The following is a 57,671-nucleotide window of genomic DNA, read 5'->3' as shown; positions in this document are numbered from 1 at the left end:
GCAGTCTACGTTGATTTGAAGAAATTTCGTTGACGAAGCGAGGCGATTACGGTTTAATGCGCCTCGTTGCCCGGATAGCTCAGTCGGTAGAGCAGGGGATTGAAAATCCCCGTGTCCTTGGTTCGATTCCGAGTCCGGGCACCACCTTTCCTTTTTTATGCTTCCTTATGAATTCCTCGATGTCTTCAAGTCAATAAGTTTGAACATAGACTCTTTCCAGAAATTATTGCCATATGATCTCCATTAGACCAATATAAACGGATGCGTGATCATAATAAAGGCAGCAATAGTAAGTTTTAACATTAAACATACTGCGAAATTTCAATTAAGTTTCCATCAGGGTCCCTGATGTAGATAGACATTATCTCGCCTGTAGCTCCAGTTCTCTCAACCGGGCCTTCAACAATGGGAATGCCTGCCTGTAAGATCTCAGACACAACATCATTTATCGGTGTCGATGTAATAAAACATAAATCGGCAGATCCCGGCGTTGGTCTACTCGCTTTTGGTTCGAACTCCATTTCTTGCTGATGGAGGTTAATTTTTTGCGCTCCAAATATTAACGCTTTTCTGTTTTGTTTAAATGTTACCGCAGAAAAACCAAGTACCTCTTCGTAGAATCTTATTGTGGTTGATATATCAGATACCGTTAATACAAGGTGATCAATTCTGTCAATTATCATTTGAATAGACTCATGATGTTTATATTTTGGGGATGCTACATTAAAAATAGCATTAACCTACTTTTAAATCAGATGCATTTTTTTTGCATCTACTCTAAGTTGCTGCCGAAAATTGGGATGCGCCAATTCAATGATCCTGAGCGCACGCTCGGTTGAAGAGAGCCCCTTCAGGTTTACGGAGCCAAATTCAGTGACTATCCAGTGCGTATCCGTTCGTGGGGTTGTTACAGGCCCCTCAAGGCGGGGAACAATACGAGAAATCGTATCATTCGCGGCCGTTGAGCGGGTCGTAATAATGGAACGACCTCCTTTAGATGCATATGCGCCTCTGACAAAATCCAATTGCCCTCCTGAAGCACTGTACTGGTGTCCAAGCAAATATTCAGAGTTACAGGCACCAGTGAGATCGATTTGTAAGGTAGCGTTAATGGAGACAACATTCTCATTTTGCGCAATGATCCCCGGATCGTTAACATAATCGACAGGCCGACTAAAAAAAGAGGGGTTGTCGTTGAGATAGTCATACATATCCTTTTGTCCCATAGCAAAAGTAAATACAGACATTCCCCGGTCGATATTTTTACGCTGGTTGGTAACGACGCCTTGTTGAATCAAACTTACCAACCCCGGATTCAGCGCCTCTGTATGGACCCCCAGATCATTATGTTCCTTGAGCGCATTACAGATGAGCTCCGGTAATGCGCCGACCCCCATCTGGAGACAAGCGCCATCTGGCACAAGAGAGGCGATAATCTGACTGATAGCAATATCTTCGGCTACGGCAGTACGTATTGGTAGTTCAATTAAAGGGACATGGTTTTCAACAATGGCGTCAATTTCTGAAATATGGATTGCAGCACCTTCTCCATGAACGCGCGGCATATATTTGTTAACTTCGACAATAAGCTTTTTAGCTGTCCTCGCAATCCGGGTGGAATAATCGTTTCCAGTTCCAAAATTAAAATAGCCATACTTATCCATAGGGGACACGGTGTGAATAAAGGTATCAATACCAATATCATCAGCCAGTAATCGCGTCGCCTGATGAAAATTTGAAGGTACATAGTTAACTATTTTTCGCCCGGAACTCTCAATCCCCTGACGTATTAAAGCCCGTTCAATACCGGTAATAAACATACTGTAGAGATGAATATAGTCACTTAGCTCATAACGGAAAATAGTGTTCCCGGCAATGCTGGCTGTTTCATAACAGTAAACCCGCAGATCGTTGATTTCTCCCCTTTTCGCTCGCTTTGCCAGCGCATTCAGCAAAGCTGGAGGCTCTGCTGCAAACATTCCCATAGAGAGGTGACTGCCGGAGGTAATTAAAGTAACCGCCTCGTCAGGCGTCACGCATTTTTCGGCATACGCTGCATTAACATTCATCATGACTCTAAACCTCAGGGCGATTTCTCAATAAGCGGCGTCTTCTTCAGGCGAACATCCACAGCAATAAACTAACATTGTTCGTTCGAAGCGCATGACCTCTACACCATTCTGGTTAATACCACATGTCCGAACGGTAACGATGCCTTGTCCCGGGCGACTATTTGACAGGCGTTTGCTGAGTACAGTGCTTTCAGCATAAAGTGTATCCCCTGCGAAAACCGGATGGACGGCTTGTACCTTATCCCAGCCAAGATTGGCCACGACCCTGGCGCTGACAGTACGCACGCTCATACCGGTTAAAAGCGCCAGAGTGAACGTTGAATCAACCAGTAACTTTTTCCATTCCGTTTTGCTGGCGTAAGCCGAATCGAAATGGACCGGCTGCACATTGAGAGTGAGCAGGGTAAACCACACATTATCGGCGTCCAGAACCGTCCGGCCGGGACGATGTTCAAAAACATCACCGGGATAAAAATCCTCCCAGTAAAGACCCGAAATTTCTCGGTAGCGCCCCTCGCTAATGGTTTTATAAGCGGGTAATAACGTGTTCATAATCAATTCCTCTGTTAATAAAATCAGGAAAAGATCCCTGCCCGGGCGAGTAATCTCCGGGCCTGACGGGCAACGGCTGCATCTATCATCATGCCGCTAACGATCCCGACGCCTTTGGCATTCTCTGTCAGTACTGCACGAGCATGATTAATTTCTGCCGTTGTAGGAGTAAATGCGGTGTTGATTACACTAATCTGAGCGGGGTGAATAGCCGATTTTGCAGAAAAACCAAAACTGAGCGCCTGCAGCGTTTCCTCTTTCAGACCTGAAAAATCGCCTATATCAAAGAAGGGAGCATCTATTGCAAGAAGCCCTTTCATAGCGCAGGCAGCCACTATTCTGGCCCGCGCCAGCGCAAGAGGCTCCCAGGCGGGTGTGGCGCCAATGTCAGCCGCCATATCTGCGGCGCCAAACATCAACCCGCAGAGTCTGGGGGTGGCGTCCGCAATAGACTCAACGGCATTAAGCCCGACAACTGACTCAATAATGCCAATAAGGCGAGTATCAGAACCAGCCATCATGATAAGACTATCCACGATTTGCAGGTGCGCGGCTGACTCTGTTTTTGGAAGAATAATGTAATCAGGAAAAAAACGGCATTCCAGTAACATATGCAGGTCTTCAATGCCAGCATGAGTATTCATTCCATTAATTCTTAATGCTATTTTCAGCGATGAGTTTGGTCGGGATGAAAGGAACTGCATCGCAATTTTCCGGGCCTGCGCCTTGTCATTCGGGGTGACGGAATCTTCAAGATCGATAATAGAAATGTCCGCCGCACTTTCAACTGCTTTTATGAAACGTTCTGGTCGAATTGCTGGGGTAAAAAGCCAGCTACGTGTCGGTGTATGAGAAATATCGGGCATATTGCACCTCCTGTTAACCTCACTATGCGCTCGCTGGTTTCATTCTTCCAATATATGATGGTGCCATTCTTAATTGCTTTTGGAGATGAGGATGGAACTGCGCCATATTCGCTATTTTCTCGCCGTCGCTGAAGAGCGGCATTTCACGCGGGCTGCGACAAAAGTAGGCATAGGTCAGCCGCCGCTAAGCCAACAGATTAAGGATCTGGAAAGAGAGCTGGGAGCGCAGCTATTCCGGAGAGTGCCTCATGGCGCGGAATTAACCGAGGCTGGAAAAGCATTTTATGATGTTGTTAAAGGGATGCCTGCTACCGCGACAAGAGCCGCGCTGGCGGCGCAGCGTGTTGCCAGGGGGGAGTCGGGCGTGTTAAGGGTAGGTTTTACTGCCTCTGCGGCATTTAACAGTGTGGTGCCCGGCGCAATCCGTACTTTCAAGCGGGCTTATCCTGACGTTCGTTTGCAGCTTGAGGAAGGAAATACAACCCAACTGGCTGATGAATTGAATGAAGGATCGCTGGATGTTGCCTTTCTGAGACCCGGTTTTACAGGCAATGAACGGTTCCAGCTCAGGTTACTGTCTGAAGAGCCGATGGTTATTGTGCTGGCAGAAACGCATCCTGCTGCGGCGTGTAAACAGATTGCACTCTCGATTCTCAAAGATGAGTTTTTTTTACTCTTCCCACGTGAAATCGGCCTGTCGCTTTATGACGCAGTGATCGAGGCCTGCGGTAAAGCGGGCTTTGAACCGAAAATTGGTCAACTCGTGCCGCAAATTTCGTCAGTCATTAACCTTGTGTCGGCAGAGATGGGTGTGTCGATGGTTCCAGATTCAATGAGACAGGTTAATGTCAAGGGAGTAGTATACCGCCCCGTTGCAGACCAGATGCCCGTCGCAAAGCTGGCTCTGGCATACCGGCGCGGCGATACATCGCCAACGCTGAGAAACTTCATCCTGAAAGTCACTGGCTGAATGCGGTTATGTGAGCGTTGAATAATCATTTGAAACGTAACCAATAATTATTGGTCCGATTTTGTGTCTAAAGGAATCGCTAACGGAGCAGGAACTGGCTGCAATGTCTGTGGATCGACAGCCAGATAACGCCCGGTTTTACTGTCGATACCCACATAATCGATAAGCTTGCCTTTGGCATAAAGCACCATTGTCTGTTTTGCAAATGCCTCATATGCACTGCTCAGTATTTTCACTTTATCCACATAATCTGCTGCGAGATTATGCGTTTCCAGGGGGTCACGTTGCAGGTTGAATAATTCCCATGGCGCATTACCCGCCTGTGGGAATACTGTGACAAGACGACGCAATTTCCATTCCCCATCTATCCAGGCCGCCTGATTATGGAGTTCAACACCATATTGTGTGCGAGGCGCGTGCAGACTTTCACCGGTCAGATAGCGTTTAAAACTCACGCCGATCATTGGCAGTGTCGGTCTTTCAGATAATGATTTACTGACATCAATACCTGCAAATTCATAGAGCGTGGGCGCGACATCATACGCCGCCATTGTGGCGTTATCTATGGCGCCATTATGGATGATACCAGGACCGGAAATCATAAAACTGGTATTAATTCCCCCCTGACCGCTGGTCGTTTTGTGATAGCGACCATAAGGCGCATTGCTGACATCAGCCCAGTGGGGACCATAAGAGATAAATGAATTTTTACGACCAATATTTTCGTAACGATTATCGAATTGCTTCCAAAAATCCGGTTCAGATTCATAGTGAAAGCCCTCCGCCGGATTCACCCCATTATCACTTAAGAAGACCAGAATCGTGTTTTTATCGCGCCCGGTCTTTTTTAACGTCTCAATAACGGTACCAATCTGTGCATCCATATTGGCGATCATAGCAGCGTAAACCTGCATCACCTTCGCCGTATATTTCTGCTGTTCCGGGGTCATCGCCTGCCATTCTTTATCAAGTTCCAGTCCTGGCAGAGGTATGTCATCACGCAGGAAACCCAGTTTCTTCAAACGAGCAATACGCTGACGATAGACGTCTGCATAGCCCTGTTCATACTGACTTTTAAAACGACTAATCCATTCATCCGGTGCCTGCAGAGGATCATGTGGCGCAGTAAAGGCCAACCACGCGAAGATAGGTTGTTCCCGTGGCGTCTCGCTGATCCAGCGATTAATCTGGCTGGCATAGGCTTCGCTGGAGTAAAAACTGGAGGGCAGTGAAATGCGCTGATTGTCACGGGTATAATAGGTATGAAATATCTCCACGGTTCCCAGCGGCACGGCATCATCAAAGTGACTGGCGCCTCCCCCCATCAAGGCGAAAGAATGACGAAAGCCCCGATCTTTTGGCGTCGAGCCTGGCGTAAAACCAAGATGCCATTTACCCGCCATCAGCGTATTGTAACCAGCATCTTTAAAGCGTTCAGCCATGGTCGTCACCCGATCAGTCAGGCGCAATTCATAGCCTTCCTTACCTATGGTATTTTCATACCACCACATACCGCCTATACCCGCTTGCTGACTGGTGTTCCCGGTTAATAGCATCGCACGGGCGGGAGCAGACATGGGAGACGTGTAATATTGACTCATCCGCACGCCGTTCTCAGCCATCGCCTGCAAATTAGGCGTTGGGATTTCCCCACCGAAGGGAGTGATATCAGAATATCCCATATCATCAGCGATAATCACGATAATATCAGGACGTTCGTTTTGCGTACTGTGCGCCGTACCGGAGAAGATAATGCTGAGTGTGGCAAGTGTTACTTGTTTTTTCACGGCTTATTCTCCATTTCAGACTACGGATGTTGTACAAGAGCGGCGGGCAAATGCGGCAAGATGGACCATCAGCCCGAAAATCTGCCCATAACGTCAGCACGCCAGGCTTTCAGTCCATTCAGATTCCGGGGCCAGGCGCGTAGCGGAGCCAGAATCTCAGTGAAAAAAGAGTAATAGCCGCTACAAAGTCGGTTGTAGCCGGCACTGTTGATATGTGCGGGGCAGCCTCCCTGGCAGACTATTTTCACAGAACACCGTTGACACTCCCGGCGCTGGCTTTTCTTAATACCAAAGGGAAGCCGGGTTGCGGTATCTACGGCTGGCGCTAACATATTATTAGAAAGCTGTCCCAGGTAATGCTGGCTATTAATCAGATGATCGCAGGCATAGAGTTTGCCGTCCGGCTCCATGACCAGATTCGTGCCGCAGCGGGCGGAATGGACACAGGTGGCGCTGATATGCGTAAAATATTGTGCCCATGCCTGTTCAATGTTGATCACAAAGACCCGCCCCATATCGCCGCGTTTGCGCCATTGACGCCAGATATCAATCATGAAACGTCCCCAGTTATCCGCACTCAATTGGTAACGTTGCTGTAGGGCGTTGCCTTCGTTCATCAGTGGCTGAAATTGCAGATAACGAGCGCCAAGGCTAACAACATGATCGTAGATGGCTGCCGCATGGCGAGCCATGTCATCATGCACGACAATCAGTACGTTAAAATCGACTCGATAGTGTTGTAACAATGTGATTCCCCGCAACACCGCCGGATAACTGGACTCGCCGCGTTTGCCCGGACGATGGTAATTTTGCAAGTCTTCACTGCCCTCAAGACTGATGCCAATAGTAAAATTATTGTCGCGAAACAGACGACACCAGGCATCGTTTAACAACGTCGCATTCGTTTGCAGACTATTACTGATCGTCACGCCGTCAGGCGCATATCGTTGTTGAAGCGCTATTACCTTTTTATAAAAACCGATTCCGGCTAAAAGCGGTTCACCGCCTTGCCAGACAAAATTAATTTCACGCGCACTGGCAGGTTGCGCCGCAATATAGCGACAAATAAAAACCTCCAGCGTTGATTCATTCATTTTTTCTACGGGCGTTTCGCCCTGTGGGTAATAACAATAGCGGCAGGCCAGATTACACGCAGGGCCTATGGGTTTTGCCAGAATATGAAAGGGTATCTGCGCGCGATATTCAGTCATTACGGGGATTTGTTGTTGCCGTAATGTGTTGAGATTCAACATTATTCTGTCCTGTAATTATCATTTCTGATGCGGAGACATGACTCACATTTCGCAATAGCGTCCGTCTGGTGCTGCGGGCAGAATGCCGAAAGCGGGCTGTATCTATTGATACACCGGTTTTCTGCATAGCGCATGACGCTATTGAAACGTTATTTAGCAAATCCTGTCTGAACCAGAAATTAAGTCTCTGTTAACCTGCGCTATTACAGAAAATCATAGAACAGGCATCTCAAAAGAATATCGTCCTGAAGGACGAGAACCCACGGCATTTTCAGGAGATGAGTCAACCGCGACAGAAAAAAATTATATTAATAATTTTTAATTATTTTTTAGAAAACCAAACAGGATTTAAATTAAAACTGTTTTATTTCAAATAGTTATAAAAAATACCGTAACACGCGTCACATTATTAACATGTGAATGATTGTGTTAACCGAATGTAAATTGTATGTTTCAACATACCACTATTTTACTGCGCCCCGGCACGCTCATCCGGATGGAAGGAGATAACATGTCAGCCTTATCAACTACTGGCCATAATGACGGGATCACTCTCCATTGCTTACAGAGCATTGCGCAACTCATTCCTCTGTCGTCGGCGGTTTTTTATCGTGTTAATGCTTATTTAAAGCCAGAGGCCTATGTTTTACATAACATTTCTAATAGCACACACCAACAATATCTGGAGCATTTTCAACCATTAGACCCGCTATCGCCTTCCCGGTTCGGCCAACAGGTTGTTACCGTAGCGACGATGACGCCCGGTATCTGTGCCCGTCATCGCCATTATTATCATGAATTTATGCTACCTAATCATGTGTGCGACATGATTGAGATCTTTATTCGTCGGGGCCATCGTATTATCGCGGGCATTTCATTAATGCGCGATATACCTTTTTCCAGCGAAGAGCGTTTGCGAGCCCAGGCAGTACAACCATTACTGGGACTGGCAATTCATGATTCTCTTCAGGAAGACAACAATCTGGCGTCAATATTGACCGCAAAAGAGCGTGAAATTGTGGGAATGGTCTGCGAAGGGGCCAGTAACAAATTGATTGCCCGTCAGTTGAATATATCTCTCTCAACAGTGAAAACGCATTTACGCAATATTTTTGCTAAAACAGAAGTGATAAATCGCACGGAACTGGTTTCCCGAACCAGAATGTCCTCGGTACAACATTCACTGAATATGTGAAAGCGTTCTTTTTACCCCGCGTCAAGTGCGGGTCTTTTCCCCATGTGTCATATATGCCTGAATTAATACCATTCTCTGAGCTGATGCCTCAATAAAATGTCATATTATCTGGCGTCGGTATCCTGTTGCAGCCATTGATTCATGGCCTGATTGATCATATTTATCACACTAAGCAGAAGAACACGCTGGTGCCGCTCAAGCCGCAGATAACGGCGCAGCGGCGGCATTTTACAAACCACTTCGCTAGCAGCCCATAGCTCAATGCTGCAATACCATTCCTTATGATGTAAAACCAGCGTAAACCGACGATAATCCAGTTCACTCAGTGCCTGTTGTAAATTGGGGAAACGATTAAGATAGTTAATCAGCCCGGCGGTACTTTTGCTGCCAGTAAAAATGACGGGATAACGTTTCAGCCATCCGGGCTGATGAACGCGAATTTTGCCCTGCAAAGGATAATTGATTGTGCCTTTCACCCTGAATTCACAACTGTGAATACTGGCCATGAATAATCGTTTTTGCTGAACATGGCAGATAACCTGGGTAAATGCATTCAGATGCAGCACGGCGCTATGTTCGGTCAATTTTTCACAACGCCAGCCGCTCAAATCACGTAACACCATGTTCATTAATGTGCTCTTAAACCAGGGGACGGAGGACATCTGGCGTCATCTCTTCATTGTTTCGCTTTTCATAATTGCCCATCGCCCGTTCCACGACCTCTTCTACCGGAAGCGGGAGGAAAGGATTAACCCGTTGCACACATAATGTCCAGAATAAGGCATAGGCGGCAGTCAATCCAAGCATAATACCGAATGGTATAAGTACATCCCGACTGTTCATTCCTGGAGGTGCGATATTAATAATGGCGATAATAATACCCACGCTCGAAATAATCTGAGGTAAGGGGAACCAGGGGGCCCGGTAAGCGCGTGGCAAATCGGGGCGCCGAATACGTAAGATAACGACCGATAACGTTACCAGCAGATAAGCTACCCCCCAGGCGCAGACCGCAGCGAGGATCAGCGGAACAATGTGGTCGATATCACCGTTCAGATACCAGGCATGTAAACAGGGAATCGCAACACCGAATGCGATGGCGATGACCGGTGTTTTAAAGCGGGGGTGCAACCAGGTTAGAAACCGCGGCAAAGCGCCGTCCAGCGCCATGCCGTATATAATACGCGGTACTGCCGCCATCAGCGTATTAATTGTCGCACATCCCGCTAACAACAACCCCACGCCCAGCCAGTATTGCCCGACATGTCCCATGACACGATTGGCAAAGGCGGGAATAGCCATCGGCGTATCCAGTAAAAAGATATGGTTTGCCGCATCGACAACCACATTATTTACCTGCCGGTTAATCGCAGCGCCATAGAGGAACATACAACCTGCCACCGCTAAAAGGCCAAGCGCCATCGCTCTGGGAATCGTACGATGCGCTTTTTTAATTTCCGGCGCCATTGGCGTTACCAGTTCACAACCGACGAACATAAACATCGCCATGCCAATATAACCAAACAGACCAGAAAGATTACTGACATCAAGCGGTGCGCCAAACCACCCAGAATGATGAGTGACCGGGGATAACAGGATCCCGCATAAACCGAAGATGGTCAGGGTAGTCCACATACCGAAAGTAAGAAATACTTCCACCTTGCCAAATACTTCAACACCAATGGCATTCAGTAACCCGAAAACCACTACCATGCCGACGCCAACCATCCAGGTATTGTGCTGCATGGCCACGTGTTCGCTAACAGACTCAAAGTTCACCAGCGCCATGACGCCAGCGAGAATCGTTTCTGCCGTGCCGGCAAAAATGTGTACGATCAGGTAAGCGCAAAGCGCACCGGTGATAGCGAAAAAACGCCCCATTCCGCAGGAAATATAGTCGTAGACGGAGCCAGTTGTGGGAATAAGCGTTGCCGCTTCGGCAAAGGTGGTAATCTGCGCTTGCATCATAATAAATGCCAGTAATACCGCAAGGGCAAAGGTATCTCCCCCTGAGCCAAAACCACTGGTCACGGTCAGGATCACCGGGCTTGCCATAATCAGCCCGACGGAGCTGGCAAGCGTCGTGGGGAAACCAATAACGCCACGTTCAAGATGGCTGGCAAGTCTGTTTTTAAACATGGTCAACCTCTTCACTATTATTACAACAATAAATTACCGCTCCGGAATAACGCTTATTTATGGCAGGCAGCGCATCTAACAGGTATCGTCCTGAAGAGGGATAACGGTAAATAACGTTGTGACGCCGTCCCCGCATGCGCTAATAGCAAGTGGGGAGCGCGTTATTCTCCCCAGTGATACCAACGCTACTGACGAACAATTAAAGGATTCAATCCTGTTTATGGCTTTCAACGTTTGCCAGATAATGTTTTACAAAACGGGGCGTTAAAACTTTCCATGCCACTTCGGTTCCCTGTTCAACAAACCAACTATCGCCCGGTGAAAAACGTATCGGTTCCTGACCAGCGACAGTGAGTTCCACTTCCCCTTCCAGCACGGTTGCGTGCTCGGTAAAGGGATAAATCATCGTGAAACCGCCGCGGGTCGATGAAAACAGTCCACAGGTAAATACATCCTCAGGTTTACCGTAAATCATCGCAACGGCGACCTGGGGATCGCCTTCTGTTGGCAACGCCCCTAACAGGCTGACACTCCCGACTGGCTGTAATTCAGGAACAGGTTGATTGAGTTTAAAAGCGTGCATTAATGTTCTCCTGGTTAATTCCGGCCTTTCCAGAAACCGGCTGTTTGATGTATCAGTTTTCCCGCACTGACCAGCAATAGACGTAAACTGTCGCGACCATAAATTGTCGCGTGGGGAATGCTACTCATCAGACGATACCGCTCGGAACCGCCATTTATTCCTTCGGCCAGGATTTTGCATACAATATGGGAAGGCGTGACGCCAAATCCGGAATAACCCTGAACATAAAAAACATTATTGTGTTCACGAAGCGTGCCAATCTGCGGAAACAGATTCGCGCTACAGGCCATCGGTCCGCCCCAGGCAAAATCGATTTTAACGTCTTTCAAATAAGGGAAGACCTCCGTCAACAGAGTGCGGTTCCAGGCAGCAAAATCGTGCGGGGTATATTCAAGAAACCTTGTGGCGCTGCCAAACAGCAGACGGTTTTCTTTTGTGAGACGGTAGTAATTTATCACCGGGCGGATATCGCTAAAAGCCCCGCGCAAGGGACTGATCCGCTCAACAAGCTCGCTGGAGAGAGGTTCTGTAGAGACCTGATAAGAATAAGTAACCAGCGTTTTCTTATAAATTTCTGGTTCCAGATTATTGAGAAAACTATCACAGGCCCACAGCAATTTGGCTGCTTTTACGCTGCCCATCGCAGTACGTACCCGCACAGTTTTACCGTAACTGACCTCAACCACAGGTGAATATTCGAATATCTTCACCCCCAGCGAATTCGCAGCCTGAGCGGAGCCCAGCAATAAATTCAGCGAGTGGACATGCCCTCCCCCCATATGCTTGAGAACACCGCAGTAGACGTCGGAACCGATAACCTGCTGCACGTCTTTACCGGTATAGAGTTCAATATCGTCTTCCGGCGTAGCGGCTTTGAATTCTTTTTCCCATTGTTGCAGCGTTTTTAACTGCCGCTGGTTGTAGGCCAGATAACCATATCCGGGGACAAAATCAGCATCAATATGGTATTTACGAATTCGCTCCCGAATAATACCCGCGCCGAGGTTCGAGATTTTAAACAGCGTCTCCATTCCCGCTGCGCCTACATATTTTTTAACGGCTTCGATGTCGTGACCTATACCGGCCATTACCTGACCGCCGTTTCGTCCGGTGCCGCCATACCCAAGATGACGGGCTTCCAGAACGACAACATTAGTGATCCCCTGCTCCGCCAGTTCCAGCGCGGTATTGATGCCTGAAAAGCCACCGCCAATGATCACCACATCGGCATCAATATCCTCTTGCAAAGCAGGAAAATGCAACGGGTATTTTTTCGTCGCGCCGTAGTAATTCAACGCATCGATTTTTGTATTCATCGCGTTACCTTGTCATCACGCTTGACTAAGAGCGCTATCACAGCACGGTAACGTTTTACAAAATATCGTCCGGAAGAATGACGTTCTTTGGAACGATATTCAGCTCCGAAAAAGTATGTTGGGATGGAAAAACGTACATTCCTGACCTACAGGCACTTCTGATGAGCGATGTGACATTACTTGCCGAAGTAACGACTTTTTTACGCCAACGACACGGACAATTTATTGCAGGTGAACGTCAGGCCGGAAACGGCACGAACTTTTCGGTCACTAACCCAGCCACCGGCAAAATCATCGCCGACGTTGTGTCGGCAACCCCTGCGCAGGCAGAAGAGGCCATGCAGAGCGCCAGACGGGCGTTTGATGTCTGGCGTAAAATGCCAACGTTACAACGCGGCGCATTACTGCTGAAACTGGCTGATACTCTTGCCGCTCATCGTGAAGAGTTAGCTCAACTGGAAAGCGTCTGTTCAGGTAAAACGATTCTGCTGTCGCGCGGTCTTGAACTCGATCAGTCAGTGGCCTTCCTGCGTTACTTTGCCGGTTGGGCAGGAAAAATAACCGGTGAAACGCTGAATGTCTCCCTGCCATCAATGGGAGAAGAGAGATACACAGCGTTTACCCAACGCCAACCCATTGGCGTGGTCGTCGGTATTGTGCCGTGGAATTTCTCAATTATGATTGCTATCTGGAAGCTGGCCGCAGCGCTGGTATGTGGCTGCACCATCGTCATTAAACCAAGTGAATATACCCCGCTGACACTGCTGCGAGTCGCTGAACTGGCTAAAGAGGCAGGTTTCCCTGATGGCGTAATTAACGTGGTAAACGGTGCTGGCGGTGAGATAGCGCAACAGCTGATAGCGCATCCAGATTGCGCCAAAGTGAGTTTCACCGGGTCAGTCGCGACAGGTGAGAAAGTCCGGCGTTCGGCAACATCGTCAGGAAAACGCGTTACCCTCGAACTGGGAGGGAAAAATGCGGCGCTGTTTCTCAATGATCTCTCGGCACAAGCCATGGTCAACGGTATTCTTGAAGCCGGTTATCTGAATCAAGGACAGATTTGTGCTGCCGCAGAGCGTTTTTATCTGCCCCAGGAAAAACTGGATACAGTCATGACGCTCCTCAGGCAACGGTTATCGGAGATCGTGCCCGGGTCGCCTTTAGATGAAAAAACGGTGATGGGCCCGCTGGCGAATCAGGTTCAGCTTGAAAAAGTGCTGCGTCTGATTCAAATCGCACGGGAAGAAGGGGATACCATTGTTTACGGCGGTGAAACTTTACCCGGCGAAGGGTACTTTTTACAGCCGACGGCGGTAAAAGTGCGTAGTAAAAACAGTACGCTGATGCACGAGGAGACCTTTGGCCCTGTCTGTAGCTTTATCGGTTATCAGAATGAAAAAGAGGCGCTTTCGCATATCAACGCTTCGCCATTTGGCCTTGCAGCAAGTGTGTGGTCGGAAAATATGTCTAAGGCATTACGCTACGCTGAAGATATTGATGCTGGCATGGTGTGGGTCAATATGCATACCTTCCTCGATCCTGCGGTACCCTTTGGAGGGATGAAAGGATCGGGCATTGGTCGTGAATTTGGTAGCGCGTTTATTGATGACTATACCGAACTTAAATCTGTCATGGTCCGTTATTAACCATCCTGAAAATGATGCAGGCAGATCAACCATACCGAAAGGTGGACTGCCTGCCTGATTATCAGGTTCGCTCGCTGCGTTTTATTGCTTTTGGGGTAATGTAAAACGCCCGGCCCGGCGTTCTTTTCTGCATTACTAGCGCCATCTACCGTTAGAGTAGGCTATCTCCAGTCTTAACGGTTCAGACTCATCCTGTAACATCGCTTCCAAAGACAACGCCAGCGTCTGATGATGGGCATCTTTTACACTGACTTTCAGCATGTTGATGCTCGGTTCATAACGTAAAATAGCAGCGCGAAGCTCACGGCAAAACCAGTTGAGAACCCGTTTGTCACCCACATTCACCTCGTGCCATTCCGGCATACCCCGAGTGAGCAGCGGCGGTAATGTCTCGCCACCTGCCACAGCGCAAGAGTTGAATAAACACATTAACTTGCGGCGTACCAATTCATGTGGGCTTATCCCCTCAACCAAGAGCCTGTCGAATAGCGCGACCGGAATGGTTGGCGTCATCATCATTTCCCTATCTGGTCCATCGCCAGATCCCATACTGACGTTCTGGACTCCTGTTGAGCGCCGTCTGATTTCTCGGCAGTGATTTGCCATTCGATTTTCGTGAAGTTCAGCGACATCGTTTCCACCGGCTTACCGCCGGCGCCGCCGCTAACACTGAGTTGTGATATCAGCACGTTTGTCAGGGTATAAACGATAAGCGACCGCATTTTGCCGTCGTCATTGCGGCACAACGTCAGCACCGCGGTTCTAATTAGCCTCCCGCTACAGCAGTACTCATTGAGCACAGGCGTGGCGAGGTCGACAAATTTGGTGAGCGACATTTCACCAACATGCGCACGCCCGGAAGTCCGCTCAGTGAGGCTAACATCGTTATTTACCTGCATTGCCACATTGTGGCTATAAGACATGATCTCTATCTGATCTTCAAAGCCTTCAACCTGGCTTTCGCCTTTGATATTGTCGAGCTTTAAAAAAATCGCATCCATGATTTATCTCCTTGTTGATCAGGTGGCAGTTCAGCAGCCAGACGAATACCAGCAGCCAACGCTTGTGACTCTTATTAAAAGCGCAACTACCAAAAAACACAGCGTGAAAAGCGCCAGGTTTGCAGGGATTTTACCAACGTTTACCCACGTCTGATAAACGTTATTCCGCTGGTTGCAATGCAATAGAGGGTTTTGGCCCGCTGTGGCCAAATACAATTGAGGTTATACTGAACGCTCTCTGCCATATTCAATCCCTTTTATCGCAAAGTATCCCTGGTGCCGGTATCACAGCGTCATTATTCAAAAATTGACATTTCAGAATAATAATCAGCTATATATAAAAAACACATCAAAAAGCAAATATCAACTTAATTTTTACTTATTTAATAAAAAACCCCAAATTGATTTACATCAATTAACACATACAAAAACACTAAAAATCAAAGCGTTAAATAAAAATTAATCACTATGGAAATTTTATTTTTCTTAATACTCACATTATAAATGTTATTTGCTTATTTTCCTGTGAACACTAAAAAATGATTTAAATCAAAAAACAAACTATTCTCGTTGATTAACGTTTTGACCGAAATAAAAAAGATTTTATACGTCCCGGGATAGTCTCCCTTTCTGATGGACAATATGCATTAACGAGCGGGCAAACAGGTAACTTCTGCCCGGGTAATCCGTTACCCGACTGATATTAACATTGTCATGAGGTGATATCATTTGCCTGGCCAGCCATAATCATCCGGAACCGGCGCTACGCCACGAACATCAGGACGGAGCATTTTTTGTCGATCCTCTTCGTCATCCACCCAGACACTGGCTATCTCTTCACAGGTTGCAAACCATACGCCATCATGCCCTTTAATATGTTCAATCAAGCGTGACAACATCATCATATGATGCCCATGACCGATTATCTGCGGATGAAGGGCCATCGCATATAAACCGTTTTCCTGATGGTTATAAGCATAGGTAAAAATATCCTTCCAGCGTCGCAGAACACCGTCAGTATCGCTCATCCCCTCCTGGTTGCCGGTATACGCCAGTGCGGGAAAATCATCCAGATACCAGCTAACAGGAATTTCCAGAATCGCGCTGGCCGGGCCTGCGATATTTCCCGTCTCCCAATTCACCTGCCAACGTTGAGGATGGTAAGGCACAAGATCTCTCGCCATCAGGCTACTGTCATAGAGAAAACCGGCTTCCTCCAGAAGATCCAGCGTATTCTCGCTATAATCCCAATAGGGAGAACGGTATCCCACAGGACGTATGCCGAAATGTCTTTTATAACAGGCGAACGCCAGATCCATAAGTCGGCGCTCTGTATCACGATTCACCAGCGTCGGATTTTCATGATAGTAGCCATGGTGAGCGATTTCATGCCCGGCATCAAAAATCGCTTTACTGATTTCCGGGAAGGTGTCTACAGTGTGTCCGGGAATAAAAAAGGTGGTTTTGATATTATTTTCTTTGAACAATTTCAGAAGCCTTGGTACGCCAACTTGTGCACCAAACTCTCCTCGTGACATAAAGGATGGCGACGGTCGATTAAATCCGCCCAGCCATAAAGACTGAGCATCTACATCGACACCAAGATTGACCGCAATCCTTTTACCCTCAGGTAATTTTAAATATCCCATAACGACCTCCAGCTAATACATAGAAGGGACACATTCTGTTATTTAATGTGTGATGGCCAGATATTATATATGCCTGCTTTTCTGCGTCTGTCCTTGAACGTTGTTGCTGCCCCCCCAAGTCTATTTTCATATAGAACATCGAGGTTAATTTCTCCTGAAATGACATCCTCTTGATTGACGTGCGCCTCTGCGATAATACCTTGTGGATTTTTCCACACGACATCACAGGGGCTTAAAATTGAACTTCGGGCCCAGCAGCCTGGCAGTGGTCCACCCGGGTTTCCGCCCAGGCAACAGTGAACAAGATAAATTTGATTTTCAATACAACGTGCGTGGCAACAATGCCTGACTCGCCAAAATCCCTGTTCAGTAAACGTAGCGGAAGGCGTTAAAATTAACTCCACACCCTGTTCCACCAGCGTCGCGGCACACTCCGGTATTTCTGCTTCATAACAAATATTAAAACCCACCTTTGCAAATGGCAGTTGAAAAACAGCCATTTTATCGCCTTCCTGAGTATACCAACCCCGTTCAGCCGGAAAGATATGCGTCTTACTGTGAGCATAATGTTCGCCATCGGGTCCCCATATATGCGCAACATTCTCATAGCGATCTGCTCCGGTCTGCTCCAGATGAGAGCCAGCAATAATGAACTGTCCTCTTTCTTTCGCTTCCTGTTGAAAAAGCTGCTTATAGGCATCCGTGAACTGATCAATTAAAGTAAGGTGTGAAATGGGTCTTTCTTGCCATTTTTTCAATAGTGTAAATAGCTCAATGGTAAATAGCTCCGGGAAGATAACGACATCAGCTCCCTGACTTTTATTAAGAAGTATCCTTACCTTTGTTATGAAATCTTCAAAAGTGTTTATTTCAGTAACAATATACTGACAGGCTGAAACAGTAAAATTACGTGACATCGTGATATCCCCGGCATGAAATTTAAACTTAAATTAACGTATAGCGCATGGAGAATATTAGGGAGTGGGCATTACGACATCAGGTTATTTTTTGTGAAGCTACGCAAAATATATGGAGAAAAGAGTAGAAGCATTGAAGCTTTATTTACATAAAGGGGACTTTATCGATGATCGCAGCGAGACAGAGAGTCGATAAAAATCCAGGCGAAAAACAATAACCCTTACCACAATATTATTTTCATCATCTAAAAATAATCAGGCAAACTAAATGATAACGCGCTCGTATAAAACGAACGCGTATTTTTACCGACACTAGCTTGCAGAGTTGCATTTTAGTAGCCCGGTTAACATAGTTCTTAACGTCGTCGCAAAACTGACGTGCCGGGCATTCTCAGCAGAGCTGCTATCCGATAAAACACCATACGTGGTAGCTAATAATAGCCTTGCCGCCATTTCTTTATCCACATCGGCGCCAATTTCCCCCTTCGCCTGCGCATCGTTAAAACGTGCAACCAGCGAGGCGATAATAGTGTGGTATTTATTGGTTAGCATTTCCGCGACCTGAGGATTACGCATCCCTTCAGCCATAATCTCTACGACCAACGCCCGCTGCGCGCAGTCTTCACGCGTGACGGCAATAGTTGACTCCACCAGATAATCCACCAGCCCAACGCCCTCCAGCGGCTCACGAAAATGGGTTAGTGCTCTTTCCTGATCTTCTAAAATAATGGCTTCAATCAGGGCCTCTTTAGAGGGGAAGTGATGATAGAGTGTGCCGGGGCTCATGTCGCTGGCCTTACAGATCGTTTTCATTGATGTACTGTGAAAACCGTTTTCAGCAAAACACTGCCTGGCGGCGCGTAAAATTCGCATCCGCGTCGGTAGTGATTCGGTAAGTTTATTCTCCATTACGTTGACCCATTTTTCACTCTGCGTGGTGGCAGTGTACCCGGGCGCACTTCAGGCGCCTACTCTTCATCCTATTTTCTTTGATCCTCATGATATCCCTCCCGCCCCCTCCCCCTCACTTCCTGTATAAAAAACAGTAGAACGAACGTTCGATTGAACATTTTTTGCCATATGTCAACGGATGAAAATGGTTTTATGTGACAAAAGAAACAAAAATCAGGTTGCAATCCTGTTTTTTTTGATCCGCCTTAAGATCCTTCCTTTCTGCATTTTCCCTCTCGATCGCTGCGTGATAACTATTGCCTCAGACAACTGGTTAACTTGTTTTATTGCTGGTTGACCAATGAAAATTCATCAGGATTAAGGAGTGAACAATGTTACGTCCCGTAGAAACCCAGAGCCGCGAAATCAAAAAACTTGATGGACTGTGGTCGTTTTGCACGGATGCAGACGATTGCGGTATCGCGCAACAATGGTGGCGACAACCGCTCCCCCAAAGCCGCGCTATCGCCGTACCGGGTAGTTATAACGATCAGTTTGCCGATGCAGAGATCCGCAACTATGTCGGCAATGTCTGGTATCAGCTCAACGTCCGCATCCCCAAAGGCTGGGAGCATCAACGCATCGTTCTACGTTTTGATGCCGTCACGCATTATGGAAAGGTATGGGTAAATGACCACGCCGTGATGGAACACCAGGGAGGCTATACACCTTTCGAAGCGGATATCAGCCACCTGGCGGCAGCCGGAGAGAGCATACGTATCACAGTATGCGTCAATAACGAGCTGAGCTGGCAGACTATCCCTCCGGGGGTGGTGACCCGTGATGAAACGGGGAAAAGGCAGCAATCATACTTCCATGATTTCTTTAATTACGCCGGTATCCACCGTAGCGTCATGCTCTACACCACACCAAAAACGTTTGTTCAGGATATTACGGTGACGACGGAGGTCGCGAACGATCTCTCCCGGGCCACACTGAGCTGGCGGGTGGAGGCCAACGGTGAAGTACGCGTAGAACTGCGGGATGCCGGGCAGCATATTGTCGCCTACGGCGAAGGGGCAAAGGGCGAATTACAGATAGCAGCGCCACGATTATGGCAACCGGGCGAAGGATATCTGTACGAGCTGCGGGTTATCGCACAGCATCAGGACGAACGTGATGACTATCCGCTTCGGGTAGGAATCCGTAGCGTAGCGGTAAAAGGCGAACAGTTTCTGATAAATCATAAACCTTTTTATTTTACCGGCTTCGGTCGCCATGAAGATGCCGATCTACGAGGGAAAGGATTTGATAACGTGCTGATGGTACACGATCACGCGCTAATGTCGTGGATTGGCGCCAACTCTTATCGCACGTCGCACTATCCTTACGCCGAAGAGATGCTCGACTGGGCGGACGAGCATGGCATTGTCGTCATTGATGAAACAGCAGCTGTTGGTTTCAATCTCTCTTTAGGTATCGGCTTTGATTCCTGCGAAAAACCGAAGGCGCTATACAGCGAGGAAGGCGTCAATGATGAAACACAGCGGGCGCATCTCAAGGCTATTCAGGAATTGATCGCCCGCGATAAAAACCATCCCAGCGTGGTGATGTGGAGTATCGCGAATGAGCCGGATACCCGTCCAGAAGGCGCCAGAGACTATTTTGCGCCACTGGCGCAGGCCACGCGCGAACTGGACCCGACCCGCCCTATAACCTGCGTGAACGTCATGTTTTGCGATGTGGAAACCGACACCATCACCGACCTCTTCGATGTGGTGTGCCTGAACCGCTATTACGGTTGGTATGTACAAAGCGGCGATCTTGCGAAAGCAGAAAAAGTGCTGGAGAAAGAGTTACTGGCCTGGCAGGAGAAACTCCACCGCCCCATCATCATGACGGAATATGGTGTCGATACGCTGGCAGGGCTGCATTCGATGTACAGCGACATGTGGAGCGAAGAGTACCAGTGCGCCTGGCTGGAGATGTATCACCGAGTATTCGATCGCGTTAGCGCCGTTGTCGGCGAGCAGGTCTGGAACTTTGCCGATTTCGCGACTTCACAGGGCATTATGCGCGTCGGCGGTAATCGAAAAGGGATTTTTACCCGCGACAGAAGACCAAAATCGGCGGCCTTTATACTGCAAAAACGCTGGACCGGTATGACCTTCGGCGAAAAGCCACAGCAGGGAGAGAAATCATGAACCAGCCGCTTTCCTGGCGCGTTATCGTAGGCTACAGCCTGGGTGATGTTGCCAATAATTTCGCCTTCGCCATGGGGGCGCTGTTCCTGCTAAGTTATTACACCGACGTCGCAGGCGTCGGTGCCGCCGCTGCCGGTACGATGCTCTTACTGGTACGAATATTTGACGCCTTCGCCGATGTGGTGGCGGGACGCATAGTAGATAGTGTAAATACCCGCTGGGGGAAATTTCGCCCGTTCCTGCTGTTCGGATCGGCGCCGTTAATGCTGTTTAGCGTACTGGTATTCTGCGTCCCGGCAGAGTGGAGTCATAGCAACAAAGTTATTTACGCATATCTCACCTATATGGGACTTGGGTTCTGCTATAGCATGGTCAATATTCCCTATGGATCGCTGGCGACGGCAATGACTCAGGAACCGCGTTCGCGCGCCCGTCTCGGCGCGGCGCGCAGTATTGCGGCCTCGCTAACGTTTGTCTGTCTGGCCTTCCTGATCGGGCCGCGTATTACTCATTCCAGCCCGACAGAAATGGCGTCGGTCTACCTCTTCTGGACCATTATCCTGGCCATTGCCGGTATGGCGCTGTATTTCATCTGTTTTAAATCTACCCGCGAAAACGTGGTGCGTATCGTCGCGCAGCCGTCGTTAAAAATCAGTCTGCAAACGCTTAAACAGAACCGCCCGCTAATGATGCTTTGTACCGGCGCGCTATGCATTCTGATCTCGACCTTCGCCGTCAGCGCATCGTCACTGTTCTATGTACGCTATGTTTTGAATGATACCGCCCTTTTCTCGGTTATCGTGCTGGTACAAATGCTGGTAGGTTCTGTGGCGTCAGCACCTCTGGTTCCCCGTCTGGTGGCGAAGATAGGTAAGAAGAATACCTTCCTGGCGGGCGCCTTAATGGGCACCCTTGGGTATTTGCTTTTCTTTTATATGTCTGACCATTCAGTGCCCGTGGCCTTAACCGCTCTGGCGATTGCCGCTATTGGCCAGGGGATCACCATGACGGTAATGTGGGCGCTGGAGGCGGATACCGTGGAGTACGGCGAATATCTCACGGGCGTGCGCATAGAAGGTCTGACTTACTCGCTATTTTCTTTTACCCGTAAATGCGGCCAGGCTATCGGCGGTTCTATTCCGGCCTTTATTCTTGGGTTAAGTGGCTATATCGCCAATCAGACGCAGACGCCGGAAGTCATTACCGGTATCCGGATGTCTATATCGCTCATACCGTGCGGCTTTATGTTACTGGCTTTTATTATTATTTGGTTTTACCCATTAACGGATAATAAATTTAAGGAGATTGTTCAGGAGATAGATAAACGAAAACAGTCACAGCAACAACTTATTAAAGATTTTAATAAATAGCTTTTCGATAACAATAATATACAACAGGTTAAACAATGAAAAAATTCGCGAAGATAGCGGCTATTCCAATAGCAGTAGTCGCGGCCTGTCCTTCTGCCCTGGCCCTACAAATTTCTGATGATGAGTCCGCCTTACGTTTTAGACTGAAAAATGAGTTACGAAGAGCTGATAAGCCCAGCGCGGGCGCAGGCAGAGATATTTATGCCTGGGTTCAGGGTGGGTTAATTGATTTTAATAGCAGCTATTATTCACAACGGATCGGCGTCGAGGGTAGCGCGTATTATGTTTATAAACTCGGTGCTCGCGATAATATGAGTACACGCTGGTACTTAGACGGACACGAGAGTTTCGGCTATGTGCTTGGCGCAATAAAAATAAAGCCAACAGAAAATAGCCGCTTAAAAATAGGTCGTTTTGGCACCGATTATAGTTATGGCAGCCTCCCCTGGCGAATTCCACTCATCGCCAGCAGCTCACAACGCACGCTACCGACCGCTTCCGAAGGCGCGCTGGGCTACCTGGCGCTGACGCCAAATGTAGAGTTCTGGGCAATGTGGCGTACCCGCGTTTTTCAGTGGACAGACTCAACGACCGGTATTCGCAATGAAGGCGTCTACAACAGTAAAACGGGTCAATATGATCATCATCGTCCACGCGCATTTTTCGCCGCCAGCTGGCACGACGAGAGCAGCCGCTATTCCATAGGCGGCTCGCAGCAAAACGATGTCTCCCGTCAGGTACAGGGTATCTTTGAAAAACGGATACCACTAGACGATGGTTATGCCCTGAAAGGCGAGCTGCTCGGTTTTTACGCCCGGCTGGAGGGGCTAAGTCGTTCATCCACCCAGCCTAATGAGACCAGGTTGGTTAGCGCTCAGTTTACCTGGAGCGCCCCCTGGGGCAGCCTGTTTGCCAGTGGCGGCTATCTGCAACACGCCATGAACGGCGCAGTAGTCGATACCGATATTGGTTATCCCTTCTCTTTAAGCCTCGATCGCAACCGGGAAGGCATGCAGTCCTGGCAGGCGGGCGTTAATTACCGTGTTACGCCACAGCTCACCATGACATTCGCGCCTGTCGTCACGCGCGGTTATGAGTCCAGCCAGCGCGCTGTTCAAATTAAGGGGGTGGGTCTGCTGGGAGCCATAAATTATCGTATTGAAGAGGGGTCGCTAGAGGGCATGAACATTTTTCTTGCCGCTGACAAAGGGCGCGAAAAACGCGACGGTAGCGCGCTGGGCGATCGCTTGAATTACTGGGATGTGAAAATGAGCATCCAGTATGATTTTATGCTCAGGTAAGATGAAGACGGCCACCCGAAGGTGGCCGTTAGAGGCCGGTAGCGCTTTCGCTTATCAGGCCTGTGAAACCGAGACAGCTTTAGCGGTGAGACGCCAGCGGCTGTTCCGTCATTGGCGGGTGGTGCTTTTCCGGATCTTTAATCAGTACCCACAGGATGATGGCGCCGATAATATCGAACAGACTGAGTGCAATGAAGAACGGGCCGTAACCGATAATAGCGACCAACGCCCCCATAAACAGGTTGAAGCTTAACTGTCCCATCCACGCCGCAGATCCTGCCAGACCGGCAACCGTCGCGACCTCATTTTTCTTGAACAGGTCAGCGCTCATGGTAATCACGACGGTAGACAGCGTCTGGTGCGCAAAACCGCCAATACTCATCAATGCAATGGCGACATACGGGTTAGTCGTAATGCTGACAAAACCGATCGAAATCATCAAAACAGCGCCGATGGTAAAGCTACAACGACGCGCATTGATCGTGGTCATGTGCATCTTTTCCATGAAGAACTTCGCCAGGAAACCGCCTGCAACGCAGCCAAAGTCCGCCGCCAGGAACGGCAACCAGGCAAACATGGCGATCTCTTTTAACGGCAGATGCATCACGTTAATCAGATACAGCGGCATCCAGAAACTCAGCGTTCCCCATGCCGGGTCAGCCAGAAAACGGGTAATCGCCAACGCCCAGAAGTTACGCTTTTTAACGATCTCTTTAACGGCCGGTTTTTTGTTATCGTCCTGGAGATAGCTTTCCTGGCCGTCTTCGATATAACGCAGCTCTTTGTGGGTGATCCACGGGTGTTTATTTGGCGAGTTATAAATCAGGAACCAGGTGATGGCGAACAGCACGCCGATCCCACCGGTAATCACAAACGCCATTTCAGTACCGATGCCGCTATCAGCAAAGGTCAGCATCGCCCAGACCACCAGCGGCGGCGCCAGCATCGCGCCAATCGAAGTACCGATATTAAACAGCCCCCCCGCAATACCACGTTCTTTCGTCGGGAACCATTCGGCGCTGGCTTTAATCCCGGCCGGAATCGCCGACGCTTCGGTCAGCCCCATCAGACCACGCAGAAATGCCAGGCTTATCCAGCCGCCGGCCAGCGCGTGCGCCATGTTGATCAGCGACCACAACAAGGCAAAGATAAAGAAGCCGATTTTCAGTCCGATGACATCCATCAAATAGCCGGTGATCGGCTGCGCAATGGTGTAACAAAGCTGGAAGGCGCTCACCACCCAGGAATATTGTTGCTCATCAAAATGGAGTTCTTTCATCATCGCTGGCGCCGCAACGCTAAGCGAGCTACGGGACAGGTAGTTTACGATGGTCCCTACGCAGACCAGGCCGATAATCCACCATCTTAATTTTGTCATCTTCATGATAAAGCCTCGTTAAAAAACATTAGCTCCGCGCCGTCTGACCTGTAGCGGGAAAACTGAAATCACAAAAATTGGTTGACCAATCAATATTTTCTCATCCGGACCGGTCAAAATCTGGCGGCAACTCCCGCACTTAGTATTCTTGAAATAAATACATCAACTCATTTCAAGTTGAATGGTGAATGCTTTTCACCCAGCAAAAATTGACACAGATCAAATAAATAAAATTGGCAGACCGTGAATGATGATATTTGTGATTTGGTTAGCCAATTTAGACAATAAGGTTGACATGAGAAAATTTTTGGTTGAATTTAGGAGCCTGAACGGGTTTACAAAGCACGTTTCGATGTTGGCTGGCAATGGGTCAACCACGAAGACGTTATCGCAAGAAGAGGAAACGAGATATGAAACAAACCTGGCGCTGGTACGGACCTAACGACCCGGTAACGCTGTCAGATGTACGCCAGGCTGGCGCAACCGGCGTGGTAACGGCGTTACACCATATCCCGAATGGAGAAATTTGGTCGGTAGACGAGATCCAGAAACGTAAAGCAATCGTTGAAGAGGCGGGTCTGGAGTGGTCTGTGGTAGAGAGCGTACCTATCCACGAAGACATCAAAACCCACACCGGTCAGTACGATTTATGGATCAAAAACTACCAGCAAACGCTACGTAACCTGGCGCAATGCGGTATCTATACGGTTTGTTATAACTTTATGCCGGTGCTGGACTGGACACGTACGGATCTGGAATACGTATTACCGGATGGTTCCAAAGCGTTGCGTTTTGACCAGATTGAATTCGCCGCGTTCGAACTGCACATCCTGAAGCGTCCGGGAGCAGAAGCCGACTATACGGCAGAAGAGATTGCTCAGGCAGAGCGGCGTTTCGCCACCATGAGCGAGGAAGACAAAGCACGTCTGACCCGCAACATTATTGCCGGTTTACCTGGCGCGGAAGAAGGCTATACGCTGGAGCAGTTCCGTCAACACCTGGCGACGTATAAAGATATTGATAAAGCAAAACTGCGTGAACATTTTGCCTATTTCCTGAAAGCCATTATTCCGGTTGCCGACGAGGTTGGCGTGCGTATGGCCGTTCACCCTGACGATCCGCCGCGCCCTATTCTCGGCCTGCCGCGCATTGTCTCTACCATTGAAGATATGCAATGGATGGTGGAAACCGTTAATAGCATGGCGAACGGCTTCACCATGTGTACCGGATCTTACGGCGTGCGCGCCGACAACGATCTGGTTGATATGATCAAGCAATTTGGTCCGCGCATCTACTTTACGCATCTGCGTTCTACGCTGCGCGAAGAGAATCCGAAGACCTTCCACGAGGCCGCCCATTTGCACGGCGATGTGGATATGTATGAAGTCGTTAAAGCGATTGTGGAAGAAGAGCACCGTCGTAAAGCCGAAGGTAGCGACGATCTGATCCCGATGCGTCCGGACCACGGTCATCAGATGCTGGACGATCTGAAGAAGAAAACGAATCCGGGTTATTCCGCCATTGGCCGTCTGAAAGGGCTTGCGGAAGTCCGCGGCGTCGAACTGGCTATCCAGCGCGCTTTCTTTAGCAAATAACCTTCTTTCGCATGGCGCGACGCGTCATGCGATTTCCCCTACTCAATGCAATAGCAACATGCCTCGCCCCGGAGATCGCGGGCGAAGACGTCGAATGACAGGAGTTTGCAATGGAACAGAATATCGCCACCGCCCAGGTTTCCGTCGCCCGCCCAAACTGGGACAAATCACGTCTGGTATCCCGTATTGTGCATCTGGGCTGCGGGGCGTTTCACCGCGCGCACCAGGCGCTCTTTACCCATCATTTACTGGAAAAGAGCGACAGCGACTGGGGCATTTGTGAAGTGAACCTGATGCCGGGTAACGACGCGCGGCTGATCGCGAACCTGAAAGCGCAAAATCTGCTGTACACCGTTGCAGAACGCGGCGCAGAAAGTACCGAACTGAAAATTATCGGTTCAATGAAAGAAGCGCTACACCCTGAATTCGACGGTCATGCAGGGATTCTGGCGGCAATGGCGCGCCCGGAAACCGCCATCGTCTCCTTAACCGTGACCGAAAAAGGCTACTGCACCGACCCCGCCAGCGGCGAGCTTGATGTCAATAACCCGCTGATCCAAAACGATCTTGCCCATCCACAGCAGCCTAAATCCGCCATTGGCTATATTGTCGAAGCGCTAAACATGCGCCGGGAGCAAGGACTGAAAGCTTTTACCGTGCTGTCGTGTGATAACGTGCGCGAGAATGGTCACGTCGCGAAGGCTGCCGTCCTCGGTCTGGCAAAAGCTCGCGATGCCGCCCTCGCCGCATGGATTGCCGACAATGTGACCTTCCCCTGTACCATGGTTGACCGCATTGTTCCGGCGGCGACCGAAGAAACGCTACAACTGGTTGCCGACCAGTTAGGGGTTTATGATCCCTGCGCTATCGCCTGCGAACCCTTCCGCCAGTGGGTCATCGAAGATAACTTTGTGAATGGTCGCCCGGACTGGGACACCGTCGGCGCGCAATTCGTTGCAGACGTCGTACCGTTTGAGATGATGAAGCTGCGTATGCTTAACGGCAGTCACTCTTTCCTCGCCTATCTGGGTTATCTCGGCGGGTATGACACTATCGCCGATACCATGACCAACCCGGCTTACCGTCGCGCGGCGCTGGCGCTGATGCTTGATGAACAAGCGCCGACGTTGTCAATGCCGGAAGGCACCGATCTGGAAGGGTATGCGAATTTGTTGATTGCGCGTTTCACTAACCCCTCGTTGAAACACCGCACCTGGCAGATCGCGATGGATGGCAGTCAGAAACTGCCGCAGCGTTTGTTGGACCCGGTACGTCTGCACTTACAACAGGGCGATGACTATCGCCACCTGACGCTGGGCGTCGCCGGATGGATGCGTTACGTCGGCGGTGTCGATGAACAAGGTAAAACCATTGATGTCGTCGATCCGCTGCTCGCGCAGTATCAGGCGATTCATCAGCAATATCAGACGCCGGAAGAACGCGTTCGCGGGCTACTGGCCATCGAATCTATCTTTGGCAGCGACCTGCCGAAGAACCACGAATTTGTGCAAGCCGTTACCGACGCTTACCAACAGCTATTGCAGAACGGCGCGAAAGCCACGGTAGAAGCGCTGGCTAAGTAAGGAGATAAATCATGGCTACGTTTATGACTGAAGATTTTCTACTTAAAAACGACATTGCCCGCACGCTGTACCATAAATACGCCGCGCCCATGCCGATTTATGACTTCCACTGCCATTTAAGTCCGCAGGAAATCGCCGACGATCGCCGTTTCGATAACCTCGGTCAGATCTGGCTGGAAGGCGACCACTATAAATGGCGAGCGCTACGAAGCGCAGGCGTGGATGAGTCGCTGATCACCGGCAAAGAGACCAGCGATTATGAAAAATATATGGCCTGGGCCAATACCGTACCAAAAACGCTGGGCAATCCGCTGTATCACTGGACGCACCTTGAACTACGCCGTCCATTTGGCATTACAGGTACGCTGTTCGGACCGGATACCGCGGAAAGTATCTGGACGCAGTGTAATGAGAAACTGGCGACGCCGGCCTTTTCCGCGCGCGGTATTATGCAGCAGATGAATGTGCGGATGGTCGGAACCACCGACGACCCGATAGATTCTCTGGAATATCACCGCCAGATAGCCGCCGACGACAGCATTGATATTGAAGTCGCGCCAAGCTGGCGCCCCGACAAAGTTTTCAAAATCGAACTGGACGGCTTTGTCGATTACCTGAGGAAACTGGAAGCGGCGGCAGATGTCAGCATTACCCGTTTCGACGATTTACGTCAGGCGCTCACTCGCCGTCTCGACCATTTCGCCGCCTGCGGCTGTCGCGCGTCCGATCATGGCATTGAAACGCTGCGATTTGCGCCGGTGCCCGACGACGCGCAGCTTGACGCCATTCTGGGCAAACGTCTGGCTGGCGAAACGTTGAGCGAACTTGAGATCGCCCAGTTTACCACGGCGGTGCTGGTCTGGCTGGGCCGTCAGTACGCCGCGCGCGGCTGGGTGATGCAGCTACATATTGGCGCGATCCGTAATAATAATACCCGTATGTTCCGCCTGCTGGGGCCGGATACCGGCTTTGACTCCATTGGCGATAATAACATTAGCTGGGCGCTCTCCCGTTTGCTCGACAGTATGGATGTGACCAATGAACTGCCCAAGACTATCCTCTATTGCCTGAACCCACGTGATAACGAAGTCCTGGCGACCATGATCGGTAACTTCCAGGGGCCGGGAATTGCCGGAAAAGTGCAGTTTGGTTCCGGCTGGTGGTTTAACGATCAGAAAGACGGGATGCTGCGCCAATTGGAGCAACTGTCGCAAATGGGCCTGTTAAGTCAGTTTGTCGGGATGCTGACCGACTCCCGCAGTTTCCTTTCTTATACGCGACATGAATATTTCCGTCGTATTCTCTGTAACCTGCTGGGACAGTGGGCGCAGGACGGAGAGATTCCTGATGATGAAGCGATGCTAAGCCGTATGGTTCAGGATATCTGCTTCAATAATGCCCAACGTTATTTCACGATTAAATAATCGCTATTAATCTGTGAGCACAGGTTTCAGGTATTCCGAGGGGCAGGAAGGCGGTAAGAGAGTGAGAAATTTAGCAGTAACGCACTTTTCCAGCCAAAGTCTGGCCGCCGATAAAAAGCAAAGAGGTTGCTGATTAATCCCGAATCACTTACTAAGGTAAGTGATTCGGGTGAACAAACACAGCCATCTTCTGCGTCATGCTTCTTTTCTCTGTCCGGAATAACTCCAGTGCAGAAAGTGCGATACATCAGTCCTGTTGATGATGGCTCCTGTTGGTTATACGGTAATAACTCATGACTTCACAGTGTGGTTTCTTTTAACAAATCGACAGCCAGCATTTCCAGCTGGTTAACCACCTCATTACTGGATCGCTCCATTCTGTCAAGTTCTTGCGACATCGCATTCATATCGCCTGCGGCAAAATAGTTCAGCGCAGAGTGACCAGCGGTATGCACCTCTTTATGCGGCGCTTCCAGACTACGGAAACTGTAGTAATTGCTAAACTGCTGCCCTTCGAAACCATAGTACCATTTCCCCAGCCGACACTGATCGTGCATCGTTATTTTACTGTTTATGTCTTTATTTAAGAGTAATTTGTAGACTTCCATTTTCCAGATAACATGGTCAACTTTGACAATATTCAAAAACTGCACCGTAGAGATGTACTGCATGACCGATTTCATGCTCAGCGATTTATCGATGACGATGCCAATAGACTCCACAATTTGATTTATGTTAGTCGTAATATTATCAATAACCGGCTGTTGGTTATCCAGCACCTCACTCACTCTGGCCGTATTATCTTTGATTACAGAGGTTAACGTACTGACGCTTTTCGAACTGTGTTTAACATCTTCGGACAGGTTTTTCACCTCTTTCGAAATAACGCTAAAACCACGCCCGGCATCCCCTACGCGCGCGGCCTCGATCGCGGAGTTAATCGCTATCAAATTGGTCTGGTTAGCGATCTTCTGTATCTCTTTAATACACGCATTAATTTGCGTTAAGGAGGTATTTAAGTCGCCCATACGACAGCCAATATCCGATGAAGTCGTGCCAATTTCGGTGATAAATTCCACGAGCGATTTTAATGAACTTCTGGCTTTATCATTCTGTTCGTTAAGTTCATTAATGCGTTCTTTTTCAATGTTGAGCTGCTCACAGGACTTAATGATGGCATTACGAATGATATCGATCGTCGAGATCCCCATCAGAATTTTTTGACACAATATCCGCTCATAAGGCTCAGGAGTATCCACCACCACGTCAGACGCATTAGCGCCAGATTCTGCTGGCGGCGGTATTTTTACAACATTATTATTCCAGTGGCGCAAGCCTAATACTTTTTTAAACATATACCATTCTCCTTATTATATGTGGACATCCTGATCTATGCCTGGATAAAGTATTATCAACTCATGCTAACATAATGAAAAATCGGCTGTCATCTGCCATAACCATACGTTCACCAGAATAAGACAAAACGTCCACTAAACTTAAATAATTACAGAGCAAACTATTCAACAATACTATTAATAGTCATAATGGAAGTCGCTTCACTTTATACGGAAATATTATTTACAAGGCTGACAATAATAGTTGAATAATAATTAACTGCATTTACTTAGGTGTATCTATATCTCAGCCCGAAGATTGCAGACAGGGTTTAAACGCAAATTTTTGCAATAGAAAAATAACCTAACGTAAACTTTTTATATGACCAATAATATCATTTGGACTCATCAATATATTATGCTGTCCGTTTACCAACCAAACAGGCATGACCTAAATCCAAAGGGATAGGGGCGGCGTAACCAGCCGCAAAAAGTATCGAGTAGTCGAAAATCAGGAAACGGATGCGCCAACGCGGCGAGCGTCACCGCCTGCGTCAGAAAAGTTAAGAATAATTTGTGATATTATTTCTCATATGTTACCAGTAAATGTCAGGCTGACAGCCGTTCGCTGGTAAACACAACAGGCGGGATATCGGCACCAACGCCGATATCCCGACGAGAATGACCCCGTTACGCTTTGATGACGATTAACGGTTCAATATCGCTCTCTTTTTTAATGACTAATGAATCATCGCCGCGCAGGCACGTACCGCCGTAGTTACCGCCCACGGTAAACGTACAGACCTGAATATACTTCCCGGCGACCTTCGGCAGGCACCACAACTGCTGATAGATATTTTTCTGCGTGGCGAACTTGCCACTGGTTTTATCCAGGAGTTCTTCCTGATGACTCACCAAATCAATATTACTACCGCAACGTCCGGCAATCGGTTTTACCGCATAGCCGGTCTGCACCAGCTCATCGTTAACGGTAAAATCCGTGTCGAGCAAATAGCGATGATGTGGGAAGAGCGACCACAGGATGGGCAGGATCGCTTTGTTACCCGGGATCACCGTCCACAGCGGTTCAAACACCAACACTTCCGGGCGCAGTAATACATCAATCAGCCGGACTTCATTTTCCGGGTGCCCGGTACGAATAGGCACTGCGGCGTACTCCGTCTCGCTGACTTCGCGTATCTGCTCCATCGCCGTTTCCCACGCCCAGGTTTTCCAGACACAATTCACCAGCCGTCCGTCGCCATCGATCAACTGCCCGGCGTCATCCCAGCGCAACTCGCCCAGCCCGCGGAGAATTTTGCTCGCGAAGCCGGCCTGATGCAGCGCCTGCTGCATAAACTGCGCGTGATAGTCCTCCTCGATATCATCATCCTGCATGATATGGACGAAAGGACGCGCTTTACTGTGTTTCCAGGCGCCTGCCAGCTCGTTAATTAAGCCCTCTGCCGGGTTATGCCCTTTACCGGTATAGCCCTGCTCAGCCCATTTTTCGAGAATTAATCCCGCTTCGGTATGGCATGATGCGGAATCGGCATTGTATTCATAGACTTTCAGCCCGCGTTCATCCATGCAGAAATCCATACGACCGGTGATCATATGGTGACGACGGCGCTGCCAGGAGAGACGCAGGCGCGGCCAAAGAATTTTGGGGATATCGAATAGCGCCAGCAGATTATCGTCTTTTAAAACTTTGTCCGTGGCGTGCAGGTACATCAAATGCAACTCATTGGTCGCTTTGATAAGCTCCTGTTCAGCGCTCTCGGTGATGGTAAAATACTGGTACGGGTCCTGATTGATAACGTGTCCGTTCGCCTGTACATAGGCTTTTTGTAACGGATCGCGCTCATCCAACCACTGACCGTCAAACTGACCTTTCTCTGGCAGTCTTGCGCCGCGAATCGCCAGCGACTGATTCGCGATGTCAGGCTGTGACAAACTGTATTGCGTGTCGTCGGTCTGGATCATCCAGCCTAAAATCGTCGTGTCATCAAAGGTGTCGCGCAGGGTGTAACACCCGTTTTCTACGACCATTTCCAGTTCGCGAGTCCACTGCTGCCCTGGCGGCAATGGCGTGTGGATAACGTTTTGCTCAGCAATACGAATTTTGTTATCCAGGAGTTGGGTGATAATCGCGACGTGCCCGGTTTCGTTAAACTCGCCGCCCTTTTGCCAGATGAGCAGCGCCCCGGCCTCCGGCGCGCGCGGCGAACCGTTCGGGAAGGCCTGCAAAGGCAAAATATTGTCATTCACGACCTCGCGCAGAAAACGCAGCGAGAAGATTTCCCAGGCCATGCCGACGTCAGTAAAAACAACGCCATAATTCAGAAAGAGAAAACGGCGGGCAAATTCCACGCACTGCCATTTATGCCCCATGTATTCATCGTCGATGTAGCTACGAAAAGCTGCGTCGTCGTCGTCCCACGGATCGAGGGAATTGTAATCTGAAGAGTAGATCGCTACGCCGCCGGGGGCGTAACCCAATAATGTCCCGAAGGGGGCATCCTGACTGGTGGTTCCTTTGCTCATGCACTTACCTCAAAACAAGACCGCCTGAGCAGCCTGGCGTAATTTCGCTCTGATTGTCTGCTCTGTGACACTAACCGGACAGAGGTCGACATAATCATACACCTCAATAAGGCACACTGAGGCCAGAAGGTTAAAATTTCACTCGCCGGAATGTCCCAATCGGTTAAATGTCCGGTTAGCAAGCTGCTACACTGCTTCAACACCACCACTGTGAAGGCAGGTCAATATGGCAGATAATACTTATCAACCCGCAAAAGTCTGGACGTGGGATAAATCCGGCGGCGGCGCGTTCGCTAACATTAATCGCCCGGTTTCCGGCCCGACGCACGACAAAACGCTGCCCGTCGGCAAACATCCGTTACAGCTTTATTCGCTGGGGACGCCTAACGGCCAGAAAGTGACCATTATGCTGGAAGAGCTCCTGGCGCTGGGCGTGACCGGCGCCGAATATGACGCCTGGTTGATTCGCATCGGCGAGGGCGATCAGTTCTCCAGCGGCTTTGTTGACATCAATCCGAACTCAAAAATCCCGGCGCTGCGCGATAACTCACACAACCCGCCGATTCGAGTTTTTGAGTCGGGCGCAATTCTTGTTTATCTGGCGGATAAGTTTGGCCATTTCCTGCCGCAGGATCTGGCTAAGCGCACAGAAACCCTTAACTGGTTGTTCTGGCTACAGGGCGCGGCGCCGTTCCTCGGTGGCGGTTTCGGTCATTTCTATCATTATGCGCCGGTAAAAATTGAGTACGCCATTAATCGCTTCACCATGGAAGCCAAGCGTCTGCTGGACGTGCTGGATAAGCAGTTAGCTCATCACCCGTATGTCGCGGGAGAAGAGTACACTATTGCCGATATGGCCATCTGGCCGTGGTTCGGCAACGTGGTGCTGGGGAATGTCTATGATGCAGCGGAGTTTCTGGATGCCGGAAGTTATCAAAACGTACAACGCTGGGCGAAACAGGTAGCCGAACGTCCGGCGGTAAAGCGGGGGCGCATTGTCAACCGGACCAACGGCCCATTGAACGAACAGCTTCACGAACGCCATGACGCCAGCGACTTCGAAAACCATACCGAAGATAAACGTCAAAGTTAAACCATAATGCCGGATGGGGTAGTAATGTCGTCATCCGGCATGGTATTCCCTGCTGACGCTTCGCTTATCAGTTCTGCGAGCGTGTCATATGCGGCGCTTCACTAAACCCATGTTGCATGAGAATCGACCTCGCCCGTGCTGATAGTAAAAAGTCGGCAAGCGTTTTTCCCTGCTCGCTCAGGCAGGCAAAGCCATATTCAGCCACGGGATTATAAGGTTCCGGGATATCAACCACTCGCAGCGAATTAACCAGCCGTAGCCTGGGAGCATAGCTGGCATAGCCGATAAAGATATCGGTGTAATCATGATTGATGAGCCATTCCGCCGCCAGCCGGCCCGCCGGTAACGGCAAAGTCTGCCTGCCGCCAACCAGCGCTACCGCGCGTTTTCGGACCGCTTCGCCTTCCTTGCCCATCCGCGAAAAAAGCTGTTGCGTATAATCGCCGGAAGGATCGCAACCTGCTGTTGAGGTGCCGATCCGCAGATCCCGCCGGGTTAACAGCGACAGCCAGTCCTCGCCTTCACGCATCGCCTGTGCCCGCACGCTCAGACACAAACGGTTCGTCGTAAAAGGCGCGACCCGCAGCGCCCGCCCGCTTTCCAGCAGCGCCTGCGGATGCGCCAGGTTCGCCGAAGCAAAAAAGTCGCACGCTTCGCCCGCTTCGATGCGTTCACGTAACAACCCCGCCGGACCGAAATCACATACCGCATCCGCCTGAAACGCCGCCATTAGCTGCGGCCAGACGACACGCAAGCTCCCCGCAGCCAGTATTCGCATCACTGTACGCCCTGATAGTCAGTACGGTAAAAACGTTGATACCAGTCGTTAGCGGCCTTTTGCATGTCAATATCGTGGAATTTTTCCGGATAGAGTTTTTTCGCCATCCACAGTTCGCCGATTCCCACCGCCTCCGGCATCGGATATCCCCAGGCTTTGGCATAATCCGGCATCAGGTAAACCCGATGATGCTTCACCGCGTCAATGACCTGCCACTGGGGATTGTGCAGGATCTCATTGACGACCTTTGGATAGCGATTCTGGACAAAGATCACCTGTGGATCCCAGGCGATCACCTGCTCCATTGTCACCTGCTTAAAGCCTTTCACCGAGGATGCCGCTACATTCAGCGCCCCCGCATGGGCCATCATCAGACCGGTATATTTACCGGAACCGTAGGTGGTCAGCTCCGGATTCGCCATATAGGCGCGAACCCGCTCATTTTCAGGAACCGACTGCAAACGGTCGCTGACCATTTTGCGACCTTTATCCATCGCCTCAATCAGCGCTTTCGCCTCCTGCGGTTTATTGACGATATCGCCAATCAGCGTTATTCCTTCACGCAGCCCGCGGTTGTAAGCCTGCTCTTCATCGGCCAGGGTCGGGTTCATTTTAGCCTGCTCGCCAACAACATCATGGCGCAGCGAAATCGCCACCACCGGAATGCCAAGACGGCTGATCTTGTCGATCATCTCCTGCGGAGCGTAATTCGTGACAAACACCACCTGCGGGTGCAGCGCCACCAGTTTTTCAGGATCAACGTGCGTTAGATCGCCCAGCGAGGCTTTTTGCGCCAGTTCCGGCGCCAGACGCGCATAGCCGTCGCCTAATTGCTGTTTCCAGTTCGCCATGACCCCAACGATTTTGTCAGTGGCATTCATCTGTACAAGGAGATTGAGCGTTTGATGCTGGAGCACCACCACTCTGTCGACGGTGTCGGGAACAGTGACCTGGCGGCCAAGTTGATCGGTAAAAGTACGCGCCGCCTGTGACATTAACGGCCAGCAAAAAAGCAACGCCAGCAGAGAGAGCTGGCGCAAAAATTTATTCATAGGTTTCGCCCCACAATCGATATATAAATAATTATACAACGATTATAGAGCGATATAATAGAGGTGATTAAGGGATCACGCGCTGGTGATGTCGTACTCCATGCGGCGCAGCGCATCTAACGTGGCTTTCGCCTCGTCTTCGTCAATGATGCTCATCGCAAAACCAACGTGTACCAATACCCATTGCCCTATCAGCTCGGCTGGCTTACCTTCACAAATCAGAGCAATATTGACATCACGTTTGATGCCACACACTTCCACCTGCGCAAGCTGGTGAATATCATCTCCGACGGCCAGCACCTGACCGGGGACGCCAATACACATAATTAACCACCTGGAATAAAATGCGGGTTATTCGACCTCAATACTTTTTACTTTCAACGAATCGCCGGTATCCACCCGCAGGCGATCGCCATGACAATGCGGACATTGCGCGTCATGCCTGAGAATTTCCACCACCTGACTGCAATCCCAGCACCAGGCCTGGGCCGGTCTGTAGTCGATGTGCAATTCGCACCCTTGCGCTAAAGTCCCCTGGCAGGCGATGTCAAAGCTGAAACGAACCGCGCGCTCTTCAACGCACGAAAGCGCGCCTATCTCCAGCCATACGCCGGTGACGCGCGCCACGCCGTGCTGTTCTGCCTGCTGCTGAATAATTTCAACGGCGCTTTGGCAAAGAGACAGCTCATGCATTCTCACAGCTCCGACGGCCAAACAGCAATGCACGCCGGCTTGTCTGCGGCGCATCAGGATTGCTTACCGGCAGGGATAACAGCATCCGCGCGCAGTCATCCGCCAGCCGGACGCCCTCTTCCGGCGACAGGCTACGGGAAAGCGGCGACATCAACGAGCAGGCAAGATATTGCGAAACGCCTTCCAGTTCGCCAACGGTAAAGGTCATCGTGCCATAAGGCAGTTGCAGACCGAGTTTTTCACCGACGGTACGCCCGGGCCAGATCTGGTCCGGGCCAGGGAAGATTAATGCGCTTAACATCCACGGCGTAATTACCGTGCCCGTCCATTGTCCTTCAAACAACGTAAAATCAGAGACATGCACAGGCATAGTCGGATGCAGAAACGAAAGATCGTGCATCGAACGATGGGCTATCTCTTCAAACGCCGCCTGAACCCGGGCGACGGGCGCCGTGTCGAATCCGGAAAACGTTTCAGACATGCGCCGTCTCCTTAGGAATTGCTTCGACGCCGGATTCACGCAGCGCAGCAAGAACCTGCTCAAGCGCAGGTTCAATCATCGCCTCGACGGTTGGCGTTAAGCCGATGTGCGGTTCCAGCGACTGTGGAATAACGCCGACCAGGGTCAACTTCTTCGGAAACTCGCCGGTAAAGCGGAGGGCCGACAATACGTCGGCCAGTCCAAGCTGATGGGGGGAGATTTTGTTGGTGAACAACGCCGGAACTTCATCGTCGCGCAGTACCATAATGGTTCCCGGCGCGTTCTTTTTCGACACGATGGCGTCGGCAATGATCAAATGATCCCGATTCGCCATATCGCCAAGAAGTTCCATTCCCGCCGTACCGCCATCCAGAATCTCAACGAAATCCGGCAGGGTGTATCGTTGCTCTAACGCTTCAACAATACGCACCCCGATGGCTTCATCGGTCAGCAAAATATTGCCGACCCCTAAGACTAATATCCGCATTACAAAACCTTCACCGAGACCACTTCATTGCCATCGGCGTCCACCACGTGTACCGCGCACGCCATGCAAGGGTCGAAGGAGTGGATGGTACGTACCACTTCCAGCGGCTTCGCCGGATCGGCGATCGGCGTACCGACCAGCGACTGTTCGTACGGCCCCACGTCATCGTTGAAGTTACGCGGACCTGAGTTCCAGGTCGATGGCACCACTGCCTGATAGTTACTGATAATACCGTCTTTAATCACCATCCAGTGAGACAGCATACCGCGCGGCGCCTCCAGGAAGCCCACGCCTTTGAACTCGCCCGTCGCCGGAATGTTCGGCTTCACAAACGTGGTGTAATCGCCTTTGCCGATATTTACAATCAGCGCGTTGTATTGATCCTGCAATACGTTTTGCAGTTCACAACAGTGAACGGTACGCCCGATGATACGACCCAGCGTAGAGTGAAGTTGCGCCATTTCCAGCGTTTTGCCGGTCAGCTTCTGATAAAGCGCAATGATTTCATTGAGCTTGGTCTGGGTGGATTCACGACCTGCAGCCAGTTTACACAGCATGTTCGCCAGCGGCCCGACTTCGACGGTTTTGCCGTAGAATGTCGGCGACTTGACCCATGAGTATTTACCGTCATCCGACCAACCGTCGTAAGCCGGAATCGTGGTGCCTTCCCACGGTGCCTGCGGCGCTTCATCTTTATACCAGGCGTGCTTCGCGCTCTCCTGAATACCTTTAATCAGGAACTCGTCGGAGTGAGAGGTGATCGGACGGTATGTCGACAGATCGGCATTGGTAATGTAACCGCCCGGGAACAGGAAACTGCCGTTTTTACCGTCGGTCGGGAATTCCGGCGCGCTCAGGTAGTTCACCGCGCCTTTGCCGCGCTCCAGCCATTCCGGATAGTAGGCCGCGATGACTGCGGTATCCACTTTATACACCTGCTCGACAAAATCGCTCAGCTTATCGATAAACGATTTGATGTACATCAGGCGTTCAAGGTTCAACGTACCGATGCTGTCGAGATTGATCGGGTTCGCCACCCCACCGACCGCCAGGTTCTGGATATGCGGCGATTTACCGCCCAGCAACGCCACCACGCGGTTAGCGTCACGCTGACATTCCAGCGCCTGCAGATAGTGGGCGACCGCAATCAGGTTGACCTCCGGCGGTAACTGCATTGCCGGGTGCCCCCAGTAGCCATTGGCGAAAATACCTAGCTGACCGCTGGCGACAAGATCCTTGATCTTGTTCTGAACTTTCGTGAACTCTTGCGCGCTGTTCAGGTGCCAGCTCGACACGCCATCCAGCATCGCGGAGGCTTTTTCCGGATCGGCTTTCAGCGCAGAGGTAATGTCCACCCAGTCCAGCGCAGAGAGCTGGTAGAAATGGACAATGTGGTCATGGGTGGTATGCGCCGCCAGAATAATATTACGGATATACTGCGCGTTGACGGGAACATCAATATTCAGCGCGCTTTCCGCCGCACGAACGGAGGAGATCGCGTGAGTTGTCGTACAAACGCCGCAAATACGTTGCACAATCATCCACGCATCGCGCGGATCGCGGTTCTTCACGATCTCTTCCATACCGCGCCACATGGTGCCGGACGCCCATGCTTTGGATACGACGCCGTTCTCAATTTCGCAGTCAATGCGTAAATGACCCTCAATACGGGTTACCGGATCAATAGTAATTCTCTGGCTCATGCTTTGCTCGCCTCATGACGATTATGATCGTTTTGTTTTAAAGGAGGAAGTATCGGCAGTAGACGAATGAGTACGATGTATGCACAAATCTCAATGGCCACAAAACCAATAGAAATCAACAATTCTTCCCAGGTTGGGAAGTAGTGGTAGCCGCCACCCGGGTTGAATGCCACCAGCGAATAGGTCAGACGCCACGTCGCGCAGCCCAACAGCGCGCTCAGCGCCGACAGGTACAGCATACGAGAGTCATTACGCAGTTTCGCCACACGCAGCACCACTAACGGGAAGACCATCAGGACGACTTCAATCCAGAACATAGCGGAGTAAAAATCGCCGGCAAACGCATAGGACAGCTTGTCGCGATAAATCAGTTCGCCAAAGCGCAGGACGACGAAAATCGCCAGCAGCACGCTGATGGTATTCGTCAGCTTAACAAACAAATTTTTCTCATCCGGACCGTTTCCTTTCAGGCCTGCCTGAACCAGCGAGCCCTCAAATATGACAATGGAGAAGCCCATGATAAACGCGGTCAGAACCGAGAACAGCGGCAACATTTCATAGCTTTGCCATAGCGGATGCACTTTATAGCCCGCCGAGATCATCAATGACCCCATTGAGGACTGGTGCATCGTCGGCAGCAGCGCGCCCAGCGCGATAATAAAGAACATCACCTTATTCAGACGCTTGAGCGACACTTTCCAGCCCAGACGCTCAAACAGGGCAGGCGCAAACTCCAGCGCCATCACGCCGATGTAGATGGTCATACAGACCGCCGTCTCAAACAGTACCGAGTTCACGTTGAAGTGACCTGGAATGTAGAAGTACGGCAGGTTCCAGTAACGACCGACGTCGATAGTGATCGACAGGCCGCCCAGCGAGTAACCAAACAAGCTTGCCAGCAACGCCGGGCGCACCAACGGATGGTATTGCCCACGGTTAAAGACATATACCGCCCATGCCAACGCCCAACCGCCGCAGGCAAAGCCGGTGCCGATCAACAGGTCAAAGGCAATCCAGACGCCCCACGGGAAACCGCCGTTCAGGTCGGAAACGGAGCCCAACCCGAAGACCAGACGCTTCACGATAAGGAGCATACACAGGACGATTAACGGTCCAAAAATAATGACCGGTTTACTGATGATTTTTCCGCCCAGCGGTTTTGGATCATGACTCATGATCGTCTCCTCCATCGTGATGGTCGTTTTTGCTATTACGACGAACCAGCACGGTTAAGCCCGCCAGCGCAGCCAGGGGTAGTATCATGCCTTTATAAAGCGTGTGTTGAACATGCTCGGAGCGCGCTCCGGTTGAAAGGTCATCCAGCTTCGGCAGATCCAGATCTTCATAAGGAACGCCTGTCAGCACCAGCACCTGAGTACCACCGCCCTCTTTTTCACCGTAGAGGTGTGGGTAGTATTTAGGCACCGTATGTAGATAGGTGTCGTCCGTTTTCAACGTCTGGCGCGGATAGTGATATTCACTGCCTGGTTTGAGGGCCAGACGTTTTTTCGCTTCCGCCATCAACTCTTCACGAGTACCGAAAATGACGGCCCCTGCCGGACAAACTTCCACACACCCAGGCAAACCGCCTTTATCCAGACGCTCAACGCCTTTCTGGTTACACAGCTCACACTTGTGAAGCGCGCCAAACGGGTTGTTGTAGTCGTACTTAGGTACGTTGTACGGGCAGGCAACCATACAGTAACGGCAGCCGGTGCAGACATCTTTGTCATAGTGGACGATGCCGGTTTTCGGATCTTTTTTCAGCGCCGACACCGGACAAACGGAAACGCAGTTAGGATCGACGCAGTGCATACACTGTTTCTTGATGTAGGCATAGCCGTTCTCTTCCTGATCTTTGTTCACGCCCGTGCCGCTACGCCATACCTGGATAATGTTATTGGTATACGGCGACAGTTTGTCGTTGTTCGACCAGGTCTGCTCCCCTTCCGGGTTACGCGCCGGGAAGTTGATATCCTGACACTTTGTGACGCAGGCCTGACAGCCCACGCACAGAGTGGAGTCATACAGCATGCCCAGCGAACCAGGAATCGGCGGACGGTTTTCTGCAGCCGCATGGCTGACAGACGGCGCGGCGCCCAACAGCAATGCTCCACCGGAGGCTGCTTTAATAAAGTCACGTCTGTTCACGGTTATTCTCCCCGTGAGTCAGCGTTATCTTTCTTTTGCTGACGCCCCAGTTCACGTACCGCCATCACGCTGACGCCGGCAACCAGACCGACTACGCCGCCAAGCAGACCGACAGCGCCCGCAGAGATATTGCCGCCTTCTTTCATATTGACGTCAGGTTTCTCTGAACGCGGAGTTTGGTTTTCGACATGAGCAAGCTGGTGAATGCCCTTATGGAAGCCGATACCTTCTTCGTTACAGCCATAGCAAGGATGACCGATCGCCACTGGCCAGACGCCGCCAACGTCACAGAACTGTAACGTAGAACAGTTGCCCCAGGTTTCCGGCCCTTTACAGCCAAGATGGTAGAGACACCAGCCCTGACGGTGGCCTTCGTCGCCAAATTCTTTGGCAAAACGGCCTGCGTCGAAGTGTGGACGACGTTCGCAATGCTCATGAATCAGACGGCCATAGGCAAAGGTTGGACGATTTTTCGCATCCAGCTTCGGCGGCGTGCCGTAAGTGATGATATGCGCGACGGTCGCCAGGAAGTTATGCGGGTTTGGCGGACAACCTGGAATATTGATAACCGTTTTGCCCGGTAAGACTTCCTGCAGACTGACAGCGCCGGTTGGGTTTACGCCAGCCGCAGCAACGCCGCCCCATGCCGAGCAGGAACCGATAGCGATAATCGCGGCTGCGCCGTCGGCGGCTTTGCGGATGTGATCCACGATCGGCTCGCCGGCAACCATGCAGTAGATACCGTTATCTTTTAGTGGGATAGAACCATCCACCACCAGAACATATTGCCCTTTATACTTCTCCAGAGCGTTATGTTTGTTTTCTTCGACCTGGTGACCGAATGCGGCGGAAAGTACCTCGTGGTATTCCAGAGAGATGGTCTCCAGAACGAGGTTTTCAACGGTTGGGTGTGTAGCACGAAGCAGTGATTCGGTACAACCGGTACACTCCTGAGCGCCAATCCAGATAACGGGCGGACGCTGTGGATTGGATACCGATTCTGCCATTTCTGCGGCGGCTTTGCTACTGAGCCCCATAGTAGCGGCCAGTGCTGCACAAAGCTTCATGAAATCACGACGGTTAATGCCGTGAGAAGTGATGAGAGTATTATCTCCAGTCATTTTATAGTTATTCCGTTACGAAGACCTGGCTTTTATTTTGCACTGTTCGCGAAGAAGTTATTGCGATCGGTACGCCATTTACCACACTTTTTTTATGGTTATGTGCGCCATAATACTTCGACGGAACAGTAAAACGAAGGGAAGAGGCGATAGTGTAATTAATTAAAGCAAGATAATACCCCTGTTGGATCAACCTTCGAGTCGATAACCGGCCATAAAGAAGCGAACCGCCATCCCGGAATGATTCTCTTTAAAGAAATCCATCACCATTTCTTTATCCAGACCATAGCGACGCGTCAGAATTCCGGCCTCCCACGCGCTAAGTTGACGATCGCCGGTCTTTTCGAACATACGGTGTGTAAAACCCAATACAAAGCCACGTTTATACTCTGAACAGAAATTCACCGCATGATGCGCGCTATATGCATATGGCGCGTGCAACCCGGCCATTAACCCTTTCCCAAAATGATTATTCATCTGACCTCCTTAGTCGCTATATAATAAATTATATAGCGACTGGTTAAATGAAGGCCAGCGCATTACGCGCTTTTTTGCTTCACATCAGAAGGAAACCCATTCATCAGTAGACTGTGCGGGAGCCGACGCCATTCTCTGAACGCCAGGCGCTGCTTTCGCCGTTACGCGTTGTTGCGGCTCACTAGCGGAAAGCCGGAACTGCTGTACGGAGCGTTGCAAATCCTCCGTCTGCCGTTCCAGCGCCGCCGCCGCCGCGGAAACCTGCTCAACCAGCGCGGCGTTTTGTTGCGTAACGCTATCCATTTGCGTGATCGCCACGCCAACCTGAGAGATACCTTTACTCTGATCTTCGGAGGCGGATGCGATCTGTTTCATAATCGTCGTCACTTCCGTGACGCCGCGCAGGATGGCTTCCATCGTCGCACCGGTCTCCTGGACCAACTGCGCGCCCTGCGCTACGCGACGTACCGATTCGCCAATTAAGGCTTCAATTTCTTTCGCCGCCCCCGCGCTGCGGCTGGCCAGGTTACGTACCTCACCGGCGACCACCGCGAAGCCGCGTCCCTGCTCGCCCGCTCTGGCCGCTTCTACCGCTGCGTTCAAGGCCAGAATATTGGTCTGGAAAGCAATACTATTAATCACGGTAGTAATTTCGGCGATCTGCTGCGAACTGGCGGAAATACCGTCCATGGTTTCTACCACATCGGAAACCAGTTCACCGCCTTTTCCTGCCGTTAGCGAGGCGGCATCCGCAAGCTGACTCGCCTGGCGAGCGTGTTCGGCGTTCATTTTCACCGTTGCGGTAAGCTGTTCCATGCTGGCGGCAGTTTCTTCCAGCGCGGCGGCCTGTTCTTCCGTTCGGGAAGAGAGATCGTTATTACCAGTAGAAATTTCCGTCGCGCCGCGCCAGATATTGTCGCTTCCGGCGCGGATCGTACTCACGGCTTCGCGTAAACTGTCCTGCATCGCGCGCAGTAGCGGCACCAACCGGCCTACGCAGTTACGCCCCAACGCTTCAATCGGCTGGCTAAGATCGCCTTGCGCGATGCGCTGAAATTGCTGACGGATGCGCTCCAGCGGTTTCACCATCATTGCAACCAGATAGCGATCGGTAAAAATCAGGATGGCAATGCCCAGAATCACCGCCGTGATAAGCAGGATGCGGATGGTATAGGTTTTACCATCGACCATCACACGTGTGTTATCCAGCATGGCGCCAGCTTCATGACTAAACCGTTCCGCGCTGGCGCCGAACGCGCGACTGAGTGCGGGCGTGACCGTACTGGCATGTTCGCTCCAGGCGGTCAGCGATCCTTGCTGCGCCAGTTGCATTTGAGGAACGACGCCTTTCTCCAGCAAGGCCTGCCAGTTGGACAACACCTCCCTTGAGATATCAGGGTTCATCGGCCCTGGCGATAGCGCTTTCATCTCCTCCAGCTTCTGACGCATATTCTCGAGCGACTGCCGGGCGGGCGCAAAATCGGGCGTGCCGCCGCCGATTTTTACATCCATCGCGCGGCTAAGGCGGGTAACAAAGCGGAAATATTGATCGTTACCCTGGCTTAGCACCGTCATTTGCCGCACAAGATGCCGGTCAATATCATTTCCTTCCGAAACTTCGGATAAAGCATGGACGCTGTATAACCCCACCCCCGACCAGAGTAGACAAAAAAGTCCCAGTATCGTCAGCATGACCATACGAATAGTAAAGTTTTGCAGCAAACGCATATGAATTTCCTTGCTGAATATAAGAGATTAGTCATCAGACGATGACGCACTCTCGTTATCGGCAAGGCGCGGAGAATATATAATGCATTCTCCATTTTTTTACAGTTATCGCCGTTCACGTACCCGCAGATGTTATATATCTGTGAACGCAGAGAAAATCTTTTAGTCTTATTACTGGGTAAATGAATAGATGTAGTAAAAATATTGCGTAAGGCTGCAGGGAGGCGGTTATCCGCCGTTAAAGAAGTGCTGTTTTACAGCCGGGCTCAGTGTCCTTTGCCCGACTGCCCCGCCGTTGACGGCGGCTCAATGGTTATGCCGCGTCAATCTGTCCAGATAGCCCATCACGAACGCCGACAGGACAAAGGTCAGATGGATGATGACATACCACATTAATTTGTTATCCGGGACGTTTTTCGCGTCCATAAACACGCGTAACAGGTGAATGGAAGAGATAGCGACTATCGATGCCGCCACCTTATTTTTTAGCGAAGTCGCATCCATTTTCCCCAGCCAGTTCAGCTTCTCCTTGCCCGCAGAGATATCCAGCTGAGAGACAAAGTTTTCATACCCGGAGAACATGACCATTACCAGCAATCCGCCAACCAGAGTCATATCAACCAGCGATAACAGCACCAGGATCAGATCGGCCTCCGCCAGGGCAAAAACGTTCGGCAGAACGTGTAGAATTTCCTGGAAAAATTTTAGCGCTAAAGCGATCAGCGCCAAAGAGAGGCCAAAATACACTGGCGCGAGCAGCCAGCGAGACGCATACATTACATTTTCAAGAAAGCGTTCCATAGGGACCTGTCAGGTAACTAAAACCAGCAACAGTATATCTCAACCATGCAACATCAGATCAACATGCAGTTAAGAGCCTATCCCACCAGGCGTTATTGGCGCAGCCAGTTTGGACACGGACAGCGCGCAAAAACCGGAGCGTACACGTAGTACGTGAGGATTTTGAGCACTGCCCAGGTCCAAAATGGCAAGTAAAATAGCCCTAATGGGATAGGCTCTAAATCTCATCCGGTTTAACCTGTGGACGCTGATATTCCGGCCATACCAGCGCGACCAATGCCGGGTAGGCCTCAAGACTGAACTCCCGAAAACACTGACGTAAATTCAGGACGTCCAAATCCGAATACGGCACCTTTTCTCCGTTCAGACAACGCTTCTTAATATTGTCGTAATACTTATAAACGGCAGAGTTAAGGTCGCTGCAACGACGCTGTGCGTCAAATAATCCAGGCGTTTCATTCAACTCAGTCATTGTCATTCGTTTTATCGTTGCATGAAGGAAATCGATATATTCATGGTTAACGCGCCAGTACCATACCGGCGTTATCGAATTCATTAATACTGAGAAATGATCTTCGCCCTCTTCCTTTGTCATGGGTTCAGTTTGATTTAAATTTACGATTTTTCCACCAGGACGTTTTTTATTAACCTCCCACATCAGGAAGAGTATCGCGCCGGTCAGTAATAGCAATATAATAACAGAATAAAAAATACTGTTCATAGCAGGCTCCATTTTTTTTGATTTTAAAATTACACCATGTTATTGTCAACGAAACCTACACTATTAAAAATAGTATACCACTGATCGTAAAGGATATTTAGTCATGCTTCCTGAGCATCTGGTTTCCTCTCATTTTCGCCTGTCATCGCCGCCCCCTGAAGCCACAGAAAACAGTAAAAATTTGCCTAAGGGAAAGACAAAACTCAGCGATTACGAGCCCGATATTTTAATTAGCGCTAACGCTGCCGGGCAACACAGAAACGTATTATTTGAAGAACGCGACCGTCATATTAAAGAACGTCTGTATTGTGTGGCTAAAATTGAAACGTTTGCCCGCCTGATAAACGCACTACAGGCAGAAGGCGATATTGATGCCCAAATGCTAAGTAAAATACTGGCGGATAAAACCGCAATGATAAATGAAAAAGGCAATGCCATTTGGCTTAATTTAATCACTCGCGAAACCAATATGCCGCTATTTTATTCACTGGAAGATAAAGATGAAAGAAGTTGAAGACAATAACGTTTATTTGGCTTTAGACAACCATAAAAGTGATGAATTTATCTTAAAGCAAAATCTTGCAGCGCTAATCGCCAGTAAAAATGCCACCCTGGAAAAGGTAACGCAGGAGGTGGTATCCATACCGGCGGCGTTAGTACGCCTGAAGTGGCAAAACCGACGGGAGATGTATGCGTTACAGGTCAAAGAGGAGATTTATGGCGCGACCATCAATGCCATTATCGAGCAGCATCCTGAATTACGAGACAAAATTATGTCTCGTCTTGAAAGTGACTGGCAGCATCTGCTGGCTCGCGAGACGGCAACCTTACGTCTGACGCGTAAGCTTTCCGATGGCGACTACCGGACGCGCAACGTCACCACCGTCGCACGGCAAGAAAAATAACCTTCATGGCTAGTTAACTCTGTTGTGAATACGGGCGAAGCATAAGGATCGTTCTGATTCTCCCTCTTACGGTAGTAAAAGTGTCTACGCTTAAAGGGTGTTCAACCTGAAGGGAGAAGCTCAATGTCTCATCTATACGACCCTACCACGCAGTATTACACCGGCGAGTATCCTAAGCAAAAACAGCCGGCGCCCGGCGTCCAGGCGAAAATGACGCCTGTTCCTGACTGTGGTGAAAAAAGTTATGTCGGCAGTGGTCGCCTTAAAGATCGTAAGGCGCTGGTGACAGGGGGCGACTCCGGGATTGGGCGTGCTGCCGCTATCGCTTACGCGCGTGAAGGCGCAGATGTCGCGATCAACTATCTGCCAGCGGAAGAAGAGGACGCCCAGCAGGTTAAAGCGCTGATTGAGGAGTGCGGCCGTAAAGCGGTGTTATTGCCAGGCGATCTTAGCGACGAATCTTTCGCCCGTTCGCTGGTCCATAAGGCGCGTGAAGCGCTGGGCGGGCTGGACATTCTGGCGCTGGTGGCCGGTAAACAGACGGCAATCCCGGAGATAAAAGATCTGACCAGCGAGCAATTTCAGCAAACCTTCGCCGTTAACGTTTTTGCCCTGTTCTGGATAACCCAGGAAGCAATTCCGCTGCTGCCAAAAGGCGCCAGTATTATCACGACGTCGTCTATCCAGGCGTATCAGCCCAGTCCGCACCTGCTGGATTATGCGGCAACCAAGGCGGCAATCCTCAATTACAGCCGTGGCCTGGCGAAACAGGTGGCGGAAAAAGGAATTCGTGTGAATATTGTCGCGCCTGGCCCTATCTGGACAGCGCTGCAAATTTCCGGCGGTCAAACCCAGGATAAAATTCCGCAGTTTGGTCAGCAGACGCCAATGAAGCGGGCCGGCCAACCGGCAGAGCTGGCGCCGGTGTATGTCTATCTGGCAAGCCAGGAATCCAGTTACGTTACCGCAGAAGTGCACGGCGTGTGCGGCGGGGAGCATTTAGGCTAACGCATGAAGTCGATTAAGATGGCGCACTTCTGTTACGCAAAGCGCCACTTTAGGCAATAAAAAAGCCGGGTGGCGACTGCGCCTTACCCGGCCTACAGCATCAGCAGAATACTTATTTCGCTTTCGCGGTCTCTTCGCCGACCAGACCAATCTTGAGATAGCCCGCCTGATGCAGCATATCCATCACTTTCATCAGGGTTTCATACTCTACGGTTTTATCCGCGCGGAAGAAAATCGTAGTATCCTTTTTCCCTTCCGTCAGGGCCGTTAGCTCGGCAATCATCGTATCATCCGTCACCGGATCGTTACCGATAAACATGGTGTTATCCGCTTTCACCGACAGATAAACCGGTTTTTCCGGGCGCGGCTGTGGCGTACTGGTAGAAGCGGGCAGATTCACCTTGACGTCTACCGTCGCCAGCGGCGCAGCCACCATAAAGATAATCAGCAGAACCAACATGACATCGATAAACGGCGTCACGTTGATTTCATGCATTTCGCCGTTGTCATCCAGGTTCTCGTTAAGACGCATTGCCATGACGCATTACCCTACCCGTAATTTCTGCGCGGCGCGTACCGGCTGCGCACTGGCGCTCGCATTCAGATCGAGATCGCGGCTTTGCAGCAGCAATACCTGCGCCGCCACGTCGCCCAGCGTCGCTTTGTAACTGCCTATCTGACGTGCGAAGATGTTGTAAATGACAACCGCCGGGATCGCAGCCACCAGCCCAATCGCCGTCGCCAGCAGCGCTTCCGCAATACCAGGAGCGACCACCGCCAGGTTGGTGGTCTGCGTTTGCGCAATACCGATGAAGCTATTCATAATGCCCCATACGGTGCCAAACAACCCGACGAAGGGGGAAATGGCGCCGATCGTCGCCAGATAACCGTTGCCTCGTCCCATGTAGCGGCCAACTGCCGCGACGCGACGTTCCAGACGAAAGCCGGTACGTTCTTTAATCCCTTCGTTATCTTCGCTGCCCTGAGAGAGTTCCAGTTCATTCTGCGCTTCATTGATGAGCTGTGCGCTGAGGCTTTTTGCGCTGAAACCTGCCGCAATGTCGGAAGCCTGATCTAAAGAGCGCGCATCGGCTAATTGCAGTTGTTCGCGCTTTAAGCGGCGCTTTTGAGTGAAAAATTCAACACTTTTACTGAAGAAGATAGCCCAGGTGACGACTGACGCCAGAATCAAACCAATCATCACGCACTTCACGACAATATCGGCGTGCTGATACATGCCCCAGACGGAGAGATCCGTCTGCATCAAATTATTACCCACTCTGTATCTCCAGGACGCAAATCACAAAATCTGAGCATAATAATATCAAAACAACGTCGAATTGATAGTCGTTCTCATTACTATTTACATACTGCCGCACCTTTACTGCTTTTTCTTTGCGCTTACGCATTAAAAAAGCCACCTGTTTTTATTTTGGCAAAATTTTCATCTGTATCACACGTCGCCAGGGTGCAGATGGTTATATTCATGCTAGTTTAGACATCCAGACGGTTAAAATCAGGAAACGCAACATGACGGATAAACAGTTGGATACCAAACTGGTAAACGCAGGACGCAGCAAAAAATACACGCTTGGCTCAGTGAATAGTGTGATTCAACGCGCTTCTTCACTGGTGTTTGACACCGTCGAGGCCAAAAAACACGCTACCCGCAATCGCGCCAACGGCGAATTATTTTACGGACGCCGGGGAACGCTGACTCACTTTTCGCTCCAGGAAGCCATGTGTGAACTGGAAGGCGGCGCCGGATGCGCGCTCTTCCCGTGCGGCGCGGCGGCGGTCGCCAACACCATTCTGGCATTCGTTGAGCAGGGCGACCACATCCTGATGACCAACACAGCCTATGAACCCAGCCAGGATTTCTGCAGCAAAATTCTCGGCAAACTGGGCGTGACGACAAGCTGGTTCGACCCGCTCATCGGCGCTGATATAACGCAACATATTCAGCCGAACACGAAAGTCGTTTTTCTGGAATCCCCCGGTTCTATTACCATGGAGGTACATGATATTCCGACCATTGTCAGTGCGGTCAGACGCGTCGCGCCAGAAGCCGTCATCATGATTGATAATACCTGGGCGGCTGGCATTCTGTTCAAAGCTCTGGAGTTCGATATTGATATCTCTATCCAGGCGGGCACTAAGTATCTGATTGGTCATTCTGATGCGATGGTCGGTACTGCCGTTGCAAATGCGCGTTGCTGGGAACAATTGCGGGAAAACGCCTATCTGATGGGGCAAATGCTCGACGCCGACACGGCTTATATGACCAGCCGCGGTTTGCGCACGCTCGGCGTCCGACTGCGCCAGCATCAAGAAAGCAGCCTCAAAATCGCCGCATGGCTGGCGAACCATCCTCAGGTCGCGCGCGTTAATCATCCGGCCCTGCCGGGTAGCAAAGGTCATGCGTTCTGGAAACGAGACTTTACAGGCAGCAGCGGTCTGTTCTCCTTTGTGCTCAATAAAAAGCTGACCGAGGCAGAATTATCAGCCTATCTGGATAACTTTTCGCTGTTCAGTATGGCCTACTCCTGGGGAGGCTACGAATCGCTGATTATTGCTAATCAGCCGGAACAGATCGCCGCGATTCGTCCCGCAGGCGGCGTAGATTTTACCGGTACGCTGGTTCGGGTGCATATTGGTTTAGAGAGTGTTGATGATTTGATCGCTGATTTAGCCGCCGGCTTCGCCAGAATTGTGTAAAGTTGCCGGGGATGGACATATATGCAGACAATTTCCGTGGAAAAGTCTGCGTTTGTTGCGTCCGGGATCAAGGCATCCCGGACGATTCAGGAGTACAATAGGCGAATAAAAGCATAAATGCTGTTCCACAGGAAAGTTCATGGCTGTCATTCAAGATATTATCGCTGCGCTCTGGCAACATGATTTTGCCGCGCTGGCGAATCCACACGTTGTTAGCGTCGTCTACTTTGTCATGTTCGCCACGCTATTTTTAGAAAACGGTCTGCTGCCAGCGTCATTCTTACCCGGCGATAGTCTGCTACTACTGGCAGGCGCGTTGATCGCCCAGGATGTGATGCATTTTTTGCCGACGATTGGCATTCTCACCGCCGCGGCCAGTCTCGGCTGCTGGCTAAGTTATATCCAGGGACGCTGGCTCGGTAATACGCGTACCGTCAAAGGCTGGCTGGCGCAGCTTCCGGCAAAATATCATCAGCGCGCCACCTGCATGTTTGACCGTCACGGTTTGTTAGCGTTGCTTGCCGGGCGCTTTCTGGCGTTTGTCCGCACTCTGCTGCCAACAATGGCGGGTATTTCCGGCCTGTCCAACCGCCGGTTTCAGTTTTTTAACTGGTTAAGCGGCCTGCTGTGGGTGACTGTCGTGACCAGCTTCGGCTACGCGCTCAGTATGATCCCGTTTGTTAAGCGCCATGAAGACCAGGTAATGACATTTTTAATGATCCTTCCCGTCGCGCTACTGGTCGCCGGACTGTTAGGTACGCTGGTCGTGGTGATTAAAAAGAAATACTGTAACGCCTGACGTATCCATAATCGGCCAGGATGGCCCGGTTACGCTTCGTTGACCCGTGGCGGGATGCCCCACTTAGCTCCCTTGCATTGTCCGCATTCTTGCCGCATCTTCGCCCGGCGTAACGCCAAAATAACGTTTAAACTCCCGGCTAAACTGCGATGCGCTCTCATAGCCGACCCGCATCGCCGCGGCGCTGGCCTTCATACCGTCGTGAATCATCATCATCCGCGCTTTATGCAGTCGGTAGCTTTTTAAATACTGCAACGGCGAGGTGCTGGTGACCGCCTTAAAATTATGGTGAAACGCCGACACGCTCATGTTCGCTTCTGCCGCCAGTTGCTCAACATTCAGGTTCTCGGTGTATTTCATTTCGATCTGTTTAAGTACGCGACTGATCAGGCTAAAGTGCGTCTGGCGACTAACCAGTGCAAGCAGCGCCCCGCCGCGCGGTCCCATCAGCACATGATAAAGAATTTCGCGAATAATCTGTTTTCCCAGAATCCGCGCATCCAGCGGGCGCTCCATCACATCCAGCAATCTTTCCACCGCGCATAAAATCTCGTCCGACAGCGTGGCGGAGTTAATCCCACTGGCCGCCATCGGCAACTGGAAACGCTCATCTTCGCCAATGTCCATGAGCAACTCTTGCAGTTGCAGCACATCAATGTCGAGCCGAATACCGGCCAGCGGTACCTCCGGCGTCGCCCAGGTCTCGCATTCAAAAGGGAGCGGCACGGTCAGTAAGAGATATTCATTAGCGTCATAACGAAACTTGCGCTTGTTAATATAGCCAATTTTATGGCCGGAAAAGAGAAATATGATGCCAGGCTGATACATGACCGGCGTGCGCGGCCCCGGTTCAACACCATACAACAGACGAATGCCCGCCAGCCGCTCGCTGATTATTTTATCATTATTTTTTAAATGATTAATTTTATCAGCCAACTGTAAGCAAATTGCTTCACGATTCATAACGCGCCATTTTTTCATCAAATCCACTCCGCTGGATTGTGCGCATTTTTAGCGATTTTCTCCAGCATTCTGGAGAAATAGGCAAAACATTGGCAGAAATGTGCATTGAGAGACATCCCTCACAAGACCACAATGATGACCATCAGGCAGACAGCCGCCTGCCCTCTTTTTACCCACATAAGGGAATGAGCAATGAACAATTTCAAATTACATACCCCTACCCGCATTCTGTTTGGTAAAGGCGCTATCGTCGATCTTCGCGATCAGATCCCGCAGGACGCCCGCGTGCTGATTACCTATGGCGGCGGTAGCGTGAAAAAGACCGGCGTACTAGCGCAAGTTCAGGACGCGTTAAAAGGACTGGATGTTCGGGAGTTTGGCGGTATTGAACCGAACCCGTCCTATGAAACGCTGATGAAAGCCGTGCAGCTTGTGCGCGACGAAAATATTACCTTCCTGCTGGCCGTTGGCGGCGGTTCCGTACTGGACGGCACCAAATTTATCGCCGCAGCGGCGCAGTATACGGACGGCGTCGATCCGTGGCACATTCTGGAAACTGGCGGTACTGAGATTCGTAGCGCAATCCCGATGGGGTCTGTGCTGACCCTACCGGCAACCGGCTCAGAATCGAACGCCGGCGCAGTCATTTCCCGTAAAACCACTGGCGACAAACAGACCTTCCACTCCTCGTTCGTGCAACCGGTGTTTGCCGTACTGGATCCGGTCTACACCTATACTTTGCCGCCACGCCAGGTTGCGAACGGCGTCGTGGATGCTTTCGTCCATACCGTTGAGCAGTACGTCACTTACCCGGTTAACGGCAAAATTCAGGATCGTTTCGCCGAAGGCATTTTACTCACACTGATCGAAGAGGGTCCCAAAGCGCTGCAAGAGCCTGAAAACTATGACGTCCGCGCTAACGTGATGTGGGCCGCTACTCAGGCGTTGAATGGCCTGATTGGCGCTGGGGTTCCGCAGGACTGGGCGACGCATATGCTGGGCCATGAGCTTACCGCGATGCACGGTCTCGATCATGCCCAGACGCTGGCTATCATTCTGCCTGCGCTATGGAACGAAAAACGAGACGTTAAACGTGCAAAACTCCTGCAATATGCTGAACGTGTATGGAATATCACCGACGGTTCCGACGACGAGCGTATTGATGCCGCCATTGCCGCCACCCGCCGTTTCTTCGAACAGATGGGCGTGCCTACCCGCCTGTCCGATTACGGTCTGGATGGCAGCACTATTCCGGCGCTACTGGCTAAACTTGAGGCGCATGGATGCACAAATTTAGGTGAAAATCAGGATATTACGCTGGATGTCAGCCGTCGGATTTATGAAGCGGCGCGCTAAGGTTTTTTCGCCTCTGACTTTCGTTTTTGGCCATTTCGTCCAGACTTAAGTCACTTAGTCTCGCCGGACCCGACTCCGGCGAGCCAATTAAAAGAGGAATACATCATGGCTAATCCAACCATTATCAGGCTACAGGATGGCAACGTAATGCCACAACTTGGGCTGGGAGTCTGGAAAGCAAGCAATGAAGAGGTGATCGCGGCGATTCATAAAGCGCTGGAGGTGGGCTATCGATCGATTGATACCGCCACAGCATATCAGAATGAAGAAGGCGTCGGCAAAGCGCTAAAAGAAGCGAGCGTGGCGCGGGAAGAGCTGTTTATCACCACCAAGTTGTGGAATGACGATCAAAAACGTCCCCGCGAAGCCCTGCAGGAGAGTCTGAAAAAACTGCAGCTTGATTATCTCGATCTCTATCTGATGCACTGGCCCGTACCGGCTATCGATCACTATGTCGACGCCTGGAAGGGCATGATCGCGCTGCAAAAAGAGGGGCTGGTAAAGAGTATCGGGGTCTGTAACTTTCAGATCCATCACCTCCAGCGTCTGATCGATGAAACCGGCGTTACCCCTGTGATCAACCAGATCGAGCTTCACCCCTTGATGCAACAGCGCCAGCTACATGCGTGGAATGCGACGCATAAAATCCAGACCGAGTCCTGGAGCCCGCTGGCGCAGGGCGGCGAAGGCGTATTCGATCAGAAAGTGATTCGCGAACTGGCGGATAAATACGGCAAAACGCCCGCCCAGATTGTTATTCGCTGGCATCTGGACTGCGGGCTGGTCGTCATTCCGAAATCCGTCACCCCTTCCCGTATCGCGGAAAACTTTGCTGTCTGGGATTTCCGTCTCGATAAAGATGAATTAGGCGAGATCGCAAAACTGGATCAAGGAAAACGCCTCGGCCCCGATCCGGATCAGTTCGGCGGTTAAGCCGGATTTATCGCACGTCATGCCCGACAATGTCGTCGGGCTTTTTTTCATTTCGAAATATTAAGAAACAATTACGCGCATTTAACAGTATATTTCCCCCACACACAAGCGCAGAATTATTCTGATTTTGTGAATATTTATTCATGATTATTATCAATTTACTTAATGTATATAAAATATTTATGGATGTGTGATTGTGGCGGAAAAAAAATCTCAGGGCGTCAAATGGCTCCCATTCATTCTTATTCTGGCTATCGCCGCCGGACTGTGGCAGCTAACGCCCCCTTCCGGGTTAAGCGCGCCGGCCTGGCATTCCGCGATTATTTTTGTCGCGACGATCGCCTCTATCGTGGCGAAAGTGCTGCCTATTGGCGCGGTCGGTATTATTGGTATCACCGTCTTTGCGCTCGCCTATGCTGCCGGCGACAAAACGGCCAGCGGCGCGATTACCACGGCCTTGAGCGAGCTGAACAGTTCGTTGATCTGGCTTATCGTCGTCGCCTTTATGATTGCCCGTGGGTTTATCAAAACCGGGCTGGGTCGGCGTATCGCCCTACAAATGATCCGTCTGTTAGGTAAACGAACGCTGGGCCTGGCTTATGGCCTGGCGTTTGCCGATCTGATCCTCTCCCCCGCGATGCCCAGTAACACCGCGCGCTGCGGCGGCGTGATTTACCCGATCGCCGACTCGCTGGCGCGCAGCTTTGATTCACATCCGGAAGATGAGTCTCGCAGCAAAATCGGCACCTTTCTGATCACCTGTATTGGCAATGTTAACGACGTCACCGCCGCACTGTTTATGACCGGTTATACGGGTAACCTGCTGGCGGTAAAACTGGCGGCGAACGCCGGCGTTACGTTGAGCTGGGGAAGCTGGTTTATCGCCGCGCTCCTGCCTTGCCTGGTCTCTTTTCTTATCGTCCCGCTGCTGGTCTACTGGCTGACCCGTCCGGAAATTAAACATACGCCGGATGCGCCGGATCTGGCGCGCAAAGAGCTGGCGCAAATGGGCAGTATGGCGCGCGGCGAGTGGCTCATGCTGGCGACCGTCGGCGTGTTGCTGGTGCTATGGATTTTTGGCAGCTCGCTCGGCGTGGATACCACGACGGCCTCTTTTGTCGGTCTCTCGATTTTATTACTGAGCGGCGTGCTCACCTGGGAAGACGTTAAAAGCGAAAAAGGTGCCTGGGATACGTTGATTTGGTTTGCCGCGCTGCTGATGATGGCTAACCAGTTGAAGAAACTAGGATTCACCAGCTGGTTTGGCAACCTGATTGGCGACAGCATCGGCAGCACGATGCATGGAACCAGTTGGATAATCATCCTGCTGCTGCTTAACGCAGCCTATTTTTATACCCACTATTTTTTCGCCAGCGGCAACGCGCAAATCGCCGCGCTGTATGCGGTGTTTCTGGGTGTCGGTCTGCATCTGAATATACCGGCGGCGCCGATGGCGCTTATGCTGGCGTTTACCAGCAGCCTGTACTGCTCTCTTACGCAGTATACCCACGCACGCGGCCCCATTCTTTTTGGCGCCGGCTATGTACCGACGGGCGTCTGGTGGCGAACGGGATTTATTATCAGCCTCTTTAATCAGGCGGTCTTTTTGACAGTCGGCCTCGCATGGTGGAAAGTGTTAGGGTTGTATTAAACGCTTAACGCATCGATAAGCCCCTCGGTTAACGGAGAAATGGAATGACCTGCATTTTCTGTCAAATAGTTGAAGGTAAAGCACCTTGTCATAAAGTTTGGGAAGATGCGCATCACCTGGCTTTTTTGTCGATTTTTCCGAATACCGATGGGTTTACCGTAGTGATCCCGAAAAAACATTACCCCAGCTACGCGTTCGATCTACCGCCGCAGGCGTTAGCGGACCTGATGCTGGCGACCCAAAAAGTAGCTAAGAAACTGGATAAGGCTTTCCCGGATGTCAGTCGTACGGGAATGTTCTTCGAAGGTTTCGGCGTAGACCATGTGCACAGTAAATTAAGCCCCATGCACGGTACTGGCGATTTAACCCACTGGAAACCGATTGAATCGCGGCAGAATAAATTTTTCGAACAGTATGAAGGATATCTGTCATCACACGATCATGAACGGGCGGATGATGAAAAACTGGCCGCGCTGGCG

At 50.5% G+C, this 57,671-nt stretch carries 53 protein-coding genes, 1 tRNA gene and 1 pseudogene (1 of these 55 cut by a window edge); 20 read left to right on the top strand and 35 right to left on the bottom strand.

Annotated features, from left to right (window positions below):
• The first annotated feature begins 68 nt into the window (after positions 1-68).
• Positions 69-144, top strand: a tRNA-Phe gene (locus LDB27_RS03600).
• Between the two features lie 158 nt (positions 145-302).
• Here the strand turns inward: LDB27_RS03600 and LDB27_RS03595 are convergent.
• From LDB27_RS03595 to ripC, 4 genes are all read right to left on the bottom strand, one after another.
• On the bottom strand, positions 303-683 hold the full coding sequence (locus tag LDB27_RS03595) for a VOC family protein (RefSeq protein ID WP_000582672.1): 381 nt from the start codon (positions 681-683) through the stop codon (positions 303-305).
• A gap of 63 nt (positions 684-746) precedes the next feature.
• The gene (gene ripA, locus LDB27_RS03590; RefSeq protein ID WP_000982331.1) at positions 747-2,072 is read right to left on the bottom strand and encodes an itaconate CoA-transferase RipA/Ict; all 1,326 of its coding nucleotides are present in this window, start codon (positions 2,070-2,072) and stop codon (positions 747-749) included.
• A 24-nt stretch (positions 2,073-2,096) separates the two neighbouring features.
• Positions 2,097-2,624 (bottom strand): (R)-specific enoyl-CoA hydratase RipB/Ich, encoded by a 528-nt coding sequence (gene ripB, locus LDB27_RS03585; RefSeq protein ID WP_001094310.1) that lies wholly within the window; start codon positions 2,622-2,624, stop codon positions 2,097-2,099.
• 23 nt (positions 2,625-2,647) lie between these two features.
• On the bottom strand, positions 2,648-3,490 hold the full coding sequence (gene ripC / locus LDB27_RS03580; protein WP_001112900.1) for an itaconate degradation C-C-lyase RipC: 843 nt from the start codon (positions 3,488-3,490) through the stop codon (positions 2,648-2,650).
• Between the two features lie 91 nt (positions 3,491-3,581).
• Here ripC and ripR point away from each other — a divergent pair, with 91 nt between their 5' ends.
• Positions 3,582-4,460 (top strand): itaconate degradation transcriptional regulator RipR, encoded by an 879-nt coding sequence (gene ripR, locus LDB27_RS03575; RefSeq protein WP_000423176.1) that lies wholly within the window; start codon positions 3,582-3,584, stop codon positions 4,458-4,460.
• A gap of 47 nt (positions 4,461-4,507) precedes the next feature.
• On the opposite strand, the gene LDB27_RS03570 is transcribed toward ripR, so the two are convergent.
• Together LDB27_RS03570 and LDB27_RS03565 are read right to left on the bottom strand one after the other, a co-directional pair.
• On the bottom strand, positions 4,508-6,247 hold the full coding sequence (locus LDB27_RS03570; protein WP_000745174.1) for an arylsulfatase: 1,740 nt from the start codon (positions 6,245-6,247) through the stop codon (positions 4,508-4,510).
• A 68-nt stretch (positions 6,248-6,315) separates the two neighbouring features.
• The gene (locus tag LDB27_RS03565; protein ID WP_023231040.1) at positions 6,316-7,500 is read right to left on the bottom strand and encodes an anaerobic sulfatase maturase; all 1,185 of its coding nucleotides are present in this window, start codon (positions 7,498-7,500) and stop codon (positions 6,316-6,318) included.
• A 511-nt stretch (positions 7,501-8,011) separates the two neighbouring features.
• Between LDB27_RS03565 and LDB27_RS03560 the strand changes: the two genes are divergently transcribed.
• Entirely contained in the window at positions 8,012-8,695 is a 684-nt protein-coding gene (locus tag LDB27_RS03560; RefSeq protein ID WP_001275364.1) for a helix-turn-helix transcriptional regulator, read from the top strand.
• 104 nt (positions 8,696-8,799) lie between these two features.
• On the opposite strand, the gene LDB27_RS03555 is transcribed toward LDB27_RS03560, so the two are convergent.
• The 4 genes from LDB27_RS03555 to LDB27_RS03540 all read right to left on the bottom strand — a co-directional run bounded on the left by LDB27_RS03555 (position 8,800) and on the right by LDB27_RS03540 (position 12,733).
• Complete coding sequence (locus LDB27_RS03555) at positions 8,800-9,357, bottom strand: DUF3156 family protein (protein WP_000100109.1); 558 nt, start codon at positions 9,355-9,357, stop codon at positions 8,800-8,802.
• Positions 9,335-10,834 (bottom strand): APC family permease, encoded by a 1,500-nt coding sequence (locus tag LDB27_RS03550; RefSeq protein WP_000475960.1) that lies wholly within the window; start codon positions 10,832-10,834, stop codon positions 9,335-9,337. Before LDB27_RS03550 ends, LDB27_RS03555 begins: the two co-directional genes overlap by 23 nt.
• Before the next feature lie 208 nt (positions 10,835-11,042).
• Entirely contained in the window at positions 11,043-11,417 is a 375-nt protein-coding gene (locus LDB27_RS03545; protein WP_000542983.1) for a cupin domain-containing protein, read from the bottom strand.
• Between the two features lie 14 nt (positions 11,418-11,431).
• Positions 11,432-12,733, bottom strand: a complete 1,302-nt coding sequence (locus LDB27_RS03540; RefSeq protein ID WP_001092825.1) for an NAD(P)/FAD-dependent oxidoreductase — start codon at positions 12,731-12,733, stop codon at positions 11,432-11,434.
• A gap of 161 nt (positions 12,734-12,894) precedes the next feature.
• Here LDB27_RS03540 and LDB27_RS03535 point away from each other — a divergent pair, with 161 nt between their 5' ends.
• On the top strand, positions 12,895-14,379 hold the full coding sequence (locus tag LDB27_RS03535; protein ID WP_001286382.1) for an NAD-dependent phenylacetaldehyde dehydrogenase: 1,485 nt from the start codon (positions 12,895-12,897) through the stop codon (positions 14,377-14,379).
• A 135-nt stretch (positions 14,380-14,514) separates the two neighbouring features.
• Here LDB27_RS03535 and iraD read toward each other — a convergent pair whose 3' ends face one another.
• From iraD to LDB27_RS03510, 5 genes are all read right to left on the bottom strand, one after another.
• On the bottom strand, positions 14,515-14,895 hold the full coding sequence (gene iraD / locus LDB27_RS03530; protein WP_001543513.1) for an anti-adapter protein IraD: 381 nt from the start codon (positions 14,893-14,895) through the stop codon (positions 14,515-14,517).
• Positions 14,895-15,380, bottom strand: a complete 486-nt coding sequence (locus tag LDB27_RS03525; RefSeq protein WP_000338753.1) for an Hcp family type VI secretion system effector — start codon at positions 15,378-15,380, stop codon at positions 14,895-14,897. The genes iraD and LDB27_RS03525 overlap by 1 nt, the downstream gene beginning before the upstream one ends.
• 725 nt (positions 15,381-16,105) lie before the next feature.
• Entirely contained in the window at positions 16,106-17,029 is a 924-nt protein-coding gene (locus LDB27_RS03520) for a polysaccharide deacetylase family protein (protein ID WP_000540892.1), read from the bottom strand.
• 38 nt (positions 17,030-17,067) lie between these two features.
• Positions 17,068-17,946: a carbon-nitrogen hydrolase family protein gene (locus LDB27_RS03515; RefSeq protein WP_000089257.1), complete on the bottom strand. Its 879-nt coding sequence runs from the start codon at positions 17,944-17,946 to the stop codon at positions 17,068-17,070.
• A 312-nt stretch (positions 17,947-18,258) separates the two neighbouring features.
• Complete coding sequence (locus LDB27_RS03510) at positions 18,259-18,855, bottom strand: TetR/AcrR family transcriptional regulator (RefSeq protein WP_000428463.1); 597 nt, start codon at positions 18,853-18,855, stop codon at positions 18,259-18,261.
• 374 nt (positions 18,856-19,229) lie between these two features.
• On the opposite strand from LDB27_RS03510, the gene uidA reads away from it, so the two are divergent.
• From uidA to uidC, 3 genes are read left to right on the top strand one after another with little or no spacing between them, the layout of a single operon-like run.
• Entirely contained in the window at positions 19,230-21,041 is a 1,812-nt protein-coding gene (gene uidA, locus LDB27_RS03505) for a beta-glucuronidase (protein ID WP_000945953.1), read from the top strand.
• Complete coding sequence (uidB, locus tag LDB27_RS03500) at positions 21,038-22,411, top strand: glucuronide transporter (RefSeq protein WP_001075549.1); 1,374 nt, start codon at positions 21,038-21,040, stop codon at positions 22,409-22,411. Before uidA ends, uidB begins: the two co-directional genes overlap by 4 nt.
• A 35-nt stretch (positions 22,412-22,446) precedes the next feature.
• On the top strand, positions 22,447-23,712 hold the full coding sequence (uidC, locus tag LDB27_RS03495) for a glucuronide uptake porin UidC (protein ID WP_000712677.1): 1,266 nt from the start codon (positions 22,447-22,449) through the stop codon (positions 23,710-23,712).
• A 79-nt stretch (positions 23,713-23,791) separates the two neighbouring features.
• On the opposite strand, the gene LDB27_RS03490 is transcribed toward uidC, so the two are convergent.
• The gene (locus LDB27_RS03490; RefSeq protein WP_000784371.1) at positions 23,792-25,096 is read right to left on the bottom strand and encodes an MFS transporter; all 1,305 of its coding nucleotides are present in this window, start codon (positions 25,094-25,096) and stop codon (positions 23,792-23,794) included.
• Between the two features lie 404 nt (positions 25,097-25,500).
• Between LDB27_RS03490 and uxuA the strand changes: the two genes are divergently transcribed.
• The 3 genes from uxuA (at position 25,501) to uxaC (ending at position 29,692) form a co-directional block, all read left to right on the top strand.
• Positions 25,501-26,685 (top strand): mannonate dehydratase, encoded by a 1,185-nt coding sequence (gene uxuA / locus LDB27_RS03485; RefSeq protein WP_000815491.1) that lies wholly within the window; start codon positions 25,501-25,503, stop codon positions 26,683-26,685.
• 110 nt (positions 26,686-26,795) lie between these two features.
• On the top strand, positions 26,796-28,268 hold the full coding sequence (locus LDB27_RS03480; RefSeq protein ID WP_000437125.1) for a fructuronate reductase: 1,473 nt from the start codon (positions 26,796-26,798) through the stop codon (positions 28,266-28,268).
• Between the two features lie 11 nt (positions 28,269-28,279).
• Complete coding sequence (gene uxaC / locus LDB27_RS03475; protein ID WP_000190182.1) at positions 28,280-29,692, top strand: glucuronate isomerase; 1,413 nt, start codon at positions 28,280-28,282, stop codon at positions 29,690-29,692.
• A gap of 299 nt (positions 29,693-29,991) precedes the next feature.
• Here uxaC and LDB27_RS03470 read toward each other — a convergent pair whose 3' ends face one another.
• Together LDB27_RS03470 and gss are read right to left on the bottom strand one after the other, a co-directional pair.
• Positions 29,992-31,047, bottom strand: a complete 1,056-nt coding sequence (locus LDB27_RS03470; RefSeq protein WP_000475253.1) for a methyl-accepting chemotaxis protein — start codon at positions 31,045-31,047, stop codon at positions 29,992-29,994.
• Positions 31,048-31,716: 669 nt separating this feature from the next.
• The gene (gene gss, locus LDB27_RS03465; protein ID WP_000033690.1) at positions 31,717-33,573 is read right to left on the bottom strand and encodes a bifunctional glutathionylspermidine amidase/synthase; all 1,857 of its coding nucleotides are present in this window, start codon (positions 33,571-33,573) and stop codon (positions 31,717-31,719) included.
• A 226-nt stretch (positions 33,574-33,799) separates the two neighbouring features.
• Between gss and yghU the strand changes: the two genes are divergently transcribed.
• Positions 33,800-34,666, top strand: coding sequence for a glutathione-dependent disulfide-bond oxidoreductase (gene yghU / locus LDB27_RS03460; protein ID WP_000774852.1), 867 nt, complete (start codon positions 33,800-33,802; stop codon positions 34,664-34,666).
• Positions 34,667-34,733: 67 nt separating this feature from the next.
• Here yghU and LDB27_RS03455 read toward each other — a convergent pair whose 3' ends face one another.
• The 14 genes from LDB27_RS03455 to LDB27_RS03390 form a co-directional block, all read right to left on the bottom strand.
• Positions 34,734-35,444: a molybdate ABC transporter substrate-binding protein gene (locus LDB27_RS03455; RefSeq protein WP_023136686.1), complete on the bottom strand. Its 711-nt coding sequence runs from the start codon at positions 35,442-35,444 to the stop codon at positions 34,734-34,736.
• Positions 35,444-36,496: an ABC transporter substrate-binding protein gene (locus tag LDB27_RS03450; protein WP_001032015.1), complete on the bottom strand. Its 1,053-nt coding sequence runs from the start codon at positions 36,494-36,496 to the stop codon at positions 35,444-35,446. The genes LDB27_RS03455 and LDB27_RS03450 overlap by 1 nt, the downstream gene beginning before the upstream one ends.
• 75 nt (positions 36,497-36,571) lie before the next feature.
• Positions 36,572-36,820 carry a hydrogenase maturation factor HybG gene (gene hybG, locus LDB27_RS03445; RefSeq protein ID WP_000334890.1) on the bottom strand — a complete coding sequence of 83 codons (249 nt, stop codon included), beginning with the start codon at positions 36,818-36,820 and terminating at the stop codon, positions 36,572-36,574.
• Positions 36,821-36,847: 27 nt separating this feature from the next.
• Positions 36,848-37,189, bottom strand: coding sequence for a hydrogenase maturation nickel metallochaperone HypA (hypA, locus tag LDB27_RS03440; RefSeq protein WP_000544945.1), 342 nt, complete (start codon positions 37,187-37,189; stop codon positions 36,848-36,850).
• Entirely contained in the window at positions 37,182-37,670 is a 489-nt protein-coding gene (gene hybE, locus LDB27_RS03435) for a hydrogenase-2 assembly chaperone (protein ID WP_000004951.1), read from the bottom strand. The genes hypA and hybE overlap by 8 nt, the downstream gene beginning before the upstream one ends.
• Positions 37,663-38,157, bottom strand: a complete 495-nt coding sequence (locus LDB27_RS03430; protein ID WP_001221960.1) for a HyaD/HybD family hydrogenase maturation endopeptidase — start codon at positions 38,155-38,157, stop codon at positions 37,663-37,665. Before LDB27_RS03430 ends, hybE begins: the two co-directional genes overlap by 8 nt.
• Entirely contained in the window at positions 38,157-39,860 is a 1,704-nt protein-coding gene (hybC, locus tag LDB27_RS03425; RefSeq protein ID WP_000083045.1) for a hydrogenase 2 large subunit, read from the bottom strand. The genes LDB27_RS03430 and hybC overlap by 1 nt, the downstream gene beginning before the upstream one ends.
• Positions 39,857-41,035 carry a Ni/Fe-hydrogenase cytochrome b subunit gene (hybB, locus tag LDB27_RS03420; RefSeq protein ID WP_000017678.1) on the bottom strand — a complete coding sequence of 393 codons (1,179 nt, stop codon included), beginning with the start codon at positions 41,033-41,035 and terminating at the stop codon, positions 39,857-39,859. Before hybB ends, hybC begins: the two co-directional genes overlap by 4 nt.
• The gene (gene hybA / locus LDB27_RS03415) at positions 41,025-42,011 is read right to left on the bottom strand and encodes a hydrogenase 2 operon protein HybA (RefSeq protein ID WP_001081721.1); all 987 of its coding nucleotides are present in this window, start codon (positions 42,009-42,011) and stop codon (positions 41,025-41,027) included. The genes hybB and hybA overlap by 11 nt, the downstream gene beginning before the upstream one ends.
• A 2-nt stretch (positions 42,012-42,013) precedes the next feature.
• Entirely contained in the window at positions 42,014-43,132 is a 1,119-nt protein-coding gene (gene hybO, locus LDB27_RS03410) for a hydrogenase 2 small subunit (RefSeq protein ID WP_000145429.1), read from the bottom strand.
• A gap of 189 nt (positions 43,133-43,321) precedes the next feature.
• Positions 43,322-43,609, bottom strand: a complete 288-nt coding sequence (locus LDB27_RS03405; protein ID WP_001059119.1) for a DUF2623 family protein — start codon at positions 43,607-43,609, stop codon at positions 43,322-43,324.
• 84 nt (positions 43,610-43,693) lie between these two features.
• Positions 43,694-45,337 carry a methyl-accepting chemotaxis protein gene (locus LDB27_RS03400; protein WP_001238427.1) on the bottom strand — a complete coding sequence of 548 codons (1,644 nt, stop codon included), beginning with the start codon at positions 45,335-45,337 and terminating at the stop codon, positions 43,694-43,696.
• 306 nt (positions 45,338-45,643) lie between these two features.
• A complete protein-coding gene (locus LDB27_RS03395; protein WP_000439335.1) occupies positions 45,644-46,138 on the bottom strand; it encodes a TIGR00645 family protein in 495 nt (164 codons plus the stop codon).
• 217 nt (positions 46,139-46,355) lie between these two features.
• Positions 46,356-46,859 carry an ESA_00282 family adhesion-associated protein gene (locus LDB27_RS03390; protein WP_001084409.1) on the bottom strand — a complete coding sequence of 168 codons (504 nt, stop codon included), beginning with the start codon at positions 46,857-46,859 and terminating at the stop codon, positions 46,356-46,358.
• 103 nt (positions 46,860-46,962) lie between these two features.
• Here LDB27_RS03390 and LDB27_RS03385 point away from each other — a divergent pair, with 103 nt between their 5' ends.
• The 3 genes from LDB27_RS03385 (at position 46,963) to LDB27_RS03375 (ending at position 48,772) form a co-directional block, all read left to right on the top strand.
• A complete protein-coding gene (locus tag LDB27_RS03385; protein ID WP_000936443.1) occupies positions 46,963-47,373 on the top strand; it encodes a hypothetical protein in 411 nt (136 codons plus the stop codon).
• Positions 47,360-47,764, top strand: coding sequence for a hypothetical protein (locus LDB27_RS03380; protein ID WP_000665657.1), 405 nt, complete (start codon positions 47,360-47,362; stop codon positions 47,762-47,764). Before LDB27_RS03385 ends, LDB27_RS03380 begins: the two co-directional genes overlap by 14 nt.
• A gap of 123 nt (positions 47,765-47,887) precedes the next feature.
• Entirely contained in the window at positions 47,888-48,772 is an 885-nt protein-coding gene (locus tag LDB27_RS03375) for an SDR family oxidoreductase (RefSeq protein WP_000019032.1), read from the top strand.
• Positions 48,773-48,884: 112 nt separating this feature from the next.
• On the opposite strand, the gene exbD is transcribed toward LDB27_RS03375, so the two are convergent.
• Both exbD and exbB read right to left on the bottom strand, forming a co-directional pair.
• Positions 48,885-49,310, bottom strand: coding sequence for a TonB system transport protein ExbD (gene exbD / locus LDB27_RS03370; protein ID WP_001251476.1), 426 nt, complete (start codon positions 49,308-49,310; stop codon positions 48,885-48,887).
• A 6-nt stretch (positions 49,311-49,316) separates the two neighbouring features.
• The gene (gene exbB, locus LDB27_RS03365; RefSeq protein ID WP_000527859.1) at positions 49,317-50,051 is read right to left on the bottom strand and encodes a tol-pal system-associated acyl-CoA thioesterase; all 735 of its coding nucleotides are present in this window, start codon (positions 50,049-50,051) and stop codon (positions 49,317-49,319) included.
• Between the two features lie 251 nt (positions 50,052-50,302).
• Here exbB and metC point away from each other — a divergent pair, with 251 nt between their 5' ends.
• Both metC and yghB read left to right on the top strand, forming a co-directional pair.
• Positions 50,303-51,490 (top strand): cystathionine beta-lyase, encoded by a 1,188-nt coding sequence (gene metC, locus LDB27_RS03360; protein WP_023207421.1) that lies wholly within the window; start codon positions 50,303-50,305, stop codon positions 51,488-51,490.
• 139 nt (positions 51,491-51,629) lie between these two features.
• Positions 51,630-52,289 carry a DedA family general envelope maintenance protein YghB gene (gene yghB, locus LDB27_RS03355; protein WP_000268441.1) on the top strand — a complete coding sequence of 220 codons (660 nt, stop codon included), beginning with the start codon at positions 51,630-51,632 and terminating at the stop codon, positions 52,287-52,289.
• A gap of 63 nt (positions 52,290-52,352) precedes the next feature.
• Here yghB and LDB27_RS03350 read toward each other — a convergent pair whose 3' ends face one another.
• Positions 52,353-53,252, bottom strand: a complete 900-nt coding sequence (locus LDB27_RS03350; protein WP_001078198.1) for an AraC family transcriptional regulator — start codon at positions 53,250-53,252, stop codon at positions 52,353-52,355.
• Between the two features lie 192 nt (positions 53,253-53,444).
• Here LDB27_RS03350 and yqhD point away from each other — a divergent pair, with 192 nt between their 5' ends.
• The 4 genes and pseudogenes from yqhD to LDB27_RS03330 form a co-directional block, all read left to right on the top strand.
• Positions 53,445-54,608 (top strand): alcohol dehydrogenase, encoded by a 1,164-nt coding sequence (yqhD, locus tag LDB27_RS03345; RefSeq protein WP_225519919.1) that lies wholly within the window; start codon positions 53,445-53,447, stop codon positions 54,606-54,608.
• A gap of 105 nt (positions 54,609-54,713) precedes the next feature.
• Positions 54,714-55,541, top strand: a complete 828-nt coding sequence (gene dkgA / locus LDB27_RS03340; RefSeq protein ID WP_000013104.1) for a 2,5-didehydrogluconate reductase DkgA — start codon at positions 54,714-54,716, stop codon at positions 55,539-55,541.
• 165 nt (positions 55,542-55,706) lie between these two features.
• Positions 55,707-57,192: pseudogene (locus LDB27_RS03335) on the top strand (DASS family sodium-coupled anion symporter).
• Between the two features lie 44 nt (positions 57,193-57,236).
• On the top strand, positions 57,237-57,671 hold the 5' portion of the coding sequence (locus LDB27_RS03330) for an HIT family protein (protein ID WP_023231037.1). Its footprint extends 21 nt past the window's final position; only the first 435 of its 456 coding nucleotides appear in the window; it begins with the start codon at positions 57,237-57,239; its stop codon lies beyond the right edge, outside the window.

It is taken from the genome of Salmonella sp. JXY0409-18 (genome assembly GCF_020268625.1).
In the GTDB taxonomy this organism is placed as follows: domain Bacteria; phylum Pseudomonadota; class Gammaproteobacteria; order Enterobacterales; family Enterobacteriaceae; genus Salmonella; species Salmonella enterica.
The sequence above is the reverse complement of the archived record's forward strand: the minus strand, read 5'-3'. Positions and strand labels throughout refer to the sequence as shown.

Coding starts and splice junctions, on each gene's coding strand:
- LDB27_RS03595 (WP_000582672.1), bottom strand. CDS start 683: ATGATAATTGACAGAATTGATCACCTTGTATTAACGGTATCTGATATA.
- ripA (WP_000982331.1), bottom strand. CDS start 2,072: ATGATGAATGTTAATGCAGCGTATGCCGAAAAATGCGTGACGCCTGAC.
- ripB (WP_001094310.1), bottom strand. CDS start 2,624: ATGAACACGTTATTACCCGCTTATAAAACCATTAGCGAGGGGCGCTAC.
- ripC (WP_001112900.1), bottom strand. CDS start 3,490: ATGCCCGATATTTCTCATACACCGACACGTAGCTGGCTTTTTACCCCA.
- ripR (WP_000423176.1), top strand. CDS start 3,582: ATGGAACTGCGCCATATTCGCTATTTTCTCGCCGTCGCTGAAGAGCGG.
- LDB27_RS03565 (WP_023231040.1), bottom strand. CDS start 7,500: ATGTTGAATCTCAACACATTACGGCAACAACAAATCCCCGTAATGACT.
- LDB27_RS03560 (WP_001275364.1), top strand. CDS start 8,012: ATGTCAGCCTTATCAACTACTGGCCATAATGACGGGATCACTCTCCAT.
- LDB27_RS03555 (WP_000100109.1), bottom strand. CDS start 9,357: ATGTCCTCCGTCCCCTGGTTTAAGAGCACATTAATGAACATGGTGTTA.
- LDB27_RS03550 (WP_000475960.1), bottom strand. CDS start 10,834: ATGTTTAAAAACAGACTTGCCAGCCATCTTGAACGTGGCGTTATTGGT.
- LDB27_RS03545 (WP_000542983.1), bottom strand. CDS start 11,417: ATGCACGCTTTTAAACTCAATCAACCTGTTCCTGAATTACAGCCAGTC.
- LDB27_RS03540 (WP_001092825.1), bottom strand. CDS start 12,733: ATGAATACAAAAATCGATGCGTTGAATTACTACGGCGCGACGAAAAAA.
- LDB27_RS03535 (WP_001286382.1), top strand. CDS start 12,895: ATGAGCGATGTGACATTACTTGCCGAAGTAACGACTTTTTTACGCCAA.
- iraD (WP_001543513.1), bottom strand. CDS start 14,895: ATGATGACGCCAACCATTCCGGTCGCGCTATTCGACAGGCTCTTGGTT.
- LDB27_RS03525 (WP_000338753.1), bottom strand. CDS start 15,380: ATGGATGCGATTTTTTTAAAGCTCGACAATATCAAAGGCGAAAGCCAG.
- LDB27_RS03520 (WP_000540892.1), bottom strand. CDS start 17,029: ATGGGATATTTAAAATTACCTGAGGGTAAAAGGATTGCGGTCAATCTT.
- LDB27_RS03515 (WP_000089257.1), bottom strand. CDS start 17,946: ATGTCACGTAATTTTACTGTTTCAGCCTGTCAGTATATTGTTACTGAA.
- LDB27_RS03510 (WP_000428463.1), bottom strand. CDS start 18,855: ATGGAGAATAAACTTACCGAATCACTACCGACGCGGATGCGAATTTTA.
- uidA (WP_000945953.1), top strand. CDS start 19,230: ATGTTACGTCCCGTAGAAACCCAGAGCCGCGAAATCAAAAAACTTGAT.
- uidB (WP_001075549.1), top strand. CDS start 21,038: ATGAACCAGCCGCTTTCCTGGCGCGTTATCGTAGGCTACAGCCTGGGT.
- uidC (WP_000712677.1), top strand. CDS start 22,447: ATGAAAAAATTCGCGAAGATAGCGGCTATTCCAATAGCAGTAGTCGCG.
- LDB27_RS03490 (WP_000784371.1), bottom strand. CDS start 25,096: ATGAAGATGACAAAATTAAGATGGTGGATTATCGGCCTGGTCTGCGTA.
- uxuA (WP_000815491.1), top strand. CDS start 25,501: ATGAAACAAACCTGGCGCTGGTACGGACCTAACGACCCGGTAACGCTG.
- LDB27_RS03480 (WP_000437125.1), top strand. CDS start 26,796: ATGGAACAGAATATCGCCACCGCCCAGGTTTCCGTCGCCCGCCCAAAC.
- uxaC (WP_000190182.1), top strand. CDS start 28,280: ATGGCTACGTTTATGACTGAAGATTTTCTACTTAAAAACGACATTGCC.
- LDB27_RS03470 (WP_000475253.1), bottom strand. CDS start 31,047: ATGTTTAAAAAAGTATTAGGCTTGCGCCACTGGAATAATAATGTTGTA.
- gss (WP_000033690.1), bottom strand. CDS start 33,573: ATGAGCAAAGGAACCACCAGTCAGGATGCCCCCTTCGGGACATTATTG.
- yghU (WP_000774852.1), top strand. CDS start 33,800: ATGGCAGATAATACTTATCAACCCGCAAAAGTCTGGACGTGGGATAAA.
- LDB27_RS03455 (WP_023136686.1), bottom strand. CDS start 35,444: ATGCGAATACTGGCTGCGGGGAGCTTGCGTGTCGTCTGGCCGCAGCTA.
- LDB27_RS03450 (WP_001032015.1), bottom strand. CDS start 36,496: ATGAATAAATTTTTGCGCCAGCTCTCTCTGCTGGCGTTGCTTTTTTGC.
- hybG (WP_000334890.1), bottom strand. CDS start 36,820: ATGTGTATTGGCGTCCCCGGTCAGGTGCTGGCCGTCGGAGATGATATT.
- hypA (WP_000544945.1), bottom strand. CDS start 37,189: ATGCATGAGCTGTCTCTTTGCCAAAGCGCCGTTGAAATTATTCAGCAG.
- hybE (WP_000004951.1), bottom strand. CDS start 37,670: ATGTCTGAAACGTTTTCCGGATTCGACACGGCGCCCGTCGCCCGGGTT.
- LDB27_RS03430 (WP_001221960.1), bottom strand. CDS start 38,157: ATGCGGATATTAGTCTTAGGGGTCGGCAATATTTTGCTGACCGATGAA.
- hybC (WP_000083045.1), bottom strand. CDS start 39,860: ATGAGCCAGAGAATTACTATTGATCCGGTAACCCGTATTGAGGGTCAT.
- hybB (WP_000017678.1), bottom strand. CDS start 41,035: ATGAGTCATGATCCAAAACCGCTGGGCGGAAAAATCATCAGTAAACCG.
- hybO (WP_000145429.1), bottom strand. CDS start 43,132: ATGACTGGAGATAATACTCTCATCACTTCTCACGGCATTAACCGTCGT.
- LDB27_RS03405 (WP_001059119.1), bottom strand. CDS start 43,609: ATGAATAATCATTTTGGGAAAGGGTTAATGGCCGGGTTGCACGCGCCA.
- LDB27_RS03400 (WP_001238427.1), bottom strand. CDS start 45,337: ATGCGTTTGCTGCAAAACTTTACTATTCGTATGGTCATGCTGACGATA.
- LDB27_RS03395 (WP_000439335.1), bottom strand. CDS start 46,138: ATGGAACGCTTTCTTGAAAATGTAATGTATGCGTCTCGCTGGCTGCTC.
- LDB27_RS03390 (WP_001084409.1), bottom strand. CDS start 46,859: ATGAACAGTATTTTTTATTCTGTTATTATATTGCTATTACTGACCGGC.
- LDB27_RS03385 (WP_000936443.1), top strand. CDS start 46,963: ATGCTTCCTGAGCATCTGGTTTCCTCTCATTTTCGCCTGTCATCGCCG.
- LDB27_RS03380 (WP_000665657.1), top strand. CDS start 47,360: ATGAAAGAAGTTGAAGACAATAACGTTTATTTGGCTTTAGACAACCAT.
- LDB27_RS03375 (WP_000019032.1), top strand. CDS start 47,888: ATGTCTCATCTATACGACCCTACCACGCAGTATTACACCGGCGAGTAT.
- exbD (WP_001251476.1), bottom strand. CDS start 49,310: ATGGCAATGCGTCTTAACGAGAACCTGGATGACAACGGCGAAATGCAT.
- metC (WP_023207421.1), top strand. CDS start 50,303: ATGACGGATAAACAGTTGGATACCAAACTGGTAAACGCAGGACGCAGC.
- yghB (WP_000268441.1), top strand. CDS start 51,630: ATGGCTGTCATTCAAGATATTATCGCTGCGCTCTGGCAACATGATTTT.
- LDB27_RS03350 (WP_001078198.1), bottom strand. CDS start 53,252: ATGAATCGTGAAGCAATTTGCTTACAGTTGGCTGATAAAATTAATCAT.
- yqhD (WP_225519919.1), top strand. CDS start 53,445: ATGAACAATTTCAAATTACATACCCCTACCCGCATTCTGTTTGGTAAA.
- dkgA (WP_000013104.1), top strand. CDS start 54,714: ATGGCTAATCCAACCATTATCAGGCTACAGGATGGCAACGTAATGCCA.